The sequence below is a fragment of the Vibrio sp. 10N.222.55.C7 genome, assembly GCF_041473335.1.
Classification (GTDB): domain Bacteria; phylum Pseudomonadota; class Gammaproteobacteria; order Enterobacterales; family Vibrionaceae; genus Vibrio; species Vibrio crassostreae_C.
Genome location: NZ_JBFRSC010000049.1, coordinates 57,672 through 109,387, shown reverse-complemented (window position 1 = coordinate 109,387; position 51,716 = coordinate 57,672). Strand labels below are relative to the sequence as shown.

Here is a 51,716-nt window from a genome sequence, read left to right as displayed (position 1 = left end):
GAAAGCCGCGATGAACCTAATAAAAGCCCTTCCCCAAAAGCATATTCATACTTTTTTTACACTAAAGTTTGTATACTGCACAAAATCATCCTCAACTCTATGAAGCAATGAACTACTTAAGTACTTTTTTCAAAGGCATGGCTATGGGCGCAGCAGACGTTGTTCCTGGCGTGTCGGGCGGAACCATCGCATTCATCACTGGTATCTACGATACGCTGCTAGAAAGCATTCGCAGAATTAACCCTAGCGTACTTGGCTTATGGAAACGCGAAGGCTTCAAAGCCGCGTTTAATCACATCAATGGTTTCTTCCTAATTTCACTGTTCGCGGGCGTATTCACGAGCATTGCGACATTCGCAAAATTGATTTCTTGGTTATTAGTCACCCACCCTGTTCCACTGTGGTCTTTCTTCTTCGGCCTGATCTTGGTCTCGGTTTTCCATATTCTTAAGCAAGTAGAGAAACGCGATATGATTCGCTTCGTGTTTTTGCTGCTTGGCGTTGCTTTCGCTTATAGCATTACCGTGCTTAAACCGCTGCAAATGGAACCAACCAGCATCAACGTATTGATTGCGGGTGCGATTGCTATCTGCGCGATGATTTTACCCGGTATTTCAGGCAGCTTTATTCTGCTCCTGATTGGCATGTATGGCCCCGTGCTTGGCGCCGTTAAATCATTTCAAGTCGATGTACTTGCGCTATTCCTTGCGGGCTGTGTGATCGGACTGCTGACTTTCTCACATGTACTGTCTTGGCTATTGCGTTCATTCCGCGACTTCACATTGGTATTCTTAACCGGTTTGATGATCGGTACGCTGCCTAAGATCTGGCCTTGGAAAGAGACCATCAGCTGGCGCACAAACTCAAAAGGTGAACAAGTTCCTCTGATTCAAGAAAACCTATCACCGTTTGATTTTGAAGCGGTAACCTCTCAGCCTTCTCAGTTGGTCATGGCGATTGTGATGATGTTTGCTGCGATTGCATTGGTTTTAGGCCTGGAGAAGTTCGCAGAGCGTAACGCTGACTAATCATTCAACGTATTTCTGGAACATGTTCAAAATGGATAGAACTTAGAAATACTAAGCTCACATATCTATTAAACAGACAAAAGCGAAGCCAATGGCTTCGCTTTTTTAGTTCTACCATACGCACAAAATTGCTTTTTGATACAAGCACGTATTGAGGGGTGTGATAACATCGCCGCTCTTATAAAATTAAATGAGAACACGACATGCACTCTGCATTAAAGGTTGCTGCGCTCGGTATTGCGCTGGTCGCTGGCTTTTATGGACCACAGGCAGTCGAGCAATTTAAATCGGTAGTAGAGAGCCACTCTCCTGACGTCAACTTAGATGACTACTGCATGCTTTCAACAACATGGTGTGAGCAAGACAGCGTTGCTATGACCCTTGAGCATGAAACAGCTCAACCTCTAGTCCCAACAAAAATCAAAGTGGTGTGGGAAGGCGCGGCCTCTGAAACCTTGATGCTATCGCTGACCGGTTTAGAGATGGAAATGGGCTCAGCACGTTTCCAATTAAAAAATACTGGTAACAACATCTATGAAGGTGATGTCATTTTACCCGTGTGTACCATGGATCACATGACTTGGCTTGGTGAGCTCACCGATGGTGTTGAAACCGTAAAACCTGCAATAAGGATGGCAAGATGAGTAGAAATTGGTCGTTAGCATTGGTTGTCGCTTTTGTACTTGGCTTTGGTGTCAAAAGCTATCTTGATGGGCAAAACGAAGTTCAAGAACAACACGCTGCAAAACAAGAGTTCTCCGCAACGACTCTTTTCGGCAAAGACAACCAACCAACGGAAATCTTTGACCAAACCGATGACAGAATTCGTATCGTTTACTTCGGTTTCACACGCTGCCCAGATGTGTGCCCCACTTCTTTGGCTATGTTGGCCGGAGCACTTAACCAAGTCTCTGATGAAGCAAAAGCCAAGATTCGCCCGATGTTTGTCTCTCTCGACCCTGAGCGTGATGCAGCAGAAGCCTCATACGAATACGCACAATACTTCCACCCAATGATGGAAGGATTAAGTGGTCCTTTGGATGTGACAACCACGCTTGCACACAACTACGGTGTTATTTTCAGAAAGGCCAAGCTGGAAGGTTCAGAGTTGGAATACACCCTTGACCACAGCTCATATTTTTATTTTTTAAAGCCCGACGGTACCTTGATTACCAAAGTGCCGCATACGTTAACGCCAGCACCAATTGTTGAGGCTATCAACAAGCTGACGCAGTAAAACGTAAAAACAAAGAACTTAACTAATAAAGTTCGAACAAAAAGTCAGGTCCCAGACCAAAAACATAAAAATTAAGGACAACAACATGAAGTTAAAAGCACTTGCTCTAGCGGGCTTATTGCTAACCCCTTTTGCTCAGGCTAGTAGCGATATTATGGTTCATGACGCGTACGCTCGTGCAACCCCGCCTTCAGCAGTGAACAGCGCGGTGTTCACGACTCTGATAAACCACAGCGATAAAGATCGCGCTATTGTTTCTGCAACAACACCTGCAGCAGGTAAAGTAGAACTTCATGATGTAATCATTGATGGCGATGTTATGAAAATGCGCCAAGTTCAAGAAATCACCATCCCTGCAAACGGTGAAGCGGTACTTAAACCTGGTAGCCTACACATCATGTTGTTCGACCTAAAAAGTAGCCTAAAAGAAGGTGAGCAAATCGAGATGATACTGACCTTTGCCAATGGTGAAACACAGACCTTCGACGCACCAGTGAAGAAAGTGATGAGCGGCATGAAAAAGATGAACCACGACCATCATTAATCGTATTCACAATTGATAAAATAATTTAAGCCACAATGACTTCTCGCCATCGTGGCTTTTTGTTAAACTGAGCGCGCTTTTTATTCAAAGCCTGAACACATTAATAAACCAAGGAGAATAGAAGATGATTGTAATGAAAACACTAAAACTGGCAGTAAAAGTAACGCGTTAATTTGTTTGGTTAATCAAACTTTAATCTCGAACTACCAACATTAAGCCATCAGCTGGCTACCGCACACTTTTACCCGGTTTACTGTTGATCGTAAGTGATCAATATCTGCATGCCTGTAAAGCATGACTCAAATCCGGGGTCCTATCGATTTTGAATTCGACCCAAGCTCAAACATTTTTGACGTCTCGACGCTTTTTGAACTGACCAACGCTTTTCGATCTCATCGACAACCTGAGATCTTACAAGACGTTAATGCTCTCATAAGACTTTAATGCACTGATAAGACTTTAATGCTCTCACAAGAAAAGAAAGCTCGCACGTCTGGGTAAATAGACATGAATTCACAAAACGCATTTTCTCATCCAATGTCACTTCAACAACTTGGATGGCAACCTGTATTCCAACAACAACTGACACTCGAAGACTATGATCACTCCGTCATTGCTCGTATCGTCGCACATCACCGCAATGGCTATACATTAGCGTCAGAGCAAGGTGAAATTGTTCTACCCATCCACCAAAACCAACCGGCAATGACCGTTGGCGACTGGGTAATATTGAACTCTGAACTGCAATTCGATCGCTTACTAGAACGCCAATCGCTCTTTAGCCGAAAAGCTGCGGGCAGTCGTGTGGCTGAACAATATATTTCAGCCAATATCGACACAGTGTTTATCGTGGTTTCATTGAACAACGACTTTAATCTGAGTCGCATTGAACGCTACCTGGCACTCGCAAATGAAGCACAAGTTGAAGCGGTTATCGTCCTGACGAAGAAAGACTTGTGTGACGACTACGAAGACAAAGTACAACAGGTACAAAGCTTAGACCCGATGCTGATGATCGAAGCGGTCAACAGCCTAGATCAAGACTCAACCCAAGTACTTTCACCTTGGTGTAAAATCGGCAAGACCGTCGCGCTAATGGGCTCTTCTGGTGTGGGTAAGTCGACTTTGGTTAACTCATTGCTAGGTGAAGCATCGCAGGCAACTGGTGGTATTCGTGAAGACGACAGTAAAGGTCGTCATACAACCACATCACGATCACTCCACTTGCTCGCATCAGGTGGCTTGCTTCTCGACACTCCAGGAATGCGAGAGCTACAACTTGCAGACTGCGCTGAAGGCGTGAGTGAAACTTTTTCAGACGTCGAAGAGTTAGCAATGCACTGCCGCTTCTCTGATTGTCATCATGAATCAGAGCCGGGATGCAAGATAAGGGCTGCCATTGAGAGTGGTGAACTGTCTGAAAGACGATTTACTAACTATCAAAAGCTACTGAGAGAGCAAGCAAGAAACGGCGCTTCTCTTGCAGAGCAACGCGCTAACAATAAGCAGCTTTCCAAAATGTACCGAAACGTACAGTCAGAAAGCCGCAATATTAAGAAAGGCTCAGCTTAAGCAGTTGGATATTGACGGTAATCTGAGTTAATCGCTCAACGCTGAGCTGAAACACCGAGCCCCACGTGTCAATCGCGTGGGGCTTTATCTACAAATTCCCTTCCTCATCAACAAGGGATATTAAGATATCGTCTGCTTCCGAAAGTAAAAATTCACCATTTATAATAGTTGGAATTTTTCTTAGCGAGTTAATCATCACGTTAATGTTTCTCTTTATCAAGTTCAATATAATTCCCCCTTGAACAATAAAGTTAAAATACGATTAATCGCGTCACTTTTACTACCAGATTGACTGAATATAACGAACATAAAGTATCGATTACCGGACAAGTATAATCACCTTCAGAAGAAAATTTCATTTCAAACCACCTTCCAAGGAGATAGAAAATGCTTCGTCTAACCACCATATTATTAACGCTTCCTCTAGCTGCCTGCTCTACAATAAATACTGACTTCGAAAAGCAAACCGACTTCTCAATGTATAAAACCTATGATTTCAGCTCGCCCGGGACTGCGAAAGAAGAGAAGAACAAAATACCGATTAGTATCGACTCAATCAGGATTGAAAGTGCGATCATTAAAGAAATGAGGCGCACAGGGGTTTCATTTGTAGAGGACGGAGGCGACCTATACGTCCGCTACCAACTTCAGCAAGCATCTGAACTTGTGTCTTCCGGCTCGTCATTTGGTATTGGCTATGGTTGGAACAATTTCCGTGGGGGAATGTCCACTCCACAAAATTATCACCAACAGACGTACGGACAATTGGTTGTAGAACTGATCGATGATAAAACCAACATCGTTGTATGGACCGCGAATTCAAGCCGGAAATTGACTCGCTCAATGAGTTCTAAGGAACGTGAAGAGCTGATTTACGAGGAGATCGCTGAAATGTTTCAACAGTACCCTTCGTACAAATGATTTTAAAACTTCTAGGTGATAACTTCTTCAAATATTGGCCATTGAGTGTACAGATAGAGGAAGCCTAGGCATTCAAGGAAGAAGGCACCAAAGCTGCATCATATTGTTATATACCCTCAACCTTAAAGCTAACGCTGTAACTCACGTCCGAGTGACGAGTTTCACTCCAATCACGTTAGGATCTCCATTTTCGTCTATATATAGCGAGACGTTTAAGGGCATGCCTAACGTACTCAAATGCTCTTTATGTACCAGGCTCGACTCTAAAACAGGATCGTGAAACATAATTGTTAGCGAGGGCAAAAAGCGGCTATTCAGCTTGATTGGCAAACCTAGAATATTCAAACGCGATAGCATTTAACAACTGAGGTAAGTCTTTAATATTGTGTTTATTAATTTCGATATAATCATCAACGAAGTGGTCTTTTTCTTCGGCTACCTTATTGATAGAACAACCTAATAATAGAATACAACTTAGCGCTAAAAGGGTTAGCTTCTGCATTTACCATGCCTTGATTAGTTTTAGATAAGGGATGAGGATAGAAGTGGTAAAAAGCTCGAAAGGCGCTCAATAAATCGACATTCACTTTTATTGAGCATGAACCTTCTCGTAGTTCCATTTCAATCATATTTACTCAGTCATTTAACTGTTATTGCGTCTTATCAATCCAATATTTCACCATTACCGAAAACTCTTGATACCTATCTTGATAACAAAAATGACCACTGCCTTTGAATACTGTTAACTCAGCATTCGACATACGTTTAGCTAAACGTTCTCCATTATCGACGTAAAGAATTGCATCGTTTTCTCCCCAAAATATCTGAGTGGGTAACTCTATTTTATCGAGCAATGGATCAACCGTTGCTAGACTTTTTGGGTAGTCTTTAAACCATTGCATGACGGCAGGAATTCGATTGCGATAAGAAGCAATATAGTCGGAAATCTCTTCTTGATTGGGGCGATAGTTCGTATAGCAAACCTTGATACAGCCTTGAACTAAAGAGCCAGCCCCTGTCACTTTAAAAACAGTGCGCCAAAACGATGAGTCGACCATTTTTCGGATGGCGCTTGCATTTGACGAAGGATTAATTGCTGGACCATCGCCTATCAATAAACTTTTGACATCATTGTCATATGTGCCCACGTAGTAAACGATCGCGGGCATACCAACGTCAGGCCCCAATAAATGTGGTTCTTGAATATCCAAATGATTTAAGAATTCTTTTAAAAAGTCGCCTTGAGCCTTGAAAGACATGTATTCAATCCCGCCCGCACTGCCGCCGAACCCAGGCATATCGTAAGCATATAGGTTGTAGTGTTCAGCCAACCCACTCCAGATAGGGGCATACGCAAGAATGCTTTGAGGAAAAGGGGAAAGCATCACAAGAGTCGGTTTACCAATCGCTTCAGAATGTGCGTATCGAATATCGACACCATTTATCTTGGTTCGCTTTATTGGCATGGATGGTGTCGTTTCAAATGTTGGGAACATTGGATAGTCGTTTTTTCTTCGCAACTGCTCCAAGCTTTTATATTCAGAAGTCAATAACATCAGTGCCGATGCGTTAATACGATCAAACACGCTAATTTTTTCTATCTTAGGAGTATGTGTCATTAATTAATCTCTATTTAATTCTCTGAAGTTAAAAGACGCTGAAACCATGATTAAAAATTTCCATCCAATTTATTTATGGTTCTCAAAAATAGTATTGGGGTTTACTCAACTCAGTATTTACAGCTATCAATAATTGTAGTTAACACCATTATTACTAATATTATCGCCACTACTTTACCGATATATTTGATGTTAACTAACATCGTTGGGGTCTGTTAAAACTCGTTAAATTACGTCATTTATGCTATGTTTATGACCTAATTCACAGAGGTTTGGATGGATCAATGACTATCAACACAACTTACTTTATAAGGGTAAATAGCCTGATGAATTTGTATTACAACGTATGTAAGCAATATTATTCAGATCCAATCTCCCCACAGACAATTCCCCAATCCGCGTTTAATCACACAATGAACCTGTTGCCCATTTCTGAGGTATTTCAGCTTTATGAAGAACTCGAATGCTATACAAAAAATCCAAACTTTATGCTCGAGGCTGTGCGCCATTTCCGGGTCGAAGACTTGGGCGGATTAGGCCAATGGATGTTCTCTGGTCATGACTTAATGTCGACGATAAGAAAGGTAAATTACGGCATGGGGTGTATTCAATCCGGTGCTTTTTGGGTTGCTGCACCTGCGGGGTCTATCATCAAGTGGACTTACAACAATCAGTATGACGCAGAACACTTAGACGTTCATGACAGTATTAGAGTCGCTGTTTTGATGTCAAAAATATTGAAAAAATACCTTGGGGCAGACTTTGCTCCGATGCGCGTACTACTTTCAGGAGAGCGTGCGGATGAGAAACTATATCAAGATTATTTTGGCTGTGATGTCGCGTGGAATCATCATCAAACAGAGATCTGGTTTCATTCCAGCTTACGCTTGGCAAACCTGGCTGATAATCAAGATACCAAGCAAACCTTTTCGCTGAATTTTGAGGATTTGGACCGATGTTTAGACATGCCCGATCCTAGCGATGACACTAAGTTAGTTTATGAAGCCATCAACTACTCATGTCATTTTGGTTTACCGACACTCGAAAGAGTATCGAACCTGTTGGGCCTATCAATTCAGCAGTTTCAACGTAGATTCCATAAATATGGCCACAACTTTACCGAAATGTGTGGTTTTGTCTTAAGCAACAAAGCGGTCAAAATGCTAAGCCAATCAATACCAGTCGAAGAAGTTGCAAGCAGTTTAGGGTATAACCATCTCGATAGCTTTACGCATATGTTTAAGAAGCATCGAGGCATGACACCCAAGCAATATCTCAAATCATTGGAATAAAATAAAACATCCGCAGAGTGTCTCTACTTGCGGATGAGAAAGGTTGCATCACCTCGCTAGATGGCTTGGATACTGATCTCGACACGGCGATTGCAGGCTCTTCCGTCTTCGGTTGCATTGTCACAAATAGGGTAACGTTCACCAAGGCCGCTGGTACTGATTCGTCCACCTTTCACTTTTTGATTCACTAAGTAAGCTTTTACTGAATCAGCACGTTTCTCAGACAACTGCTGATTAGAAGCATCATTGCCAGTACTGTCGGTATAGCCTTTGATCTGCAAATACGAATCTGGGTACTCGACCAATATTCTCGCAACACCATTCAATGAATTGTATACCGTCGCTTCAAGTAGGTATTCACCAGAGCGAAAACCGATGCCGTTTTCCATCACCAACACTAACTCATTTTCACCAACACGCTTTACTTGAACGCCTGAATCTAGCAACTCCTGACGCAAAGCTTCCTCTTGTTTATCCAGTGAGTAGCCGACTCCCCCACCGATGAGACCGCCAGCCGTTGCCCCAATTAACGCTCTCTTTTTCCGTTCTTTTGAATTATCTCCAGACAGGAGACCAATCGCAGCACCAGACAAAGAACCAATCGCAGTCCCTTTTGTTGTGGAATTCGTTTCCATCTCACCAGTCGTTGCGTCCTGACGTTGAGTCGCCTGACAGCCCACCAAGCTCGTTAATAGCAACAGAGAGATAATAGGTTTAATGCATCTTTTTATTTCAGAAGATATGAATAGCATAAATATATTCCAGTTAAATTTAGACTTTCGATTAAATATTCACTGAATAGCAAACATATTAAAATTACAGACCACGACTGTGGCCCGTAATTTCATTAATAATCTTATTTTGAATAATTCGGAATTAAATAACCGAATTAACTCTGGTTCTAGACCTAGAAAGAGTAGAAGTAGTAGAGCTGCGACTTCATACGTAAAATGATTCCACGTATTACATCAAGAAACGCCATAAGCTCTGTTGGCTTTTCTCCGCTAATCCAAGCTAAACCAACCGAGCCGACTGGTACGCTATAGCCTTCAGGTTCAAAGACTTTCAACCTAACAAAGTGATGTTTGTTTTGTAGGTTCTTGCCTGTCGTAGAGCGAACATTCTGGTCAAAGCCAAGCAAGTTACTTTGCGCTTCGCCGGTTGCTTCAATAATACCTTCAACCTCTGCCGTGAATACTTTCCCTGGATAAACTGGCGTTGTAAATTCAGCCAATTGACCCGGTTTAACATTTCTAATCGCTTGATGATTCACTCTCATCAATACGTATTTCTCGTTGGTGTACATCTGCAATCGTGGAACTCTAGAAACAAGCTGACCTTCACGAAGAATAAAGTTAGTCACAAAGCCATCAGCGGGTGCATAAATCTTGGTGCTATCAAGATCCCATTTCGCTTTATTCACCTTCTGAATTGTTTCGTTAAAGTCTGACTGACGGGATTCAACCGAGAGTTCCGCTTTGGTTATTTGTAGCTTGGCTTTCTCTACATCAGATTTCTTTTTGCTCAGCTGTGACTCAAGCTTGGCCACAGTGTACACAGCAGAATCGGCGACCGTTTGCTGGTTATCAATCATGCTTTCAGTGATCGTATTACGCACGACTCGGTTTTGTTCAAGATAACGCTTCAACGTTCTTTTCTGTAAGTCTCTATTTGACTGAGCAGCTGAAAGCTCACTTTGTGTCATTTCAAAATCATGTAACGCTGCCTGATAGCTGGATTCAGCGATTTTTACTTCTTCAGCCGCAGTGCTAACCGCTACGTTTGCCGAGTCGCGCGAAATCTTCGCTTGTTCATAAGCAATTTGATAAGGCTCGTTTTCAATCTCATAGATTAACTGCCCTTTCTCAATGCGTTGGTTCGGGGTGATATAAATCTGATCGACCTTGCCCGAGACATTGGTTGAGGTTGGGCGAAGCTGAATGTGAGGAGACTGCACCACAGAGCCTCCCGACAAATCCATTGGTGTATAGTTAATTAATCCTACCCACACAAATAACAACCAACCACTCCCTCCTAGATAAGCGAATGCTTTAGTCCCTGTGTTCCAAGGCATGCCAACAAGTCTTAATAAATAGATGAACAAACACCAAACCGCTAAACCTTCTAACATTTAGACATCCTCTGATTGATTAACTTGAGCCGGAGAATTCCATAAATCACGCAGTCGGATAATGGCTTTTTCAAAATCTACAAACGCAATGATAATGGCGAGCACCCACACCCAGTGCCAAATGAAGCCAATCCAAGTGAGCGCGGTAATCAACCCTATCTGATGGTGGTCAGTCTTATGAGCCTTTTGAATAGGGATCTCGTGAAGCTTCCAAAAACCGAACAGGCCAGCCGCTATGGTGCTGATCAGCACGATAGCGGCTGCTATATGTAAAACGGTATCTGCAGAGGTCTCTACATAAGGGATACTGATTAAACTCATTGCTCATACTCTTGTAAATTAAGACCAACACAGGATATATGCCACCCACTTACAACGGCAATTTTAGATAAATTACGTCATATAAAACAACATGATGATATAAATCACCAGATAAGGTGTGCGATATATCAAAGTAGCAAGGTATTAAGTTCAGTAGCCTGACGCTATTAAGGAGAGCTGATGAGATTCACAGCTAACGCTGCTTAAGTAGGTGGGAATGCCGATAGAAAGATTAGATAACGACAAAACATGGCAAGTCATGCACCAACGTAGATTAAGCAAAGTAGGTGATGTCTATGATGTCTGTTGAAGTGGCTTTTTTACCTATACAAGTTTAGGCAGCTATTTCCGAACACAATGTTTTTATCAGTAATGGTTTACACACCATAAATACTAGAACATTAAGCCAATGGAACATTATTCAGCAGACTTATACCTCAACAAAAGCACAAAAATTTAACATTTAGCTCTAAAAACACCACGCAGCGCAAACAATCACCCTAAAAGTAAACTATTCCTAGACACCCTCTTAGATCCCGCTAATATGACCGCCCATTCCACTAGTGTATAGTTGGATTTGGTACAACTTTATAAAAAAATACATCACTATAATAAATTAACAATTGCAGGTATTTTATGCAAAATCACAACATGCTCGCCCGCATCGCTCGTGGAAATCTCGTTCTACAGATCCTTGCTGGTATTGTTTTCGGTGTCGTTCTCGCCATGGTTTCTCCTTCAGCAGCTCAAGATGCAGGCCTATTAGGTAGTCTGTTTGTTGGTGCTCTGAAAGCTGTTGCCCCAATTTTAGTATTCATTCTTGTTGCAGCTTCTATCGCAAACCAAAAGAAAGGTCAGCATACTCATATGCGTCCAATCATTGTGCTTTACCTGATTGGTACGTTCTCTGCAGCACTGACTGCTGTAGTACTGAGCTTCATGTTCCCAACCACTTTGACACTGGTTGCTGGCGCTGAAGGTGCTAACCCTCCTCAAGGTATTGCAGAAGTTCTTCATACGCTTCTATTCAAGCTTGTAGATAACCCAGTTAGCGCACTAATGAACGCGAACTACATCGGTATTCTTGCTTGGGCAATCGGTCTTGGTCTTGCACTGCACCACGCATCTGCAACAACCAAAGCGGTTTTCGAAGACCTTAGCCACAGTGTTTCACACATTGTTCGCTTCATTATTCGTCTTGCGCCATTCGGTATCTTCGGCCTTGTTTCGACGACATTCGCAACAACGGGCTTCGATGCACTAGCAAGCTACGGTCAACTGCTAGCGGTTCTACTAAGCTCAATGCTGATCATTGCTCTTGTCGTTAACCCACTGCTTGTCTTTGTAAAGACAAAACAGAACCCATACCCACTTGTACTGCAATGTATTCGTGAGTCTGGTGTAACGGCATTCTTCACTCGTTCAAGCGCTGCAAACATCCCAGTGAACATGAACCTTTGTAAGAAGCTAGAGCTAGATGAAGACACTTACTCTGTATCAATCCCTCTAGGCGCAACCATCAACATGGCGGGTGCTGCAATCACCATCACTGTGTTAACGCTTGCAGCTGTACACACAATGGGTATTGAGATTGATATCTTCACTGCGATTCTACTAAGCCTTGTTGCTGCAATTTCAGCATGTGGCGCATCAGGCGTTGCCGGTGGTTCACTGCTACTGATTCCTCTAGCTTGTGGCCTATTCGGTATCTCAAACGATGTAGCGATGCAGGTTGTAGCGGTTGGTTTCATCATTGGTGTGATTCAAGATTCTGCTGAAACAGCGCTTAACAGCTCAACTGACGTAGTGTTCACTGCGGCTGTATGTAAAGCTGAGCAAAACAAAGCTTAACAGCTCTTGGTATTAGGCTTTAGCTCTAAGCTCTAAGCTCTAAGCTCTAAAAGCAAATAGCACACAAATAAAAAGGGAAGCATTCGCTTCCCTTTTTTGTTGTCTTGGTTTTCTAGATTACGGTTAGAAGCTATATAGATTTATAGATTTATAGATTTATAGATTTATAGCTTCAGTCATTTTTGTCTAACTCATCAAAGCTAACCAACACGTTTTAGTGGTTGCTTTTCCAGCTTGGATCCACGGCTGCCTGACTGAAGTCTAGAGGGTCACTATTTGGGGTCGCTTGTCTCTCTGTTGATGCTTGCTCGGAATTAGGTTGTTGGCTGTAATCAACATTCGTATCTTGAGCACTCGCCGTTTGAGTATCTAGATGGCTCGCATCTACTTTTAATGCCTCACCTTCTTCATCAGACGCTTCTTTCACTTTCTTAGGGATCGGTATATTGCGCTTGTAGAGCTTATTGAGCGCTTTAATGATTGAATGCTTAGTGATCGCTTCTTGAGTCAACTTAGTCATGATCGGCTTAATCAGAGCTTGTAAGCCCACGACGGCATCGACACCCAGTTCACCACCAACTTTATCCCGCAAATGCTTCGCTTCTGAGTAGCCAAAATGAGCAGACAAAAATAGCCAGATATAAGCAATCGCGTTGCCGTGTTCACCATGGTCAATCCAAGCTTCGCCAGCTCTAAACATGGCTTCTGCACTGTTCTTTTCTGCGGCAGTTTCAAACCAGTACACCGCTTCGCCGTGATTCGGTTCAACACCAACACCGTTCAAATAACTCATACCCAGTTTGATCTTGCCGTCTAGGTTGTTTTTCTCTGCCGCTTTGCGATACCAATCAACAGAGCTTTCTGCAGAGTAGTCTGGATTTTCTTTGTCTAGGCACCAGTCACCCATGAATAGCATCGCTTCGGTATTACCACCAGCGGCAGACTCTTCAATATAGGTGTAGCCTTTGGGGATGTTCTTCACGGTCCCACGTCCATGAACCAGGGCTTTACCCATCTCAAATTTCGCCGACATATCGTTATCTAAGGCAGAGATCGCAAGCTGCCAAAAGTTGGCTTGTTCTCTCAAGATCAGATCTTCTTTGCGCTTCATACTTAAGCGAACAATGCCGTACATGCCGTTGACGTTATCCAAATGCGCCGCTTTATCGTACCAATATAACGCTTCCTTGATATTGTTACGTTCAGCCTCTTTCGCTAAATATAGAATCGACGGAACATGCCCAGTTTCGGCTTTGAAGTGACGCTCTTTTTGCTCTTGTATGCGCGCTTTTTCAATCGCTTTTCGATAAGCGACAGCACGAGCCTTACGTTCTTGCTCCAAGCGCTGCTTTCTTAGCGATAAAGAGATCAGCCACACGGCGACAAGTATTAACGAAAGAGCGGTCGCACCAATTGCGATTCCCATTGTACTCATAAAATATTTAACCTAACTCGGTTGATACCAGCCTCGGTGTCGAGGAGTTATCAACCTATAGTGAATGTTTCGAATTACAGGGAAAAGCGCCGTTATTAAAACGTTCCGCCCTAAAATGAACTCAGTTCAGTATCTCAGGAATACATAACGATAAAAAGTCTACTTAGACCTATCCGTATGCACTCCATAAATGATGTGATCTTGCTTCAATATAGATGTTAAATGAAGATCATCTTTCATCAGAAAAAACCTAAATGTCGGTGACAAAATTGATTGGTTTCCATCAGGAATTTCGCACAGTGATAGTTAAGTCAATTGCCCGTAAATGTAAGCCAGTTCCGCGACCGTTTTCGCAGAAAACTTCTTCATCAAACTCGCTCGGTGTACTTCCACGGTTCTCATTGCAATGCACAATTCATCGGCTATTTTCTGGTTACGCTTACCGTCGATAATTTGTTTGAGGATGTCTATCTCACGCTCGGTTAACGACGCGTACGCTTGGCGATACACATTCATGTGTAAGTGCTTTTCTGAAGCGTCCAAACCTTGCTTGATCGCCTCAGCTAACTCATTGCCTTTAACTGGCTTTTGGAAGAAATTCACCGCGCCGGCTTGTAAGGCTTCAACCGCCATTGGCACATCACCATGCCCCGTCAGGTAAATCACCGACAGTGGGCTCTGCGCTTTCACCATCAACTCATGAACTTGCTGCCCTCTCATCTCTGGCATGCGGCTGTCTAAAACCACACAACCCGGTGCACTCAAATCCACCGAGTCCAAAAAACTGGGGCCATCTTTAAAAGCTGACACAGTGAAATCATGCTCTTCTAATAGGAACACCAACGAGTCGCGCATCCATTCATCGTCATCAACCACATAGACCGGAAGCCTTTGATGAAATTCAGACATAACAAGATTCCTTATGAATCGTTTGAAAGAGAGAAAGGCAATGTCACCGCAACATGACATCCATGTGGGGTGAGTGACGTGATCGTCATTTGACCACTGTGATCTTCAATAACATCTTGGCAAATCGCGAGCCCAAGCCCCAAGCCATTTTCTTTGCTGCTCACAAAGGCTTGAGTCACTTCTTGTTCAGTGAAATCTAAACCGGTGCCGTTATCGATAATCGACAACATTATTTTATCCGGTTGATACTCGGTAATCACTTTAATTGTCGATGGTTCGTTGTTTTTGTTACCAATATCAGACGTAGCGCTTTGTTCGCGATGCATCTGAGCATTACACGCATCAGTCGCATTGTTGATCAAATTTACAACCACCTGCTGCAATCCGACGGGGTCAACATGTAGCGTGATAGGTTTACCCACGACATAACGTTCAATGGTTATCTTGTGTTTCTGTAATCGAAATTGCAGTAGCTCGATGGTATCTGTAAGAAGAGCTTCTATATCAGTTTGAGATTTATCTGATGAGCGTTTTTTGATCATGTTTCTTAAGCGCTGGATGATCGCATCAGCACGGTCCACTTGCGACTGGATCTTCTCAAATACAGGCTCTATGTCAGTCAGCGGTTTGTTCTTCGAAATCCGCAGTAAACCACCTTCGCTATAATTCCGAATAGCTGCCAAAGGCTGATTAATCTCGTGTGCCAAGCTACTTCCCAGTTCACCAACTACCGCGATTCGTTGTGAGTGCTCTAGCTGTTCACTCTTACTTTTCAGCTTATAAAGCGTCGCTTCTAGTTGCTTTTTGCTGCGACTGAATTTGTATTCTAGCCAGAAGTGGTAAGCATTCAGAGACACGACAAGAATAAAGAACGCCCATGCCCACTGTTGATTGTACTTGAGCCAGATTAACGCTTCTTTCCACCAAGGTTGTTGCAGTGGATGCATGTCGAGTTGTTGATATAGCTTGTCGATCGCCAGCAAGCTTGTCGGTGACGTCCAACCCGATGCATTCGCTGCAATGGCCGGTGCGCTGCTCTTAGGCATCGCAAATAATACCTGACTCATCTGTTTGGCCAGTGCCGAAGAAGCCCGCTCTGTTTTGGCGAACGACCAGTTGGGGTACAACGGCGTAGACACTTGGCATCGGAATCCTTCTGGCGCTTGATTCTCGATAATTCGATATTGCCCCGCCACCAGCAAACCTTCACTGATCATGTTCTCAACTAAACAGCTTGGTACGACAGCCGCTTCAATGTGCCCTTCACGTAGTTGATACAAGCTGGCGTCGATCGGGAAACCTAAAAATTGGGTGTTAGAGAAAAAGTGGTTGGGATTAAGCCCTTGTTGCATCACTTGGTAACGCATAGTGAGGTAACCACCAAAAGCATTTTCAGATACTGCCGCAATCGGCTTTCCACTAAGTTGCTCAAACGAGATATACGGTGACATTCTTCTGACCACTAATGCAGAACCGATACTGCGCGTGCTGCTCACACCTTGATCGTCGTAATTGTGACTGGTCATGGTCGCCATCCAAGAGAGCGCGTATTGACGTCCTAATCGAACCGCCTGACCGGGGTTGGTGATAACAAAATCAACAGTGACATCTTTTACCGCTTCGGCCATCTCTTCCAAGTTGAAAGGCTTGAGAACAAAGTGTTTGCCGGGAATGCGCTCCGACAACCAATCCATCGTCGGCTGCCAACGCTGCTGCGCGGAAAGCTTGCCTCGAATAGCCAGCACACCGACCTCAATCACCTGTTCCGACTCAACAGTGTTTGATGTTGTAATCTCTTGCTCCGCTTGAGCGGCTAAACAGATTCCTGCAGTTAGACTCAACCAACAAAGGCTAACGATTGATATTAGGTTTCGGACTGTCACTAAAATCTCTTTCTCCACACTGATGGCATGTTCACACTCGAATAACGCATTGACGACACGTTAAATAGAGCCTTTAAACAAAGCATAACAGCTAGATTGGTAAAACCACATTTGTTCTAGATCAACTTTGATCTGGGTATGTGGAAATCCACAATACCTCGTGAACGGTCAAAAACTGACAATGAGCCTAACAGATCGAATACCCATTTATAGGTACCTCTATGGACTCATTGAAAAGACGGTTTCTCAGCCAATTCGGTAAAGTTTCCGCCGGCGCTGCGCTCATTCCCATTACCGGAATCAACACCGCAGTCGCCAGCACAGCCATTCGCAATAACAACCAGCCTGACCGCAAGGGCGAAGTAGGTAAACGCTACGCCATGGCGATTGATTTGCGTAAGTGCGTTGGCTGTCAGGCATGCACTGTTGGCTGCAGCGTTGAAAACCAAGCACCAATTGGCCAATTCAGAACCACCGTAAAACAGTATGAAGTCTCCCTTGATGATGGTTCGACTGCTCAACAAGACGTGAAATCTTTCATGTTACCTCGTCTCTGTAATCACTGTGACAACGCTCCCTGCATCAAGGTTTGTCCAGTTCAAGCGACCTTCCAACGCGAAGACGGTATTGTCATGGTCGACAACGAACGCTGCGTAGCCTGTGCTTACTGTGTTCAAGCTTGTCCTTACGATGCTCGTTTCATTAATAACGACACCCTTACCGCAGACAAATGCACCTTCTGTGCACACCGCCTTGAAGACGGCTTACTGCCTGCTTGTGTAGAAACCTGTGTCGGTGGCGCGCGTGTCATTGGCGACCTTAAAGATCCAAACAGCGAGATCAACCGTCTGCTCAATGAAAACCAAGACGACATCAAGGTGCTTAAACCAGAACAGAATACCAACCCACATGTTTTCTATATCGGCATGAACGAGCGGTTCGTTAGTCACATTGAAGGCCAACCTGCGATTTATGATCCTGCCGCCATTGATAACTCATCTTCTAGCAAACAAGGAGAGACAGCATGAATATCACCGAGGTGTTAGTTCCCGCTCAAGAGATTGCTTGGCTACCGTGGGCGGTTCAATATTTCTTCTATATTGGTTCAGCCTACGCGGCCGCTATTTTGTTCTTGATTGCACTGATCTTTAAAAACTCAACCAGTCACCAATTCCGTTCTGCCCTTGTGCTTGTGATGGCCATTGGCGCGATTGTTGGACCATTAGCATTAACCGGTGACTTGCACCAACCCGGACGTGCGTGGCACTTCTATGCTCATATTACGCCTTGGTCATGGATGTCATTGGGCTCTTTGTTTCTACCTTTATTTTCTGGTCTGGCTGTCACGACGGCTTGGGTTTACCTGCGTGACGACATCGCACAGCTTAAACAAAGTGAAAACCCATTTCTAAAACGTTTGTCTTGGCTGACGCTAGGTAAATGGCAAATATCATCAAAGCTGATGATTGCACTCGCTGCTGTGACGGCTATTTCGGGCCTAAGCATCGCGCTTTATACAGGCGCAGAGATTGCGATTTTGGCGAGCCGACCGCTTTGGCATCAACCGGCTTCTCCACTACTTTGGTTCACTACCGCATTCTTTGCTGCAACGGGTTTAACGCTGTTGATTTGGGCTCTTCTGCCTTCAAGCAAGCCAAGCTTAAAACCAACAGACCTCGCTCTCGTACAAAGAACCATTACCTTAACGGGCGGCCTTGCCATCATTCTCACGTCGATTTGGGCATCTAACCATGGTCACTTCAGCCTGTATGAGAATGACGCTTGGGGCATCAATTTAGGCATCATGACCACCAGCATTTTGCTGTGCATGATCTTGGTTCTACCACTGCAACGCCTATCGCAAAGTAAGCTAGGAATTATCTGTGTTGCGCTTGCGACCATAGTTTCTGCATGGGCGGTACGTTGGGTCACCATGATGGAAGTTCAAACCATTCCACGTTTCGATGTTGGCCCATTCCCTTATGAACTGCCGATGGGTAGCGCAGGATTACTCGGCATTGTTGGTATGTGTGGTCTTTGGTTAGCACTTGCGTTGTTCGCCTCTGAGATCGTGTCTACTGGTTCTGCACCAAAGACAACATCGAAGCCAAACCAAAATACACCTTCACCACTTAACCGCTCACATAGCTTGTAGTCTGAGGAATCATCATGGATAACAAACGTCGTCAATTTTTGAAAACAGGCCTTGCTGCCGGTGGTGCTGGAGCTTTTGCTGCAGGTTATGCGACAACCACAAAACACATGGTTCACGGTGCTATCGATGGCACCGCGGGTAAGAAAACCAACCACATCCATCACGGTAATTCGCTAGAGACGGAATACAGTGTCGATGAGCAAGGTAAGATCTCGTCGAATCCAAACCAACGCGTTGCACCATCAATGTGTTTTGGTTGCTGGACACTGTGTGGCTTGCGTGTACGTATCGATAATCGCAATGACGAGATCTTGCGCATCTCAGGTAATCCGTATCACCCACTATCAAGTGATCAGCAGATCCCGTTCAAAACACCGGTAAAAGACGCCTACATTGGCTTGTCTGGTGAGTCAGGCATCAATAACCGCTCGACAGCCTGTGCCCGTGGTAACGGCATGTTGGAGATTCAAAACAGCCCATACCGAATCACTCAACCGCTCAAACGTGTCGGTAAACGTGGTGAAGGCAAGTGGGAACCGATCAGCTACGAGCAACTAATCACTGAGATCACCGAAGGTGGTGACTTGTTCGGTGAAGGCGAAGTGGAAGGCTTACGATCGATTCGCGACATCGAAACACCACTTGATCCAAACAACCCTGAATACGGTCCTAAAGCCAACCAATTGTTGGTGACTAATGCCGGTAATGAAGGCCGTGACGACATCTTGAAGCGCTTTGCATTTAACAGCTACGGCACACGCAACTTTGGTCACCACGGTTCTTACTGTGGCTACGCGTTCCGCGCAGGTTCAGGTGCGATCATGAATGATCTAGACAAGTTCTCGCACTTAAAGCCTGACTTCAACAACGCAGAGTTCATTCTTTTCATCGGTATGTCTCCGGCTCAAGCGGGTAACCCGTTTAAGCGCCAAGCAAGACAACTGGCTGAGGCTCGTACCAACGGAAAACTGAGCTACACCATAGTGACTCCAAGTCTTCCTGCAGGATCTTCAAGCCTTGCAGCAGGCGATCGCAACAACTGGCTACCGATCAAACCGGGCACCGATTCAGCATTAGTACTGGGCATGATCCAATGGATCATCGAGAACCAACGCTACAATCACGACTTCTTGTCTCGTCCAAGCGCACAAGCGATGCAAAAAGCAGGCACCACGCATTGGTGTAATGCTTCACACCTTGTGATCAGTGACGAAGCACACCCACAAAACGGGCGTATGCTTCGCGCATCGGATGTCGGTTTGCTAGAAACAGGCGAACCGATGTCTGACGATGATGGATTTATCGCACTAGATGTGACAACGTCACTACTATCATCGCATATTCAGGTGAATGAAGCGGCTCTGTTCGTCGATCAAGACGTAGAAATCGATGGTCAAACCGTTCGTGTTAAGTCTTCTCTACAAAGATTGAAGGAAGAAGCCTTCAAATACGACCTTGCTTATTACAGTGAGCAGTGTGAAATCCCGCAAGACCAAATTATTGCACTAGCGAAACGCTTTACCAGCTATGGGACGAAAGCAGTCGTGGATACTCACGGTGGCAACATGCACACCAACGGCTTCTACAACTCGTTCTCTATTCTGATGCTGAACGCGCTGATTGGTAACATCAACGCGAAAGGCGGTGCGATGGCGAAAGCGGGCGGCTACCCTACTTCGGTGGCAGGTCCACGTTACGACTTTACCAAGTTCAAGGGTAAGACTAAGCCTCAAGGTGTGTTCTTATCTCGCAGCAAGTTCCCTTATCACAAAACCAGCGAATACAAGCGTCGCGTTGCTGCAGATGAATCACCTTACCCGACACGCGCGCCGTGGTACCCAATCTCAGCGCCGCTTTTAACCGAGCATTTATCAGCTGCGATTGATGGCTACCCTTACCGCGCAAAAGCGTGGATCAACCACATGGCGAATCCACTTTATGGCGTGCCAGGCTTAGATAACTTACTAGGCGAGAAGCTTAAAGATCCAAAGCAACTGGGTTTGATCGTCTCTATCGATGCCTTCATCAATGAAACAACAGCACTATCAGATTACCTTGTGCCAGACACAGTAACCTACGAGAGCTGGGGCATGGCAACACCGTGGCATGGCGTTGCGACTAAGGCGATTACTGCTCGTTGGCCGATAGTTGAGCCTAAAACCTCACGCACTCAAGACGGACGTGCCATCAACCTAGAGAACTTCTTTATTGATGTCGCGAAAACACTTGGCTTAGGTGGCTTTGGCGATAACGTAATTAAAGACAGCCAAGGTAACTGGCACGGCATCCATAGTGCGGAAGATTTCTACCTACGCTCTGCGGCTAATCTAGCGTTCGTTAAAGGCGGAGTGCCTAATGTCGATGCCGAAGATATCGTTTGGTCTGGTCTAGAGCGCCTAGTGCCTGTGATGAACAAAACGCTTAAGCCAGAAGAGATGCTCAAAGTGGCGTATATCTTTGCGCGTGGCGGTCGTTTTGAAGACGCCACCAATGCCTACACCAATGAAACCATGAAATACAAATGGACCAAACCTTTGGCTATCTGGAATGAAAAGCTGGGGACCTCTCGCAACACCATCACTGGCGAACAGTACATGGGTTGCCCGACATGGTATCCACAGAAGCTGGCAGACGGCACACCTTTAGCAGAGCAGTTCCCGACCAAAGATTGGCCATTTACTCTGACCAACTTTAAATCCAACATTCACAGTGCGGTCTCTAATTTGTCACCACGCTTGGAATCGATTAAAGGAGTAAACCCTGTTTACATCCACCCGCAAGACGCCTCTTCTGTGGGTATCAAAACCGGTGACGTGTTTGCTATTGAAACACCGAGCTCAACCACACATGCGTTGGCGATGGTGATTGATGGCATCAAACCGGGCACATTAGGCTTTGAACACGGCTTTGGTCATAAAGAACTCGGTGAGCGTGCGCACTGGATCGGTAATACACAACAACCGGTGAAGATGAAGTCGAACGATGGCGTTAACATTAATGATATAGGCTTGATCGACCCGACGAGAGAAGGCAAAGGCGTCATGTTGGATTGGGTTGTGGGGGCAGCAGCAAGGCAAGCGCTTCCGGCTAAGATCTACAAGGTCTAGCTTAAACTCAGCAAGCTATAACTTAATCACTCATTCAAAACACTTCCTTATCTGATTTGCAGATGAGAACACAACAGGGCAACTTCGTCATTCGAGGTTGCTCTGCTTTTTCGTCCCCTTGATCTAGAAAAGCAGGCTATTTGGATAAACGTCCAATCTACATAAAGTACCCAATCTAGATAAAGCATCCGCTCTAGATAGAGTAATCAACCCAAAGCCATTAGGTAATCTTCATTTCACCACAACTTTTTAAGCCCGCCTCTATAAAGCAGCTATGCTTATACAATCGGTGCCATAAAAGAGCCTTAACAAGCAGTTACACCGAGGCGAACATGGCAGTTCCCTTGCATTTCGTAAACAGCGATTAGATTGGCCTAACGGAATTCACATCAATACCATTATGGTGGTGAGGTTATTAATGTGAGACCTCCCTCAAATTCAAAGTGAATTAATGTGGAAATCCACAATAGCGCGAACAATCAATTATGTCGAAAATGCGTGCACTACAACCAATAGCGACGCCTCATGACTAAGCTGAAAATTAAAACTCAAACATTAACGCTTTGTATCGCAGCTCTGGGAAGCCTTTCTTTATCTGGTTTTGCACAAGCAGCGCCTAATCCAATGCCAGAAGCTGCAGAAACCTGTAGTGGCTGCCACCAAGCTGACGGTAAAGGCATGCCCAACATTGCCCCTATGCTAGCAGGGCTCAATGCTGACTACCTTGAACATCAACTGGTTCTGTTCTCAAGTGGTGAGCGTCAAAGCGCGATCATGAAGGGAATGGCTGACGGTGTATCTGATCCCGCTGTTCGTCGTGAGGTCGCAGAATACTTTGCATCACTACCTTCATACGAATTCAGCGATTTAGAACAACGCGGCTCACAAGCTGATATTGATAACCCCTACCGTAAGCTTGTATTCCAAGGCGATTGGGACAGAAACATTCCTGCTTGTGCAACCTGCCACGGCCCAAGTGGTATGGGCGTAGACAAATTCCCACGCCTAGCGAGCCAGCACGCCGACTACATTCAAACTCAGCTCAATGCTTGGAAAAACGGCACTCGTAAGGGTGATGATTTGAACATGATGGGCAACATCGCCGGTAAGTTAACTGACGATGAAATCAAAAACCTGTCTTACTACTTCGCATCTTTCCGATACTAAAGGGCTCGTATGAAAACATTACTTTTAATTACCGCAACCCTTGCCTCTGGAATCGCTTATGCCGAAGCAGAGTTGCCTGATCGTCAAACCGAACTGCCAGCAGTTGAGAAACCTCAAGATAACAAATATCTGGTGCCACGAGGCTTGGTTGATATCCCTGCCGGGGAATTTGGTGACAAAGTCAAACAGGGCTACTCGCTGTTTGTCGATTCTCAGCAGATGCGTGGGACGTTCGTAGGCAATGAACAAAACTGTGTAAACTGCCACATGCAAGCGGGCATGAAGGCAAATGCTGCACCTCTTTGGGGAGCGTACATGGCTTACCCGGCTTACCGTAAGAAAAACGACAAGGTGAACAGCTACGCGGAACGTATCCAAGGTTGTTTTACCTATTCAATGAATGGCTTACCACCAGCAGTAGGCTCAAAAGAGATGGTCGCACTTACGGCCTACTCATACTGGTTGGCGATGGGTGGCATCTTAGACAAGAACGGCATGCAAGATACACCCGTTCCTGAGATTAGCGATGCCGACTTACAAGTCGGTGGTAAAGCGGAAAGCTTCCCTCTCCCTGAAGAGCTGTTAAGCAAATACCCAATCGATGGCCGCAGTAAGTTGGCAGGGCGTGGCTATCCTAAGATTGATAATCCTGAACAAGAGCCATCGATAGCGCGTGGTGAAAAGGTTTACCAAACCAACTGCCAAACCTGTCATGGTCAAAATGGTGAAGGTATTAAAGGGGCTGACGGACGTTCATACTTTCCACCATTGTGGGGCGAAAACGCGTATAACTGGGGCGCGGGTATGCACCGGGTGAACACCGCTGCCTATTTCATCTATGAAAACATGCCGCTTGGAAAGAGCCAACAGCTTTCAATTCAGGATGCATGGGATGTGGCCGCTTTTGTGAACAGTCATGAACGCCCACAAGATCCACGATACAAGGGTGATGTTGCGGGCAATGCTAAGCGTTACCACAACCACCAAGGTTACTATGGTAAAGAAGTCGACGGTGATGTGATGGGTTCCAAAGCGTACCCAAGTGGCAAAGAAGCGATTCACAATCACTAGCTTCACTTAAAGAGGGACTCTTTTCGAGAAAAAGAGCCGTTCACACCAGCTATAGCTAAGCTTTACATTGTAAATCAGTATTCGCCGAAAGAATAAAAAGGAGCCAGATCGTGTGACGATCTAGCTCCTTTTTTGTGTTTAAACTTTTAGAAAGACAACTAACCTTGCTGCATTTTCTCCCAAATGGTAGGAGAGCCAATATAGTCTTGAACCGTAGTAATGAACTCTTTGACCAGTTTGGTCTGCTTACGGTGCGGATACACAGCGTAGATTGCGGTATCAATCGTAGAGATCGGATAATCCGGCAGTAAAGTGACCAAGCCGAGTTCTTTCATTGAGGCATACAGGTTTGATTGATCAAGGAAGCCATAACCTAGACCATCTTTCACACAAGACACCATGGTACGAACATCACTGACCTTATAGTTGCCACGAATCGTTAGGCTTTGGAAAGTGTTGCCATGCGGCTCTTCACTGATACGCAGATGATCGACCGTCATATCGCCATTGGTATAAATTACAGCGGGTAACGCGAGCAAATCTTGTGGCGTCTTCGGCTCACCATGCTGCTTCACAAAGTCGTTCGAGGCGACCAACATAAAGTTACTGTCAGCAATCTTCTTGGCAATCAAGTTCGATTCAACAAGCTTACTGAAGCGAAACGCGATATCAAACTGCCCAGCAATGATGTTGGCGATCTTATCGTCTAATGAAAGTACAATCTGAACATCAGGGTACTTTCTCATGAACTGAGTGATGATAGGTTGCAAGTATTGCTGACCAAAATAGATCGGTGAAGTAATTCGCAGCACGCCTTTGGGTTCTGATTGGTATGAATCAGCAATGCCTTGGATCTGATTGATAGTATCTTTCAGCACATAGGTTTGCGCGAGAATATCTTCCCCTGCCGACGTCAACGAGAACGAACGCGTAGAACGGTTGAGCAACTGAACACCTAAATCTTGCTCGAGTTTTTTTATCTGTTTAGAGAGTGATGAGTTGTCCATATCATGCAAGGTTGCCGCTTTGGTAAACGACCCTTGTTGAACCACATCTAAGAACAATAACAGCTGATTCGTATTTGGCACTGCGCCTCTCCTGAAATAAAACTCGACTAACGTTCATCTTTGGGTGTATCCATCACAACCATGGTCGTAATGGATTGAACCTGAGCACATTCCCCAAGCACATCGGCATGAAACTTCTTATAGCCCGGTAGATCTTTGGTTTCTACCCTTAGCAAGTACTCATTGGCACCAGTAATGTTGTGGCACTCCACCACCTCTTTTTCCATACTGACGTGCTGTTCAAACTCTAGCTGAGCCGCTTTGCTATGGCTCGACAAGCCAATCGAAACGTAAGCAATAAAACCAACGCCCATCAGGCCATTATCCAGAACCGCACGGTAACCTTGAATGATCCCTTTACGCTCGAGATCTTGTACGCGCCTTAAGGTCGCTGAAGCCGACAAACCAATCCGTTCTGAAAGCTCAATATTGGAGATTCTGCCGTCCAATTTAAGCTCTTGCAATATCCTTTCGTCAAATCTATCCATAAGTACTTATTATTGTGCATTTAGTGATAATAGAAGAAATAAAAGCACATAATTGCCTCACTTTCCACCTACTATGTTTCTCAACACGTGAAAGTCATGACCGGTCAGTCACTTCGTTCATTTTACTGCTGGAGAATCACAATGCCTTTAGAACAACTTAGCGCACTTGCCTTGTTTGCGTTTGTCTCGACCTTCACACCAGGTCCAAATAACATCATGCTCATGACATCAGGAGCAAATGTTGGCTTTGCCCGTACTATTCCGCACATGCTGGGCATTGCTCTGGGGTTTGCAGCCATGTTGCTACTGGTTGGCTTCGGCTTAATGGGAATTTTTAACGCCTATCCGGTCTCTCACCAAATCTTGAAATACCTGAGTCTTGCTTACCTCGTGTACCTTGCGATTAAGATAGCATTGAGCGGCAAAGCGAAAAGTACCGAGGCTTTTAAACCAATGACCTTCATCGGCGCTGCCAGTTTTCAGTGGGTGAACCCTAAAGGTTGGTCGATGGCTCTGACGGCGATTTCAGTTTATAGCAGTGGCAGTTCATGGTGGGAGCTTGCAATCATCGCAGGTATCTTCACGCTCGCCAACTTACCATCCGTGACATTCTGGACAGCGGCAGGTAAACAGCTGCAACACTGGCTAACAACACCAGTACGCATCAAAAGCTTCAACTATGGTATGGCCGGCTTGCTGCTCGCGTCGACAATTCCGATGCTCTAATCAAATAACGTCCTATATTGTGATGGTTAGTGCACGACTACTAGCCATCATTCTCGTTAAAGATATCCAATAATCTCGCTAAGCCAACGACCAAAAATTGCATGCCCGCTTGGGGTTAACGTCCACGCAAACGCCGCTACATTAATTACCACTGTCAGCCAATAGATGGATCTGAACGGCTGCTTCTGCGTTTTATGACGCAGCTTATCTTGAGCTATCAACGCCCCTAACCAGCCACCAGCAACAGAAAAAGTATGCAGGGTTTTCTCTGGCACACGCCAATTGCCATTGATCGCTGCTCGCTTGTCCTTCGCGTACACAAAAAACGTCACGAAACCGATAACCAAATACCACACCAACAGCGCTTTAGAACTTTCCGCAAACAACACAGACACCGCCACCAGAACCAAATAAGTGATAACGATTTGAATAGATGAAGACAACATGACTCCTTTTGAGCAACAGCTCACATACTGTAGCAATTACGCCCTGTAGATTTTGATAAGGATGAGTAAGGCATATTGTAATTCGGTTAGCCTGCAAAGAATAAACAAGCCCTTTCATCCCTACATAACATGATGGAAGTTAAAGGAATTATAAATATGTACAACCAAAAGTACGCCATCTACCAAGTTTTTACGCGTTTATTTGGCAATAAAAACACCCAACATGTTCCATGGGGCACAATCGAGCAAAATGGCGTCGGTAAGTTCAGTGATTTTACCGACAAAGCGCTGTCTGAAATCCGCAAACTCGGTATGACTCATATTTGGTATACCGGAGTGCCACATCATGCGCTCATCAATGACTACAAGCACCTTGGTATTTCAGACGATCACCCTAGCGTGGTAAAAGGCCGTGCGGGATCACCATATGCCGTCAAAGACTACTATTCCGTAAACCCAGATCTCGCAGACAACCCTGAATGCCGACTAGAGGAGTTCGAGGCACTAATCAAAAGAAGTCACGACAATGGTTTAAAAGTGATTATCGATATCGTACCGAATCACGTTGCGCGTCATTATAAAGGCTTAAACAACCCAGAAGGTGTCAGTGACTTCGGCGCTCAAGATGACACAACGCTGGAATACCACAAAGACAATAACTTCTACTACATTCCCAACAGCACCTTTGAATTGCCAGACATAGAGCCCGCCTTTACGCCGCTAGGTGGTGAACAGCATCCCAACCTAAACTCCCCGTTTATAGAGACGCCCGCCAAATGGACAGGTAACGGCTCACGTTTAGCCAAGCCTAGTTTCGATGATTGGTATGAAACGGTGAAAATCAATTATGGCATGCGACCAGACGGTTCAAAATACTTCCCTGAACTACCGAGTGACTATGCTCAACGCAATTACATGGATCATTTCCGTTTCTGGGAATCTGTTTATGTGCCTAACTCTTGGGCTAAATTCCGAGATATCGCCTTGTTTTGGTTGAATAAAGGTGTTGATGGGTTTCGCTACGATATGGCTGAGATGGTTCCAGTCGAATTTTGGAGCTACCTTAATTCATCTATAAAGATGAAAAACCAAGATGCCTTTTTAATGGCTGAGGTGTACCAACCGGACTTATATCGCGACTATATCCACTTAGGCAAAATGGACTACCTCTATGACAAAGTAGATCTGTACGACGGTCTAAAAGACATCATGCTAGGCAATACTTCCACGGCTATCATCCCCAAAATCCAACATCAAATGATGGATATTGAACATCACATGCTGCACTTCTTGGATAACCATGATGAACAACGCATCGCGTCTCCTGAATTTGTAGGTGACCCAAATATAGCGAAGCCTGCAATGCTAGTCAGCGCGTTATTGAGTAGTTCTCCAACCATGATCTACTTTGGGCAAGAAGTCGGCGAACCGGGCGCGGAGAATGCAGGCTTTGGACAGCCCTCACGAACTTCCATATTTGACTACATCGGAGTCCCACAACACCAAAAGTGGATGAACCACGGCGCATTCGATGGCGGGCTATTAGACGAAAACGAAAAGCAGCTGCGTCACTTCTATCAAAAGGTAATGAACTTTTCGCTAGAGCACTCATCGATAACAGGTGATTACCAAGACTTACACCAGTGCTGTAACTTAAGTGATTCAGTCTACGCATTTCTGCGCTCTGACCACCAAGAGCTAACCATTGTTGCAGCTAATTTCAGCCAACATACCACTGAAAATATTCACTTAAAGATTCCAAGTGATGTAATCCAAAAACTCAAATTAGTTGATGGTCGTTACATACTCAATGAATATATTGAAGGCATAGCGCAACAAGTGCTCGACATTGAGAACAGTGTTGGCAGTTTTAATATTGAATTGAAACCGCTGGCGTCTTTGGCTTGGGTACTAAAAACTGAATAAAAGAAGAAGGGAAACACCCGAAGTTAGCCAAAATCTATAATTGCTTCGGGTGTTAGGGGTCTATTGCTACTTTTTATTAACGGCTTTTACAAATACTTCTTGTGCGCCTTCAATATTAAGAGCTTTAGCTTCTTCTAACAAAGCTAATGCCTTCGGTATATCATTTTTAGCGACGGCTTGTTCAATCGAACTAAAATAGTAAGTTTTGGTATCACTATTTGCTTCAACTGGTTTTAGTTGACTTAGATTTTCTTCTTTGTTTTTTGAATTCAACCCGAAAAAAGAGCCTGATGTATACGGATGGATATCAACCAACAGCTCACCTGTTTTTACATGAGGCACGGGTATATCTTTTGCTTCTGGGAAATAATTCCCTCTAGCTTCTGCATCCAAGCGAGCTGGATGAATAATATCAGTTACTTTTTCTAGCTCGCTGTGGTCCGTATAAACCAATAGGTAAGCATTTTCTATATTACTTGGCGGGAAAAAAGAGAACTCTGAAATTAAGCGATTTCCTTGCCCTAAATGCGGCTTTTCATAGTTAAAGCTAGAAGCCGGAACTGTAAGTATTTCATGCCCTTCTCCATCAACAATCTTAGCTAGAGGAGAGAAAACACTCTCCTCAATATAGCTGGTCAATTCAACGCTCAGAGGTCCTTGATAAATTGGTAACTCAATTTTAATTGTTGGACTTTTTATATCATTCGTATCTAGGTTCTGAGTTGAATCAGAAATAATAATCTTTGTTGAACTAGGCAAGTTTAATTTTTGAGATTGCAGTTGTTCGATACTGCTAACAGTCATCATATCAGGCTGTGAAAAATCTACTACTTGGGTACTTTGACAGCCAGTTACCAATAAGCTGCATAGTAATGCGATACTATTAATCTTCATGAACACTCCAATCGAAATATGGAAAAGCCGACACTTACGCGTCGGCTATAAATTAATTTTCTAACTTAGGTTATACATTACCACCAAGCTTCGAATTGTGCGCCAATACTAACTTCAGAATCTTCACCAGAAAAAGCTGTACCTTCATGGTCTACGAAGTAAGAAGCAAACAAGCGAATCTCAGGACGAGCCCAGAAGCTTGAGCCAGCACCCCATGCTTGTGCAACTGTATATTTAGAAGCTGCATAGTCTACGTTATCTTTTTCTTCAGCGTAGTAACCAACTTCAAATATAGTTTTCATGTTGTTGTCCCATTTGTACTCAGGACGAACAACGATATTAGCTAAAGTGTGGTCAAACTTAGTTCCAGCCACTGTTGTTGTATCAACATATGCGCCAGTAGCAGAGTCGTAGTTATTCTTGAATGAGTCAGAAGTACCAACATCAGATGCTGATGCAAACATGATTTGGTGGCCAACTTCCCAGTTAGCCCCCATTCCAACTACACCCCAGTTGATAATACGGAAACCGTCTGCATCATTATTAGCACCAGAACGGTCGTAGTTATTACCACCACCTAAACCTGGCATTTGGGCTGCGTAAGAATTTGTACCATATTGGAATACAGTTTGGTTAAAGCCGTTATCTAAGCCTTGATGAACGATTGCAGAAAGTAATGCGCCATCGTCACCAACAGCATTTTGGTCTTTCTTCTCGTGAGCGAAGTTATACGCAGCTGCTAGTTCCAAACTCGCGTCACTCCAAAGATCGATCCCAGCATAGCGAACGTCTAAAATATATGCACTTACATCTTCAGATCCGTAGCCAGTTTGAGCCCAAACCTGACCAGGGTCTTGGTCTGGATTAACTTTGTCATTTCCAGCGACGTAACCATAAGTTGCCGCACCAGCTTGAGAGCCTTCATCAGTAATTAAAGCTGTCGATAGTTTACCACCACCTAAAGATAAATTTTCGACACCAACACCTGCACCACTTGAAGTATTCAAGTAGTAGAAATCCGTAATATGGACATCACGACGTTGGTAGTAGCGCTTACCAACCCACATAGTAGCGTCAGCATCAGACTTAATTAAGCCTTTTGCTTGAACATTGATCACACGAAGTGCAGAGTCACTTGCTTCCCAATCGTTATCACCATCGACTGCGTGTGCAATTAGAGAATCTAGATAAAAGCTCACACCATCTTCGTTGTATAGCTCTTGACCTAGGCCTACTTCGAAAAATGTATCATTCTCGTTACCCAAACGACCTAATTTACTTTTTTCGTAACCTAGGTTTTCCCCATCATTACCACTAAGACCAATACCAGAACGTACGTAGCCACTAAAATCAACAGCGAACGCAGAACCAGCAGCTAGCGAAGTTGCCACTGCAACAGCAATCAAACTTACTTTTTTCATTCTTAACTCCATTAAAGACGATTTATTTTAGGTTTTTATATTTTTGCTCTCTTGCGGCAACCAAAGGCAGTAATGGTAGTCGTAAGATAGAGAGGTTTAGGGTTTCCCCTGATTCGTTTCAACGGGGTCAATATTAAGAGGGGATGACAAGTTTGACTTCCTCCGCCCCTAAGTTAATTAAGGGGGACTAGAGGGGAGTAGAAAATATACAGAATGGCGTTTTAAAGAGGTAGATCACTTAATATAGGAGGAGTAGACAGCACACAGATCTAATTATTCAACATAAGTGAGATCTAGCTCAAATATATAATTTGAACTTCATCGATGAATTATTTTTTTTACCGTAATTAATCTGTGAAGTTGCTTGACCTTACTGTGACAAAGCCTTTTACTAATAGTTCACTGATGTTGATAAACGAACAAGAAATCAAGCAATGACTAGAACGCTCGCTCGCCCTTATCCGCTAGGCGCAACGCTAGGTAACACTGGCTGCAACTTCTCTATTTATTCTCCTGACTGTAAATCTCTTTCACTCGCTCTTTTTGACGAGAACGACGAATTCACCACTTATAAATTGGAAAATGAATACGCTGATATCAGATATGTCTTTATTGATGGTATTAAAGCGGGGCAAAAATACGGCTTCATTGCCGAAACGGACAATGGCCCTATCCTGCTTTCAGACCCGTATGCCAAAGCAATAAGCGAACCGCTCGATTACGTCACGCCATATACCAATGAAAAAAGCTTTGCTATGGCGAAATGTGTCGTTGTTGATGACACCTTCGATTGGCAAGATGTAGAAAAGCCACGCATTAGTCGCGAAGATACTGTTCTTTTTGAAACGCATGTAAAAGGTTTATCTCAACTGCACCCAGAAGTAGCAGCCAATACTAAAGGTCGTTACTTAGGGTTAGTGAGCCCTGAAATGCTTGTGTTCTACAAACAACAAAATATCAACTCGCTACAGCTTCTACCCGTTGCGGCATGTATGCATGAGCCTCACCTCTTGGACATGGATAAAGTGAACTATTGGGGTTACAACCCATATTTGTTCATGGTGCCAGACCCACGCTACGCAGAAAAAGACGCCGTTAATGAACTCAAAACCGCCATTCGTGAACTTCACCGCAATGGCATCGAAGTCATTCTAGACGTGGTGTACAACCACACGGCAGAAGGTGGCGAAGGTGGTACAACCTTCAACCTCAAAGCGCTAGATAGCCGCTACTACATTAAACATGGCTGCCATTACGCGAACTTTACTGGTTGTGGTAACACCGTTGATCTCACCCACCAACCAGCACTTAACTTAGTGATGGATACGCTTCGCTATTGGGTAAGTGAGTTCCAAGTCGACGGCTTCCGTTTTGATTTGGCTGCAACACTGGGGCGCGAGGGAGATAACTACAACCCTGAGGCTGCATTCTTTAAAGCTGTGGCTCAAGACCCTGTACTTAAAGAAACCAAGCTCATTGCAGAACCTTGGGACATCGGCCCGAATGGCTACCAAGTGGGTAATTTCCCGCTAGGTTGGAATGAGTGTAACGACAAACTAAGAGACATCACACGTAGCTTCTGGCGCGGTGATCAAGGCTATCTGAAAGAGTTTGCGACTCGCTTGATGGGTTCACGTGACATCTATAGCGCTGCGCACTGGCCGTATAAATTAACCGTCAACTACATCACTTACCATGACGGCTTCACCATGCAGGATCTTGTTTCTTACAAGCATAAGCACAACGAAGAGAATGGTGAGAACAACCGCGATGGACACGGTGACAACCGTTCTGAAAACTACGGTGTTGAAGGTGAAACCGAAAACCTGTTAGTTATCGCGACACGTGAAAAGCAGAAGCGTAACTTCATGGCGAGCCTGCTGTTTGCTTTTGGTATTCCTCATATTTTGACGGCCGATGTGTTATCTCATACTCAAAAAGGTAACAACAACGCTTACTGCCAAGATGGCGTGACCAGCTGGCTTAACTGGGAAGATTCAGAGCGAAAGACTTACTTCAAGACTTGGTTATCTGAAATGATCTCTGCTCGTCAGCAATACATGGTGCCGTTTATTAAGGCATTCAGTGGCGAAAAGCGTAACTCTAACCGCATCTTCTGGAGCCGTGTCGATGGCACACTTATGGAGCATGACGACTGGAACCGCTTAAGCTCTGTAGCTTTGCATTTAGGTATTGGCAAAGAGGGCGACGAGTTGATTTATCTTATCAACCAAACCAATGCACCAGCACGTTTCTCGTTACCGAATGATCGTGAACAAAACTGGGTAACCATCTGTGATACCAACTCGCGAAACGTCAAACCCGGTCATGCAGAAGGTGAAATGTTGTTGTCGCCAACTTCGATGGCAATTTTGCACTACTCGCCAGATCAGGCTGATTTGATTGAAGTAAAAGCTTAGTCAGCTTAATAAAACACCGAAAACCATAGAGGTCAGTTATATTTATAACTGGCTTTTTTGTTAGCTGAATATCACAAAAGTCATTTATCCATATGGAATTATTTGCATTGATGTGGTTAATGAAACTGTTTAGTATTGCCGTACTATAAAAATGAATCTATAACGTCTTTGGATATCATGGCTTTACCTAAAACATTAATTCGGCTTTTTAAACCATACATTATTTTATTAACTGGAGGGATGCTCTATCTTGCTGTGGCTCAGCTTGAAAAAGTAGAAACAGCAGCAACAGAACAGTCATCATCAAACATTCGTATCGCAAGCTCTACCATTCGTTCCAACATCGAAGCCACATTCGGCAAGCTCTATTTTTTAGAAACCAGTCTAGGCTTACCTAAAACGGCTCCAATAGGTGATAAAAAATTCAGAGAGTTGAGCGATAATATTCTAAAAAGAACGCCAAACTTCTCCGATATCGTTCGATACCAACCACAATCCCAACAATATATATCAAGTCGTGGATTACCTCTTTCCCATGAACAAATCGACTCCATAAAATGGAACTCAATAGACAGTGTGGTTGAAGATTTCTACATCTCTTCGATTTACCAGAAAGCAGATGGTCGTTGGGTATTCGCAGTTAAACACACCGCCGAAAGATTGAATGAAGAAATATGGACTGAGTTTGACCTTTTACACACCACACAAGGCTTAAGAGACTTAAAAACGCTTAATCACGGCTATGTGTTTGTCGTTGACCGAGCAACAGAACGACTGGTCTTTCACCCAGATCCAAAACGTATCGGATCTAAATCAGTCAGCTATCACGCGGGTATCAGCCACCAACTCTCACAAGGTGAAACCGTAGGTAAGCACGAATACTACTATCAAGATAACTTCAAAATATCGGTGTTTGACGCTGACAACAGCTTGAATTGGGTATTCATCGCAGGCACCGATCGCCATGATATCTTAACCAGCTCACACCAATTTATGCTAACTGGCTTGGTACTTGGTTCACTGCTTCTATTGTGGATTGGCGCAAACTATTTGGCTTATCGTTTGAACGTGTCCTTGTCACAACTGAATAAAGTCGATGACCTTGTAAGCTTTAAGCGAGGGTTAAAATCCATACTGGATAGCTTCACCTACCAAAAAGGCATTCAATTCTGTCTCTATCAGCCTGAGAACCACGCATTCAGTACCATCGACTATCACGGAAACAAATCAACGGTACATTGTGACAAAGCCCTTGCAGAGCGATTTATACCGGACACCATGGCTTACCGAAGCGGAAAGTACGCAGACCCATTAGCGTGTAAACTCAAAATACACCAACGCCATTACTGTATTCCTTTGCACTCTCGTAAGCAGTTGATCGCAGTGTTGTACGTAAACGCAAACTTACCGATCAGCCAGAGTATTCTGCGTATGATCAGAGATTACACGGAAGTCTCACTGTCCAACTTACTGCTTCAGCACCAGTTGAGTAGCAAGGACTTGATGACGCAATTAGACAACAAAAGTAGCTTTAATATTGCACTGGAAAACTACGCCAACCAGCCTGAAACCTATATAGCTCTACTCGATATCGATAATTTTGACCACGTGAACCGTGCTTATGGTGAAGCTGTGGGTGACAAGATGATCAAGCTGACAGCAGAAGCACTACGCTCGTACTTTCCGAAGCCTAAAGGACTATGCCTTGCTCGTATTGGAGGCAAAGAGTTCGCAGTATTATTTAAAGCAAACGACGGCAACGACGCCAAGTTCCAACTAGACCAGTGCCGAATTGGCGTAGCAGAGAAAACTATTGTGACGCCAGACATCAGCCTCTCTTTAGGCGTGAGTGTCGGTTTTTCACAAATAGAGGGAGAGCCAGATACAGCTCTAGCACTGGCGGAGCAAGCAAAGTTGATTGCTCAACAGCTTGGAAAAAATCGAGTTGAAGGCCACATCAGGGCTGTTGCAAAGGCTTCATAGGTTGTCCTAACAAGCTCACTTTATCCTTTACTTGGATACCGATGAAAACAAAGCACCTAGGATTCATACCCTAGATGCTTTTGTTTTTCTAGAAAGTCATTACAATGCGCCTTCGATAAGACAACACCCCTTTTCTAACGACGCGAACCTTATGAAGCTAAGTAACCGACTGCAAACTCTCCACTCCCTTGTCAGCAATGACTACCAGCATATTTGGGACTGTTGCTGTGATCATGGCTTTTTGGGTGTTCAACTGTTATCGGATAATAAAGCGCCTCAGATTCACTTTGTCGACATTGTCCCGTCTCTGATGAGTGAGCTTGAAGGCAAGCTAGCGCGCTACTTTCCGCAAGATAACAGAGCCGAACAAACGGTTAGCAGCCAATGGCAAGTCTACTGCATGGATGTCGCCGCTATCCCGCTTGAGAAACATACTGGCAAACACCTGGTGATTATTGCGGGCGTCGGTGGCGATCTTACTCAAAAGCTCGTCGATGATATTCATCGTCAACACCCAGACAAAGCGATCGATTTCTTGCTTTGTCCGGTGCATCAGCAATTCGAGTTGAGAAGCCATTTAAAGGCGATCCATTTTGGTCTTATTGATGAAGTGTTGATTGAAGAGAACCGTCGTTACTACGAGATTTTATTGGTGAGTAATAGTCGCGGTGATTCAGAAAAGAGCCAAACCGTTAGCGAGATATCAAACGTCGGTGACAAGATCTGGACACCAAGTTGTGATGAACAAGTGAAGGTATCACAGCAATACAAAGCCAAAACATTGCAGCACTACTTACGTATCCATCAAGGACAAGAGAAGCAAGGAAAACCTAGCCAAGTAAAGCATATTATTGAAGCTTACCAGGCGGTTAAGCCATAGTAAGTACTAACTTAATGGTTTGAATATCAAGAAAGTCAAATTAATAAAAAAGCCGATAGTTCAATGAGCTATCGGCTTTATTAATGCTATCGATTCAGTTTTAGCTTACTGTTCTTGTTTCTTATAAGCCACATCAGGCTCGTCAACTGTCTCTACCTCAGAAGGCTTATCAACCCCATAAACCGTATCAAGGTAGACGTCTTTCTCTTTCCACGTGCTGTTCAACCAATTGTGGAAGCGACGTTTAAAAGCCTTATCTTCAAAGTAATTACCGTTCACGTTCTCATCCATTGGATGCAATTTAATACGCACAACGACCTTAGTCATTTTGCCCTTCAGCATATCTTCAAACGGAGAGGTTTGGTTTTCAGGGTAAGCTAAGGTCACATCCACGATGCCATCCAAAATTGGGCCCATTGCAGATAAAGCAAATGCCACGCCCCCAGTTTTCGGCTTCAATAAGTGGCGATAAGGGGTCTTTGCTGACGCCAGTTTCTCGTGGTTTGCACGAGTCCCTTCAACAAAATTAACCAATGTTGTCGGTGCTAATTTGAACTTAGTACACGCTTTATTGATTGCATTAAAATCATCATTACGGCGTTCTGGGTTGCGTAATAGGAACTCACGAGAGTGGCGTCTCATGAATGGCATATCTAAGCCCCAGCAGGCCAAGCCAACAAATGGTACGTACAACAATTCATGTTTCAAGAAGTACTTCGTCATCGGCATTTTGTCTTTTAGGATTGAAGACAAAATCACAATATCTGCCCAGCTTAGGTGGTTAGACATCATCAAATACCACTGCTTGGTCGAAATACCTTCCCCCCCTTCCACTTGCCATTCGATATCGTTATTGGCGTTCAACATCCATAAATTAAGAGAAGCCCAACACCAGAATGTGAAGTTAGCTAAGCGAGTGCATGATTTTTGAACGACAGAAATTGGCAAAATAAGTTTGATTAGGGCAAACAGGCTCACAGCCAATGCGGTGAATGCAGTATTAATGGTCACGAACAATACGTTCAAGGCCATACGAAGATTATCAAGCATAAAACACAGTTATATTGAGAACGAAAGCCGCCATTATACGCATCTATAAATTATTCTCTTCAGTAATTGATTGAATATCCTAGGGGTCAAACCACTCAACCTATGTTAACGATGTTCAACCAGCTAAAGTCTATTAAAACGAAACCAAAACACATGCACGAGTCATTTGGACTCAAATAGTATATTGTCTTTTTGACAACATTCGACCCAATAATTAACCTTTAATCAGTATTGATAAGCATTCTCATTATTGGCGTGGTACATGCAACTCTAAAGTGTAAATAGTTGAGTATCCTTAATGAGATAACTTCTCTTCTTAAAGGTGGATGACATGACAGATATTCCTCATGGTTTAGTTACAGGCAAAGTCCTAAACAAAACAGAATGGACAGATCAATTGTTCTCACTCCAGGTTAGTGCACCTGTCTCTTCTTATCAGGCAGGTCAGTTCACGAAACTTGGCTTACTTAACAGTGAGGATGAGTTCGTAAGACGCGCCTATTCGATGGTGAACGCGCCAGAGCACGAACAAGGTCATCAACATCTGGAATTTTTGATTATTAAGGATCAGAACGGTCAGCTTTCACCTCAACTTCATGAGTTGAAGATGGGCGATGACATCTTTGTCGGCAAAGACCCAAGTGGCTTTATGACCTTAGATGAGATCCCAGAGATCGCCGACGATCTATGGATGCTTTCAACCGGAACCGCGGTAGGCCCATTTATCTCAATACTTGAGAGCATGCAGATACAGCAAACTGAGTTGGCTTCAGACAAAGCCTCTTCATTCAAGAATCTGGTTCTAGTGCATGCTGTAAGAACAGAGCAAGACCTGACTTATCGAGATCGTATCACTCAACTCGTTAATCACTTTCAAGGGAGACTTAAATATGTGCCAATTATTTCTAGAGAATCAGTTACCGGAACTTTGCGCGGACGAATCCCAAATTTGTTACTTGGAGGCGACCTCGAGCAAGCCGCGTCTGTCGCTTTCAATCAAACCCGCAGTTTTTTCTACCTTTGCGGCAATCCGCAAATGGTTCGTGACACAAGCGAAGCGCTAACTAGCTTAGGTTTCGAAAAGCACTTACGCAGAAAACCCGGTCAATTCAGCAGTGAGAACTACTGGTAAATAACAACCGCCACTCGTTAGACAGAAGCACAACTTTCAAAGAACAGTTAGAGAAGAGGTTTTATATGAGTCATTTACGTATTCCGTCACACTGGAAAATTCAACGTTCCACACCCGAAAGTAAGATTCATTCAATATTGATGAACTTATAAGCAAGCAACCTCGTAATGTGATTTTTAATGTTCAATAAGTGAAGACAAAAGATCAAATAACCATAGCAATTACAATGACTAATGGTGATAGACAAGAGAAAAAAACTCTAGCACACTGAACAGAGTTGTAGGGCATGTTGACCTATCGAGCTGATTTTTGCAGCCGTTTGTGGGTTATTTATACAAGGCAGAGAATTCGACGTGTAGCTCGCCTACATGAGAATTCGATAACGCTGTAGAAAGGAACCACAAACACTGCCCGAAGGGTTCGGCTAAAATCGTTTTACTCTTTGTTGAGAGGGTTTTGCTTAGAATGACTAGGCGGCAAACCTCTCGTCGCGATTAAAACGATTTTATCTCGAACAAAACTTAACCGCGAAAGGTCAACATGCCCTTGTTTTAATCCCGTTTCAGAGAATGAATTAGTGGGTTATTTATATTTTAGGTAAGAGAGGAAGCCATGCTCAACATTGCTTTTTTTAGCTCAAAATCATACGACGAAAAATCATTCGAACTGGCAAAAGGCGAACTCAACGCTGAGTTTCATTTTCACGATTTTCGACTCACCACAACAACAGCAAAAATGGCGCACGACAACGAAGTGGTTTGTGCGTTTGTAAACGATGACCTATCGCGAGACGTGTTAGAGATTCTTGCTCAAGGCCGCACCAAGTTAATCGCGATGCGCTGTGCGGGCTTTGACAAGGTCGACCTAGACGCAGCCAAAGAGTTTGGTCTGCAAGTGGTTCGCGTTCCGGCTTACTCACCAGAATCGGTAGCAGAACACACGGTTGGCATGATGATGTGTTTGAACCGTAAACTACACAAGGCATACCAACGCACTCGTGATGCGAACTTCTCTCTTGAGGGGTTAGTTGGCTTTAACTTCCACGGTAAAACGGTCGGTGTGATTGGCTCGGGTAAGATTGGCCTAGCGACGATGCGAATTCTGAAGGGTTTAGGCATGAATATCCTATGCTATGACCCATATCCAAACCCGTTAGCTGTTGAGTTAGGCGCTAAATACGTTGAACTCGACGAACTTTACCAAGAGTCTGATGTGATTTCTCTACACTGCCCAATGAGTAAAGAGAACTACCACCTATTAGATGCGACTGCGTTTGAGAAGATGAAAGACGGCGTGATGATTGTCAACACCAGCCGTGGTGAACTACTGGATTCCACAGCTGCTATCGAAGCGCTTAAACAGAGTAAGATTGGCGCACTTGGTCTTGATGTGTATGACAACGAGAAAGAGCTGTTCTTCCAAGACAAATCAAATGACGTGATTGTCGATGATGTGTTCCGCCGTCTATCTGCTTGTCACAACGTGCTGTTCACAGGTCACCAAGCTTTCTTAACCAAAGATGCTCTGTTCAATATCGCGAACACAACACTCACCAGTGTTGATGCTTTCTTTGCTGGCAACACCAGCGGCAACGAACTCGTTTAATAACAGATTGAGTTAACAGCAGGCTGAGTTAAAAACAAACTAGGTCTACAGATACAAAGCCACGCTATTCTGAAGTGAACAGCGTGGCTTCGTCGTTTATTCAGTATTCTAAAACCGTTCCTAGACGCAGAAATGACAATCTTCAGTGTCTAAACCATAAACGCCTTTTCTAATAGCAAGGTGCTCTTCACCGGCTTTGACGCCCATCTCGTAACCTGTATTAAGAGTACTTTGATCCATAGTTAAACGCTTAACCGCGAAGGCTTCAGGTGGCGCTATCACTTTAATAGTCGCATCTTTGGGTGGGTTACGAATGAACTCCAGAGACTGGTTGTAGTTTTCAGCACGTACCGCCATCGACTCAGCAATATTCGGGAATTTCTTTAATAGTTTCTTCAGCATCCATTGGTGCTTTTGAGGCTTCATTCGGTAGCTCAATGGGTGAGACAGAATCACGGTAATATCGCGTGCGCCACGGCGATATGCTTCACGAACCGGAATCGAATCGGCTACACCGCCATCGGTATAACAGCCACCAGAGAAACACGGAGTTTCACGGTAAGCGATAGGTAAAGCCGTTGTTGCTTCAACAACATTAGAATGGTTTTCTGGCTTAATATGGTAGTAGTCTGCACTGCCCGTATCGACATTTGTGACAGCAGCAATGAGTGGGATACTTGAAAACAACTCACCACAATCGAGCGGATAACGTTGATTGGATTCGTTCCATAACCATTTAACATCTACCAAGTTACCGCCTTTGGCAAAGCGAGCAGGATTAAAGAAAGTTTTATCCGTCGCCATCGTGGTGATCACATCATAACTGCGTTTTGGTGCATGAGATAAGTAACCAACCAGGTTCGACACACCTGCAGATACGCCGATGGCAAAGTCATAAGGACGGAAATCGTCTTGCATGAAGGCGTCTAAAACTCCGGCAGCAAAAATACCTCTCATTGCTCCACCTTCAACGATTAATGCGCTCTTATTCATCTCAAACTCTTCTACTTTATAAACTGATAGTCGTAGAATAATCCCATCACTCTTACAAAGATAATGGGATAGATTTATCAATTCGATAGGTAAAAACTATCAATGTGGATTATTAAATTTTTCAATGATTTAGGGTTGCTTAATAAACGGCCTTTAAATTAACGAATCAAGATGATTGATTACGACTTAAATTCGCTCACATCGATCTCAAGCAGTTTACCAATGCCTTCACCGTATGCAGGGTCGGCTTTGTAACAGTGTCTTAGGTGACGCAATTGAATCTCTTTTGGTACGCCGCCTAGGTTACGAGCAGTGTTATCAAACAGAATCGCTTGCTTCTCTGGTGTCATTAGGCGGAACAAGTCACCCGGTTGCGAGAAGTAATCTTCATCTTCGCGGTGATCCCAGTGTGCTGCTGCGCCATCTAGGTTCAGTGCTGGCTCAGCAAAATCTGGCTGCTCTGCCCACTGACCTTCGTTGTTTGGCTCATAACCTAATGTGCCACCGAAGTTACCATCGACACGCATCGCGCCATCACGGTGGTAGCTGTGTACTGGGCAACGAGGAGCGTTCACTGGAATGTGCTGATGGTTAACACCCAAACGGTAACGTTGTGCATCACCGTAAGCAAACAGACGACCTTGCAGCATCTTGTCTGGCGAGAAGCTGATACCTGGAACTACGTTCGCTGGGTTGAATGCTGACTGCTCTACTTCTGCGAAGAAGTTTTGCGGGTTACGATTTAGCTCAAATTCGCCCACTTCGATCAACGGGTAATCTGCATGAGGCCAGATCTTAGTCAAATCGAAAGGGTTGTATGGAACCTTCGCTGCATCCGCTTCTGGCATCACTTGTACTTTCAACGTCCATTTCGGGAAATCTTGGTTATCGATGCTGTCTAGCAAATCACGTTGGTGGCTTTCGCGATCATCACCGATCACTTGTGCCGCTTCTGCATCAGAAAGGTTCTTAATACCTTGCTGAGATTTGAAGTGGAATTTCACCCAGAAACGTTCGTTATCAGCGTTGATGAAGCTGAACGTGTGGCTACCAAAGCCGTGCATGTGACGGTAAGTCGCAGGGATACCACGGTCACTCATTACGATAGTAATTTGGTGCAGAGCTTCCGGCAAAGAAGTCCAGAAATCCCAGTTGTTTTTCGCGCTACGCATGTTGGTGCGTGGGTCACGTTTCACCGCGTGGTTTAAGTCAGAGAACTTAAGAGGATCACGAAGGAAGAATACTGGCGTGTTGTTGCCCACCATATCCCAGTTGCCTTCTTCAGTATAAAACTTCAATGCAAAGCCACGAATATCACGTTCAGCATCGGCAGCACCGCGCTCACCCGCAACTGTTGTGAAACGTGCAAACAAGTCGGTTTTTTTACCTATTTCAGAGAACAATTTTGCCTTGGTGTATTTTGTGATGTCGTGTGTAACGGTAAATGTGCCGTAAGCACCTGAGCCTTTCGCGTGCATACGACGCTCTGGAATCACTTCACGATCAAAATGGGCCAATTTCTCCAAAAACCAAACGTCTTGAAGAAGTTGTGGACCACGTTTGCCCGCCGTTTGAACATTCTGGTTATGAGCGACAGGACAACCCGCAGCTGTGGTCAGTTTTTTACTCATGGTCTATTCCTTAAGGTTAAAGATATCGCATCGTTGCCACATCTTAGATTTAAGTGGATTCAATACTTTAAAAACCACTAAAACAATATGGATAAAGAATAGACCTGAGTTGGCAGAAAATATAATCGTTTATATTTATCGTTGTTATCTATGAAACCTATTGAACCTCACTGCGAATAAGCCTATGTATAACTTCGGCTTATTTAAAAATGGCATGGCCTAACCTCAGAGTTGAGGCAATGTTCCTCGCCGTTCTGGTTAGGTTCAATTCAGCTTCTCGCAGTACTTGCTCGAGTGACTGAGGAGAACGAACAGTCCCGAACAAGCTGCTCATTTCTCCATAGAGAGCTTCTACTTCAGTTCCCAATGAGCCAGCAATACCTATGGTTGGAATACCTTGTAAACTCGCACGTTTAGCAATGCCGTAAGGTGTTTTGCCTTGCAGAGTTTGGTTGTCCATTTGCCCTTCGCCAGTAATCACAAGGTCAGCACCTTTCAGTACTTCATCGGCTTGGAGAACATCAAGCACCATCTCAATACCCGGTTTGATCTGCATATTAGATAGCAAACCAAGTCCCATCGGCGTGCCACCAGCCGCGCCATAACCAGCACGCTCTTGAACGGGTTCATCGCTGCCAACACAACCTTGCGATTCAGCGATTTGAGCAAAATTCGCTAGCGCCTTATCAAGCATCAAGACTTGTTCGGGTGTCGCCCCTTTTTGTGGGCCGAATACGTGGCTAGCACCGTTGTCACCACACAGTGGATTATCAACATCGCATGCCACAATCAGTTCGACATCTGCGCAGCGCAAATCTAAGCCGGTAAGATCTATTGATGCAAGTTCTGCAAGTGCAGCACCACCTCGGTTAAGCTCTTGTCCATCATCATCTTGCCCTTTACTATCTATCAAGCGCCCACCTAGAGCTTGCACAATTCCTGCTCCACCGTCGTTGGTCGCACTGCCACCCAATCCAAGAATGATGGTTTGAGCACCCCGCTCTATCGCTTCCAAAATCAATTGCCCTGTGCCGAATGAAGAAGCAATCAACGGATCACGCTGCTCTGGTTTCAACAAGTCCAAACCCGATGCAGCAGCTATTTCAATCAATGCCGTTTTGTTCGGGTTGCTATCGGATGGCTCAAGCATCGCCCATTCAGCATTAACCAATGCGCCCAATGGCCCTTCCACTTGATGGATTCGCTTTTGTCCTGCTAAACCTTGTAGCAATACATCTACCGTACCTTCGCCACCATCAGCCAAAGGCAAGGTCACGTATTCAGCGTCAGGGAAGATTTCACGAAAGCCCTTTTCAATACACGCCGCCACCGATACAGCCGATAAAGATTCTTTAAACGAGTCTGGTGCAATAACAATTTTCATACTGATAGATCCAAAAGATTAGTAATTTTGTGAGTGTCCGATCCAAAAATACCCCTATTGAAGATCAGCAAGCTAATCACTTAATAGGGGCAGTATATAAAGGTAAGTAGTATTAGTTAGTAACGGCTGTCTTTACTTGTGATTTCTCTTTGCTTTTTAGCCACACGAATACAGCACCTAGAACCGCAATTGGAATCAGTGGGTCGATCAACGTACCGCCTTTACCAAACACTAAGTTTAGAATCATGATGATGCTTGCACCAATCGCCCATGCGATAGTTGAAGACACAGACCAGATCTTAATTTGGTCAGCAAGTTCAGTAATACCTAACGTACGGTTAATGATGTGGAAGTATGAATCGTTCAAATGAGAGAAGCCAACCGGACCTACCGCACATGCAAGTGCTACGAATACTGGGTCTAGACCTAACGTTTCAACCAATGGCAGCGTCATCGTTGCTGCAACCATCATTGATGCCGTTGCTGAACCTTGGATTAGACGAAGCATTGAAGCAATTGCTAGTGGTACAAGTAGAGGTGGAATACCGCTGCTCGCGATAGCTTCGGCTACTTGAGGGCCAGCACCTGATGCTTTAAGTACTGCACCCATTGCGCCACCACAGCCAGTTACCACAAGAATTAGACCTGTAGTAGACAGAGCATCATCCATAGAGCTAACCATGTCTTTGCGCTCAATATGACGAGTAAGACCGTATAGCGCCATAAGAACACCGATACCAACAGCAACCACTGGGTTACCAATCAACGAAATAACGTTGTGCATTGCAGTGTCACCTTGACCAACAAGCGTGTTGATTAGGATGAATGCGATTGGCAGCAGAATTGGACCGAATGATAAAAAGTTACTTGGTAGCTCTCTGTCATCTGTTTCTTTTACTTTCTCAAGGTTTGCCCAATCAGCTTGGTTAGTAATCCATGTCTCACCGTTTGGTACGCGGTAGTACTCGTTACCTACTCGGCGAATATAAATCATAGAAAGAAGCATCATAGGGATAGAAACCATCAAACCCCATAACATGTATTCACCTAGATCTACACCCAGAATTCCAGCCACAGCAACTGGACCCGGTGTTGGTGGCACAAGCGCATGAGTGATCAGTAGGCCAAGCGCCAGAGTCACACCTAAGCCAACCGCTGATTTACCTGTGTCACGTGAAATTGCGCGAACAAGAGAGTGTAAAATAATGTACGCAGAGTCACAGAAAACTGGGATAGCGACAAGTACACCTGTAAAACCTAGTGCTAAGTCTTCACGACCTTTACCACACAGCTTTACAAACGTTTTTGCCATTCTAACAGCCGCACCAGAACGCTCGAAACACGCGCCCATGATAACGCCGAACGCGATAATCAAACCAATACCACCAAGCACGCCACCAAAGCCGGCTTTAATTGCGTTGATCAGCTCTGTTGGTGCCATACCAGCGAATAGCCCCATGATGATACTTGCAATAATCATCGCAAGCGCCACTGGGATTCTTGTTTTAATGATCATGCCCATCATGGCTAAAATGCCAATTACGATGCCTATCAGTGCTCCATCCATTTTTATATTCCTTTTGTCTCTTTCTTCATTTTTAGAAAATTTGTAGGGTGGTGCATATGGGTGATACCGGGTCACCCATTGCACTTTATCGTTATGTGTTGGCTTACCTGTAAGCCGTTTTATCTAAATCAGTTTTTACTTTTATGATTCGTTACATATAAACGCCATTCACACCGCGCTATAAATAACTTTTTACCCAGCTAAGCCCCTCTTCTGTCGTGCTTCTTGGGTTATATTCACAGCCAATCCAACCTTGGTAACCTGAATCATCCAAAACACTAAATAAATGTGGGTAGTTCAGTTCGCCTTCCGATGGTTCATGCCTCTCTGGTACAGAAGCAATTTGGATATGACCGGTATAAGCAGCAACTTCACGAATCAAAGTACTTAAATCACCATCCATGATTTGCGCGTGATAAAGGTCGAGTTGGAGTTTCACATTTGGTCTATCGACCAACTTAATCAGTTCGACAGCTTCACGTTGATGCGCCACAAAATAGTTCGGAACATCACGGCTATTAAGAGGTTCAATCATCAATTCGATGCCTTGCTCAGCAAACTTATCAGCCGCAAAACGAATGTTTGAGATGAAGGTTTCAACGTGTTGTTGCTTAGTAAAGTTCTCATTCAATATGCCTGACATTGCATGGACTTTTTTACAGCCCAGAGCTGTCGCGTACATAAGCGCCGTATCAACACTAGCTTTAAATTCCTCTTCACGATCTGGAATAGCGGCAAAACCACGCTCACCCGCATCCCAATTACCTGGAGGCATGTTAAAAAGCGCCTGCTCAAAACCAAATCTCTGCATTTTTGCTGCAAGCTCTTCGGCCTCAAATGCATAAGGGAATAGGTATTCAACAGCTTTGAAACCGGCTTGGTGTGCTTTTTCAAAACGCTCTAGAAATGGTACTTCTGTGAATAACATCGTTAAGTTTGCTGCGAACTTAGCCATTATTTGCCTCTCCCTTTTAAATCCATCACTTCTTCGTCCGTTAGGTAACGGATATCATTCCCTTTCAATAAGAATGCTAATTTGGCGGTCTCTTCTAGCTCTTCAGCGTTATCAACGGCATCAACAAAGTCAGTGCCTGTTACTACTGGGCCGTGGTTTGCTAACAAAAATGCTCGATAATCACCTGCTCGTTTTGCCAACTCTTCAGCGATTTGTGGGTCACCCGGACGTAGGTAAGGAATCACTGGTAACTCACCAATTCGCATCACGAAATACGGTGTGAAAGCCTTAATCGCGTTATTACGATCCAACCCTTCAAGGCAAGACAACGCGGTAAGGTAAGTAGAATGCAAATGAACAATCGCATTGCATTCTGCATTATTTCTATAAATCGCTAAGTGGAATGCCGCTTCTTTAGAAGGCTTCTTACCTGAGATGTGGTTGCCATCGATATCAACAACCGACAATTCCTCAGCGACAAGGCGACCAAATGAAGAGCCTGTTGGTGTTGCTAGAAAATGCCCATTAGGTAATTTGATAGACAGGTTACCTGCACCACCAGTGGCGTAACCTCGTTCGAACATTGAACGAGCGAGCGTGACCATTTGCTCTCTTAACTGCTGCTCGTTCATCAAAACTTTACTCATTTGAATCTCGCTTATGAAAAAAATGATTGAGCTTTAGCGAAGAAGTTTTCATCACCAAAGTTGCCAGATTTAAGTGCCAATGAAAGATCACCTTCAACCGACCTCACCCAAGGCACACCTGGTGCGATTTGAGGGCCAATATGAAAACCTTTCACAGCCAAGCTTTGGGTCACTACACCAGAGGTTTCACCACCAGCAACAATGAAGTTTTTCACACCATGTTGGTGCAGTTTGATAGCGAGTTGACTAAAAAACTGTTCAACGGCGTGGCTTGAAGCTTGTGCGCCGTATTCTTCTTGAATGGCTTTCAGTGCGGCGGCATCTGCGGTTGCATAAACCAAAGGAGCAAACTCGCCTTGGTTATTGGTCATCACCCAATCGAACACATCATTGGCGTATTGATCATTGGTTAAGCAAGCCTTCACATCGATAGCAAAGTGAGGAGCAAGCTGCTTGTATACCGCAACTTGTTGGTTAGTCATCACTGAACAAGAACCAGAGAACACAACGGTTGGTGCTTTGACTGGGCTACCGGCATGTTTTGCATCACTTTGGTCAGCAAGATGTCCTGTCCAATTTTTAGCGATACCAGCAGCTAGGCCTGAGCCACCTGTGATTAGTTTCAGAGATTTAGCCGCTTGACCTAACGTCACCAAGTGCTCTGCATTAAATGCGTCTACCACGGCGTAGCGACTACCTTGAGCTTTGAGTTCGTTAAAACGAGCGGTAACCGCATCAGCGCCCTGTTCAATCGTTTGAAAGTTAACTAAACCGGAAACACCTTCTGATTGTGCGTCCATCATTCGAACCACACTTGAATCCGTCATTGGTGTAACAGGGTGATTACGCATACCTGAATCACTGAGCAACTCACCAAAAACAAACAAGTGACCGTTGTAAACCGTGCGACCATTTACTGGCAATGCAGGGCAAACCATAGTGAAAGATTCTCCAAGTTCCGCCAAAAGTGCATCTGTTACGGGACCAATATTGCCCTCAGCGGTACTGTCGAACGTTGAGCAGTATTTGAAGTAAAACTGTTGGCAGCCTTGAGATTGAAGCCATTTAAGCGCAGTAACCGAATCCGTCACCGCTTGGTCAACTGGGCAAGAGCGAGATTTAAGGCTGATCACCACAGCATCTGCTGATGTGTCAAACTCTCCCGTTGGAATCCCATTCAGTTGAACAGTGCGCATACCGTTTTCAACCAAGAAACCAGCAATGTCTGTTGCACCTGTAAAGTCGTCTGCAATAACACCTAATAACATGATTATTTCTCCGCCTTTGACGTGTTTACACCCGGCAGGTCAATACCTTGGAAGACTTTTATCACTGCACTGTCGTCTTCTTGACCAAATCCAGCATTACTCGCGCTAACGAACATGTTCAGTGCAGCACTTGATAATGGGAGTGGGAATTTCAGGTTTTGAGCGGTATCTGATACCAAGTTCAAATCCTTCACAAAGATATCAACCATAGATTTTGGAGAGTAATCACCATCGACTACGTGCTTCATGCGGTTCTCGAACATCCAAGAGTTGCCCGCTGCATTCGTAACAACGTCGTACATCAAATCAAGCGGAATGTTTGCGCGTGCGGCTAGTGCCATCGCTTCAGCGCCCGCAGCAATATGAACACCTGCTAGTAACTGGTGGATAATCTTAACGGTCGCACCAAGGCCAATGGTCTCGCCGATGTTGTAGACTTTAGCTGCAGTTGCATCAAGTACCGGAGCCAGTGCTTCAAATGTGGTCACCGCACCTGAAGCCATAATCGTCATTTCACCCGCTTCTGCTTTTACTGCACCGCCGGACACTGGCGCATCCAGCATCACAAGATCATGTTCAGCAAGCTGAGCTTCGATTTGTTTCGCGTCTTCTGCTGAGATCGTTGCCGAGACCATAACTGGCGTGTTAGGTCTCAGTGCCGCCGCAAGACCAGTCTTAAACAGTACCGTGTTAACTTGAGCTGCATTCACAACCAATACCAAAACTGAATCAAGTTTGTCGGCAAACTCAACCGCGCTTGTAGAGACCGCTTTTGCGCCATATTCACCCAAGTTTTCAAGCGCTTGCGGATTCAAATCGAAACCATATACATCAAGGCCTGCACGCACGCATGACTTCGCTGCGCCCATGCCCATAGAACCTAAACCGATAACACCAACAGATTGAACTTCTTTCATAGCAAGATGCCTTTCACGTAATTATTGAATTCTAGATTTGTTAATTCTTGTTTATGTTTGTGATTATATGTGAAGCAATCGAATGCGACTTAGTGATAAGTCACACATTTAACAAAAGTTAACATTAATGAGTAATTTAACCCTTTAGAGGCATTAGATAAGGGTAATTTCGGCAGCAATCACAGTTCTAATTGCTATTTCACAACAGATATTCACAGATATTCACAAAACAACCAAAGATTGATAGGATGATGAAAAATAAGAACATAGAAGAAGAATCATGATTCCAGCGGAACGTCAGAGAACCATTTTGTCACTATTATCACACCAAGAAGTGATCAGTATTTCTGAGCTTGTTGAGCACTTAGAGGTGTCTCATATGACTATTCGTCGAGATATCGTAAAGCTAGAGACATCAGGGAAAGTGATTTCAGTTTCGGGTGGCGTTCAGCTGACTAAAGCACTTCACAGCGAATTGTCACACGACATCAAGGTAGAACAGCAAGCAAGCGAAAAAGCTCAAATAGGTCAACTAGCTGCTCAATTGGTTCCTGAGTATTCGACTATCTACTTAGACGCTGGAACAACCTCTTTGGAGATCGCTCACCAACTTGCAGGGCGAGATGATCTGCTTATCATCACCAATGACTTCGCGATTGCCGCATACCTAATGAACAGCACACAATCTGAGATTTACCATACTGGTGGCAAGATTGACCGTGAAAATCAATCGAGTATTGGGGGAAAAGTAGCTGAGTTCTTGGCAGGGATGAATATTGATATTGCGTTTATCTCTTCTTCATCTTGGAATCTAAAAGGGCTCTCGACACCTTGTGAAAATAAGGTATTAGTCAAACAAGCCATTGTTCAAGCAGCTCATTCAAACTATCTGATTTCAGACTCAACCAAATACGGACGTATCGCTACTTTCCACGCCTTAGATTTAAGTGCGCTTGATGGCGTGATCACCGACATTGATCTTTCGAGTAGTGTGATTGATGAGCTTCAAGACAAAGGCATCAAGGTCATTAATTCGTAACGGATCCCTCATCAAATTTCAGGCTCACCAACCAAACATTCAGAGCCTGAATGCCACAACTCCAAAATCATCTATTTATCTACTCGATAAAAATAATTCTTACAATTAAGCGTTTATATTGATTAATAATATTGGCGGCGGGCGGCATAATAGCCGCGAATCCTTTTAACGAGTTTGGTTATGTTCTACAAGCGTCTTTTGGTATTGGCTTTACCGCTTACTTTTGTGTTTCCCACCCATGCTGAAACGTTTGGTGAGCGAATGGCGCGTATCGAACAAGAGAATGTACTGGCGAAAACCATGAGTGAAGAACAAGTTGAATTGATACAAAAAGTCGTACAGACCAATCACTGCGCTAAAGTGGCGTTAACCCACCACCAACGTATTTTGGGCCAATATAAGGTTGAGACATCTTCTTCTGAGTTATTCGTAAAATGGCGTCAACTCGGTAAGCAGTTAGACGCTCAATACGAGATGGATTACCCCGGCTACCCTAAGCACGCTTTTCAAGAATATCCTGCGGCTTCAGGCAAAGTCGATGGCTACCTTTTTGCTCTAATCGACAATGGTTTAAACGAGCAATCGTGGATCGCCAAAGAGTTTAAGCAGTGTAAAAAGAATAAGCTCATATCCAGAACCTAAGCTCTAGTCTGCTCTGGTTCGAGAGTGCTCACTCGCATTAGTTCTAATAAAGTAAGAACAGCCCTTCATAACCGCCAATTTCTATTTCACTCACATAGTCACCAACGTTACCGTTAGCACCAACAGGTTTCATTGGAACATCCAGCGTAATGGTGAGTTTTGACGCTTCATAAAAGCTCGGATTCTTACCGTGGAAATCCGTGCGATACAACACACGACCATTGCTGAACTCTCTCGCTAACACCATGTCCTCAGGGCCACCAGCGACCACCTGATTTTCAGATTGATACATAAAGTACGTGAACGTCGGTAGAACGTGAGTCATGCCATTGGGCAGGTCAGCATGCACCATTTCGTTCATTGATGAATCGCCAACGATGGTGTAGTCCGCG

45 protein-coding genes (1 of these 45 only partly in view) are annotated in these 51,716 nt (G+C 44.3%); 22 read left to right on the top strand and 23 right to left on the bottom strand.

What is annotated here, in order from left to right:
* The first annotated feature begins 107 nt into the window (after window positions 1-107).
* The 6 genes from AB4482_RS17220 to AB4482_RS17195 all read left to right on the top strand — a co-directional run bounded on the left by AB4482_RS17220 (window position 108) and on the right by AB4482_RS17195 (window position 5,302).
* The gene (locus AB4482_RS17220) at window positions 108-1,028 is read left to right on the top strand and encodes a DUF368 domain-containing protein (protein WP_017064236.1); all 921 of its coding nucleotides are present in this window, start codon (window positions 108-110) and stop codon (window positions 1,026-1,028) included.
* Window positions 1,029-1,231: 203 nt separating this feature from the next.
* Complete coding sequence (locus tag AB4482_RS17215; RefSeq protein ID WP_372131752.1) at window positions 1,232-1,672, top strand: hypothetical protein; 441 nt, start codon at window positions 1,232-1,234, stop codon at window positions 1,670-1,672.
* Window positions 1,669-2,265 carry an SCO family protein gene (locus AB4482_RS17210; RefSeq protein ID WP_017086566.1) on the top strand — a complete coding sequence of 199 codons (597 nt, stop codon included), beginning with the start codon at window positions 1,669-1,671 and terminating at the stop codon, window positions 2,263-2,265. The genes AB4482_RS17215 and AB4482_RS17210 overlap by 4 nt, the downstream gene beginning before the upstream one ends.
* 85 nt (window positions 2,266-2,350) lie before the next feature.
* A complete protein-coding gene (locus AB4482_RS17205; protein ID WP_017064234.1) occupies window positions 2,351-2,809 on the top strand; it encodes a copper chaperone PCu(A)C in 459 nt (152 codons plus the stop codon).
* A gap of 507 nt (window positions 2,810-3,316) precedes the next feature.
* Window positions 3,317-4,381, top strand: coding sequence for a ribosome small subunit-dependent GTPase A (rsgA, locus tag AB4482_RS17200; protein WP_017072405.1), 1,065 nt, complete (start codon window positions 3,317-3,319; stop codon window positions 4,379-4,381).
* A 387-nt stretch (window positions 4,382-4,768) separates the two neighbouring features.
* Window positions 4,769-5,302, top strand: a complete 534-nt coding sequence (locus AB4482_RS17195; RefSeq protein ID WP_372131750.1) for a DUF4136 domain-containing protein — start codon at window positions 4,769-4,771, stop codon at window positions 5,300-5,302.
* A 310-nt stretch (window positions 5,303-5,612) separates the two neighbouring features.
* On the opposite strand, the gene AB4482_RS17190 is transcribed toward AB4482_RS17195, so the two are convergent.
* Together AB4482_RS17190 and AB4482_RS17185 are read right to left on the bottom strand one after the other, a co-directional pair.
* The gene (locus tag AB4482_RS17190) at window positions 5,613-5,804 is read right to left on the bottom strand and encodes a hypothetical protein (protein ID WP_102394268.1); all 192 of its coding nucleotides are present in this window, start codon (window positions 5,802-5,804) and stop codon (window positions 5,613-5,615) included.
* A 148-nt stretch (window positions 5,805-5,952) separates the two neighbouring features.
* Window positions 5,953-6,921, bottom strand: a complete 969-nt coding sequence (locus tag AB4482_RS17185) for an alpha/beta fold hydrolase (RefSeq protein ID WP_102394267.1) — start codon at window positions 6,919-6,921, stop codon at window positions 5,953-5,955.
* A 284-nt stretch (window positions 6,922-7,205) separates the two neighbouring features.
* Between AB4482_RS17185 and AB4482_RS17180 the strand changes: the two genes are divergently transcribed.
* On the top strand, window positions 7,206-8,213 hold the full coding sequence (locus AB4482_RS17180) for a helix-turn-helix domain-containing protein (protein WP_372181301.1): 1,008 nt from the start codon (window positions 7,206-7,208) through the stop codon (window positions 8,211-8,213).
* Between the two features lie 56 nt (window positions 8,214-8,269).
* Here AB4482_RS17180 and AB4482_RS17175 read toward each other — a convergent pair whose 3' ends face one another.
* The 3 genes from AB4482_RS17175 to AB4482_RS17165 form a co-directional block, all read right to left on the bottom strand.
* On the bottom strand, window positions 8,270-8,932 hold the full coding sequence (locus tag AB4482_RS17175; RefSeq protein WP_029235518.1) for an OmpA family protein: 663 nt from the start codon (window positions 8,930-8,932) through the stop codon (window positions 8,270-8,272).
* A 188-nt stretch (window positions 8,933-9,120) separates the two neighbouring features.
* Window positions 9,121-10,344 (bottom strand): HlyD family secretion protein, encoded by a 1,224-nt coding sequence (locus AB4482_RS17170; RefSeq protein ID WP_017081815.1) that lies wholly within the window; start codon window positions 10,342-10,344, stop codon window positions 9,121-9,123.
* Window positions 10,345-10,665 (bottom strand): hypothetical protein, encoded by a 321-nt coding sequence (locus AB4482_RS17165; RefSeq protein WP_017072398.1) that lies wholly within the window; start codon window positions 10,663-10,665, stop codon window positions 10,345-10,347.
* 636 nt (window positions 10,666-11,301) lie between these two features.
* On the opposite strand from AB4482_RS17165, the gene sstT reads away from it, so the two are divergent.
* Window positions 11,302-12,516 carry a serine/threonine transporter SstT gene (gene sstT / locus AB4482_RS17160; protein WP_004732110.1) on the top strand — a complete coding sequence of 405 codons (1,215 nt, stop codon included), beginning with the start codon at window positions 11,302-11,304 and terminating at the stop codon, window positions 12,514-12,516.
* Between the two features lie 214 nt (window positions 12,517-12,730).
* Here sstT and AB4482_RS17155 read toward each other — a convergent pair whose 3' ends face one another.
* The 3 genes from AB4482_RS17155 to AB4482_RS17145 form a co-directional block, all read right to left on the bottom strand.
* Window positions 12,731-13,951 carry a tetratricopeptide repeat protein gene (locus AB4482_RS17155; protein WP_372181300.1) on the bottom strand — a complete coding sequence of 407 codons (1,221 nt, stop codon included), beginning with the start codon at window positions 13,949-13,951 and terminating at the stop codon, window positions 12,731-12,733.
* 306 nt (window positions 13,952-14,257) lie between these two features.
* Window positions 14,258-14,860: a response regulator transcription factor gene (locus tag AB4482_RS17150; protein ID WP_372181299.1), complete on the bottom strand. Its 603-nt coding sequence runs from the start codon at window positions 14,858-14,860 to the stop codon at window positions 14,258-14,260.
* Between the two features lie 11 nt (window positions 14,861-14,871).
* Window positions 14,872-16,743 carry a PhnD/SsuA/transferrin family substrate-binding protein gene (locus AB4482_RS17145; RefSeq protein ID WP_372181297.1) on the bottom strand — a complete coding sequence of 624 codons (1,872 nt, stop codon included), beginning with the start codon at window positions 16,741-16,743 and terminating at the stop codon, window positions 14,872-14,874.
* A gap of 221 nt (window positions 16,744-16,964) precedes the next feature.
* Here AB4482_RS17145 and dsrO point away from each other — a divergent pair, with 221 nt between their 5' ends.
* The 5 genes from dsrO to AB4482_RS17120 all read left to right on the top strand — a co-directional run bounded on the left by dsrO (window position 16,965) and on the right by AB4482_RS17120 (window position 24,243).
* Window positions 16,965-17,771: a sulfate reduction electron transfer complex DsrMKJOP subunit DsrO gene (gene dsrO / locus AB4482_RS17140; RefSeq protein ID WP_372181296.1), complete on the top strand. Its 807-nt coding sequence runs from the start codon at window positions 16,965-16,967 to the stop codon at window positions 17,769-17,771.
* On the top strand, window positions 17,768-18,898 hold the full coding sequence (nrfD, locus tag AB4482_RS17135; protein ID WP_372181295.1) for an NrfD/PsrC family molybdoenzyme membrane anchor subunit: 1,131 nt from the start codon (window positions 17,768-17,770) through the stop codon (window positions 18,896-18,898). The genes dsrO and nrfD overlap by 4 nt, the downstream gene beginning before the upstream one ends.
* Before the next feature lie 14 nt (window positions 18,899-18,912).
* Window positions 18,913-22,005 carry a tetrathionate reductase subunit A gene (locus tag AB4482_RS17130; protein WP_372181294.1) on the top strand — a complete coding sequence of 1,031 codons (3,093 nt, stop codon included), beginning with the start codon at window positions 18,913-18,915 and terminating at the stop codon, window positions 22,003-22,005.
* Window positions 22,006-22,530: 525 nt separating this feature from the next.
* Complete coding sequence (locus AB4482_RS17125) at window positions 22,531-23,172, top strand: cytochrome c (RefSeq protein WP_372181292.1); 642 nt, start codon at window positions 22,531-22,533, stop codon at window positions 23,170-23,172.
* Window positions 23,173-23,181: 9 nt separating this feature from the next.
* Window positions 23,182-24,243, top strand: coding sequence for a c-type cytochrome (locus AB4482_RS17120; RefSeq protein ID WP_372181290.1), 1,062 nt, complete (start codon window positions 23,182-23,184; stop codon window positions 24,241-24,243).
* A 158-nt stretch (window positions 24,244-24,401) separates the two neighbouring features.
* Here the strand turns inward: AB4482_RS17120 and AB4482_RS17115 are convergent, their stop codons facing one another.
* Together AB4482_RS17115 and AB4482_RS17110 are read right to left on the bottom strand one after the other, a co-directional pair.
* Window positions 24,402-25,331, bottom strand: coding sequence for a LysR family transcriptional regulator (locus tag AB4482_RS17115; RefSeq protein ID WP_004732134.1), 930 nt, complete (start codon window positions 25,329-25,331; stop codon window positions 24,402-24,404).
* Window positions 25,332-25,357: 26 nt separating this feature from the next.
* Window positions 25,358-25,798, bottom strand: a complete 441-nt coding sequence (locus tag AB4482_RS17110; RefSeq protein ID WP_009845852.1) for an Lrp/AsnC family transcriptional regulator — start codon at window positions 25,796-25,798, stop codon at window positions 25,358-25,360.
* A 141-nt stretch (window positions 25,799-25,939) separates the two neighbouring features.
* Between AB4482_RS17110 and AB4482_RS17105 the strand changes: the two genes are divergently transcribed.
* Entirely contained in the window at window positions 25,940-26,524 is a 585-nt protein-coding gene (locus AB4482_RS17105; RefSeq protein WP_102541904.1) for a LysE family translocator, read from the top strand.
* A 56-nt stretch (window positions 26,525-26,580) separates the two neighbouring features.
* Here the strand turns inward: AB4482_RS17105 and AB4482_RS17100 are convergent, their stop codons facing one another.
* Complete coding sequence (locus AB4482_RS17100) at window positions 26,581-26,970, bottom strand: DUF1294 domain-containing protein (protein ID WP_372181289.1); 390 nt, start codon at window positions 26,968-26,970, stop codon at window positions 26,581-26,583.
* Window positions 26,971-27,126: 156 nt separating this feature from the next.
* Between AB4482_RS17100 and AB4482_RS17095 the strand changes: the two genes are divergently transcribed.
* Window positions 27,127-28,896 (top strand): alpha-amylase family glycosyl hydrolase, encoded by a 1,770-nt coding sequence (locus tag AB4482_RS17095; RefSeq protein ID WP_372181288.1) that lies wholly within the window; start codon window positions 27,127-27,129, stop codon window positions 28,894-28,896.
* 66 nt (window positions 28,897-28,962) lie between these two features.
* Here AB4482_RS17095 and AB4482_RS17090 read toward each other — a convergent pair whose 3' ends face one another.
* Both AB4482_RS17090 and lamB read right to left on the bottom strand, forming a co-directional pair.
* Window positions 28,963-29,790 carry a MalM family protein gene (locus tag AB4482_RS17090; RefSeq protein ID WP_069597277.1) on the bottom strand — a complete coding sequence of 276 codons (828 nt, stop codon included), beginning with the start codon at window positions 29,788-29,790 and terminating at the stop codon, window positions 28,963-28,965.
* A gap of 77 nt (window positions 29,791-29,867) precedes the next feature.
* Entirely contained in the window at window positions 29,868-31,211 is a 1,344-nt protein-coding gene (lamB, locus tag AB4482_RS17085; RefSeq protein ID WP_372181287.1) for a maltoporin LamB, read from the bottom strand.
* A gap of 434 nt (window positions 31,212-31,645) precedes the next feature.
* Here lamB and glgX point away from each other — a divergent pair, with 434 nt between their 5' ends.
* The 3 genes from glgX to AB4482_RS17070 all read left to right on the top strand — a co-directional run bounded on the left by glgX (window position 31,646) and on the right by AB4482_RS17070 (window position 36,494).
* Complete coding sequence (glgX, locus tag AB4482_RS17080) at window positions 31,646-33,631, top strand: glycogen debranching protein GlgX (RefSeq protein ID WP_372181285.1); 1,986 nt, start codon at window positions 31,646-31,648, stop codon at window positions 33,629-33,631.
* 240 nt (window positions 33,632-33,871) lie between these two features.
* Window positions 33,872-35,614, top strand: coding sequence for a diguanylate cyclase domain-containing protein (locus AB4482_RS17075; RefSeq protein WP_372181283.1), 1,743 nt, complete (start codon window positions 33,872-33,874; stop codon window positions 35,612-35,614).
* Window positions 35,615-35,765: 151 nt separating this feature from the next.
* On the top strand, window positions 35,766-36,494 hold the full coding sequence (locus AB4482_RS17070) for a tRNA (adenine(22)-N(1))-methyltransferase TrmK (RefSeq protein ID WP_372181281.1): 729 nt from the start codon (window positions 35,766-35,768) through the stop codon (window positions 36,492-36,494).
* A 105-nt stretch (window positions 36,495-36,599) separates the two neighbouring features.
* Here AB4482_RS17070 and AB4482_RS17065 read toward each other — a convergent pair whose 3' ends face one another.
* Window positions 36,600-37,544 carry an acyltransferase gene (locus AB4482_RS17065; RefSeq protein WP_372181280.1) on the bottom strand — a complete coding sequence of 315 codons (945 nt, stop codon included), beginning with the start codon at window positions 37,542-37,544 and terminating at the stop codon, window positions 36,600-36,602.
* Window positions 37,545-37,875: 331 nt separating this feature from the next.
* Here AB4482_RS17065 and AB4482_RS17060 point away from each other — a divergent pair, with 331 nt between their 5' ends.
* Complete coding sequence (locus tag AB4482_RS17060; RefSeq protein ID WP_372181279.1) at window positions 37,876-38,676, top strand: ferredoxin--NADP reductase; 801 nt, start codon at window positions 37,876-37,878, stop codon at window positions 38,674-38,676.
* A 612-nt stretch (window positions 38,677-39,288) separates the two neighbouring features.
* A complete protein-coding gene (locus AB4482_RS17055) occupies window positions 39,289-40,281 on the top strand; it encodes a 2-hydroxyacid dehydrogenase (protein ID WP_017058859.1) in 993 nt (330 codons plus the stop codon).
* A 120-nt stretch (window positions 40,282-40,401) separates the two neighbouring features.
* Here the strand turns inward: AB4482_RS17055 and AB4482_RS17050 are convergent, their stop codons facing one another.
* The 8 genes from AB4482_RS17050 to ltnD all read right to left on the bottom strand — a co-directional run bounded on the left by AB4482_RS17050 (window position 40,402) and on the right by ltnD (window position 49,643).
* The gene (locus AB4482_RS17050; RefSeq protein WP_372181278.1) at window positions 40,402-41,274 is read right to left on the bottom strand and encodes a patatin family protein; all 873 of its coding nucleotides are present in this window, start codon (window positions 41,272-41,274) and stop codon (window positions 40,402-40,404) included.
* 179 nt (window positions 41,275-41,453) lie between these two features.
* Entirely contained in the window at window positions 41,454-42,905 is a 1,452-nt protein-coding gene (locus AB4482_RS17045) for a catalase (protein WP_372181277.1), read from the bottom strand.
* Window positions 42,906-43,104: 199 nt separating this feature from the next.
* On the bottom strand, window positions 43,105-44,289 hold the full coding sequence (locus AB4482_RS17040) for a glycerate kinase (RefSeq protein WP_372181276.1): 1,185 nt from the start codon (window positions 44,287-44,289) through the stop codon (window positions 43,105-43,107).
* A gap of 112 nt (window positions 44,290-44,401) precedes the next feature.
* Window positions 44,402-45,856, bottom strand: a complete 1,455-nt coding sequence (locus AB4482_RS17035; RefSeq protein ID WP_017086589.1) for a GntP family permease — start codon at window positions 45,854-45,856, stop codon at window positions 44,402-44,404.
* A gap of 178 nt (window positions 45,857-46,034) precedes the next feature.
* Window positions 46,035-46,811: a 2-oxo-tetronate isomerase gene (otnI, locus tag AB4482_RS17030; protein WP_371724882.1), complete on the bottom strand. Its 777-nt coding sequence runs from the start codon at window positions 46,809-46,811 to the stop codon at window positions 46,035-46,037.
* A complete protein-coding gene (locus tag AB4482_RS17025) occupies window positions 46,811-47,458 on the bottom strand; it encodes an aldolase (protein WP_171349682.1) in 648 nt (215 codons plus the stop codon). Before AB4482_RS17025 ends, otnI begins: the two co-directional genes overlap by 1 nt.
* Before the next feature lie 11 nt (window positions 47,459-47,469).
* The gene (gene otnK / locus AB4482_RS17020) at window positions 47,470-48,726 is read right to left on the bottom strand and encodes a 3-oxo-tetronate kinase (RefSeq protein WP_017072297.1); all 1,257 of its coding nucleotides are present in this window, start codon (window positions 48,724-48,726) and stop codon (window positions 47,470-47,472) included.
* A 2-nt stretch (window positions 48,727-48,728) separates the two neighbouring features.
* A complete protein-coding gene (ltnD, locus tag AB4482_RS17015) occupies window positions 48,729-49,643 on the bottom strand; it encodes an L-threonate dehydrogenase (RefSeq protein WP_017072298.1) in 915 nt (304 codons plus the stop codon).
* Window positions 49,644-49,923: 280 nt separating this feature from the next.
* Here ltnD and AB4482_RS17010 point away from each other — a divergent pair, with 280 nt between their 5' ends.
* Both AB4482_RS17010 and AB4482_RS17005 read left to right on the top strand, forming a co-directional pair.
* Entirely contained in the window at window positions 49,924-50,682 is a 759-nt protein-coding gene (locus AB4482_RS17010) for a DeoR/GlpR family DNA-binding transcription regulator (RefSeq protein WP_017072299.1), read from the top strand.
* 180 nt (window positions 50,683-50,862) lie between these two features.
* Window positions 50,863-51,324 (top strand): hypothetical protein, encoded by a 462-nt coding sequence (locus AB4482_RS17005; RefSeq protein ID WP_372150432.1) that lies wholly within the window; start codon window positions 50,863-50,865, stop codon window positions 51,322-51,324.
* Between the two features lie 43 nt (window positions 51,325-51,367).
* Here the strand turns inward: AB4482_RS17005 and AB4482_RS17000 are convergent, their stop codons facing one another.
* Window positions 51,368-51,716, bottom strand: the final stretch of a protein-coding gene (locus AB4482_RS17000; protein WP_372174958.1) for a hypothetical protein. 1,883 nt of this gene lie beyond the right edge of the window; the window shows 349 of its 2,232 coding nt (coding positions 1,884-2,232); its start codon lies off the right edge, out of view; the stop codon is at window positions 51,368-51,370.

Bases quoted from the DNA above. Each gene is read 5' to 3' on its own strand.
- AB4482_RS17220 (WP_017064236.1), top strand. From the start codon at position 108: ATGAACTACTTAAGTACTTTTTTCAAAGGCATGGCTATGGGCGCAGCA.
- AB4482_RS17130 (WP_372181294.1), top strand. From the start codon at position 18,913: ATGGATAACAAACGTCGTCAATTTTTGAAAACAGGCCTTGCTGCCGGT.
- AB4482_RS17055 (WP_017058859.1), top strand. From the start codon at position 39,289: ATGCTCAACATTGCTTTTTTTAGCTCAAAATCATACGACGAAAAATCA.
- AB4482_RS17025 (WP_171349682.1), bottom strand. From the start codon at position 47,458: ATGAGTAAAGTTTTGATGAACGAGCAGCAGTTAAGAGAGCAAATGGTC.
- AB4482_RS17165 (WP_017072398.1), bottom strand. From the start codon at position 10,665: ATGAGTTTAATCAGTATCCCTTATGTAGAGACCTCTGCAGATACCGTT.
- AB4482_RS17185 (WP_102394267.1), bottom strand. From the start codon at position 6,921: ATGACACATACTCCTAAGATAGAAAAAATTAGCGTGTTTGATCGTATT.
- AB4482_RS17060 (WP_372181279.1), top strand. From the start codon at position 37,876: ATGACAGATATTCCTCATGGTTTAGTTACAGGCAAAGTCCTAAACAAA.
- rsgA (WP_017072405.1), top strand. From the start codon at position 3,317: ATGAATTCACAAAACGCATTTTCTCATCCAATGTCACTTCAACAACTT.
- AB4482_RS17125 (WP_372181292.1), top strand. From the start codon at position 22,531: ATGACTAAGCTGAAAATTAAAACTCAAACATTAACGCTTTGTATCGCA.
- AB4482_RS17070 (WP_372181281.1), top strand. From the start codon at position 35,766: ATGAAGCTAAGTAACCGACTGCAAACTCTCCACTCCCTTGTCAGCAAT.
- AB4482_RS17205 (WP_017064234.1), top strand. From the start codon at position 2,351: ATGAAGTTAAAAGCACTTGCTCTAGCGGGCTTATTGCTAACCCCTTTT.
- AB4482_RS17150 (WP_372181299.1), bottom strand. From the start codon at position 14,860: ATGTCTGAATTTCATCAAAGGCTTCCGGTCTATGTGGTTGATGACGAT.
- AB4482_RS17180 (WP_372181301.1), top strand. From the start codon at position 7,206: ATGACTATCAACACAACTTACTTTATAAGGGTAAATAGCCTGATGAAT.
- AB4482_RS17035 (WP_017086589.1), bottom strand. From the start codon at position 45,856: ATGGATGGAGCACTGATAGGCATCGTAATTGGCATTTTAGCCATGATG.
- AB4482_RS17090 (WP_069597277.1), bottom strand. From the start codon at position 29,790: ATGAAGATTAATAGTATCGCATTACTATGCAGCTTATTGGTAACTGGC.
- AB4482_RS17005 (WP_372150432.1), top strand. From the start codon at position 50,863: ATGTTCTACAAGCGTCTTTTGGTATTGGCTTTACCGCTTACTTTTGTG.
- sstT (WP_004732110.1), top strand. From the start codon at position 11,302: ATGCAAAATCACAACATGCTCGCCCGCATCGCTCGTGGAAATCTCGTT.
- AB4482_RS17050 (WP_372181278.1), bottom strand. From the start codon at position 41,274: ATGAATAAGAGCGCATTAATCGTTGAAGGTGGAGCAATGAGAGGTATT.
- otnI (WP_371724882.1), bottom strand. From the start codon at position 46,811: ATGGCTAAGTTCGCAGCAAACTTAACGATGTTATTCACAGAAGTACCA.
- AB4482_RS17040 (WP_372181276.1), bottom strand. From the start codon at position 44,289: ATGAAAATTGTTATTGCACCAGACTCGTTTAAAGAATCTTTATCGGCT.
- AB4482_RS17065 (WP_372181280.1), bottom strand. From the start codon at position 37,544: ATGCTTGATAATCTTCGTATGGCCTTGAACGTATTGTTCGTGACCATT.
- dsrO (WP_372181296.1), top strand. From the start codon at position 16,965: ATGGACTCATTGAAAAGACGGTTTCTCAGCCAATTCGGTAAAGTTTCC.
- AB4482_RS17155 (WP_372181300.1), bottom strand. From the start codon at position 13,951: ATGAGTACAATGGGAATCGCAATTGGTGCGACCGCTCTTTCGTTAATA.
- lamB (WP_372181287.1), bottom strand. From the start codon at position 31,211: ATGAAAAAAGTAAGTTTGATTGCTGTTGCAGTGGCAACTTCGCTAGCT.
- AB4482_RS17010 (WP_017072299.1), top strand. From the start codon at position 49,924: ATGATTCCAGCGGAACGTCAGAGAACCATTTTGTCACTATTATCACAC.
- ltnD (WP_017072298.1), bottom strand. From the start codon at position 49,643: ATGAAAGAAGTTCAATCTGTTGGTGTTATCGGTTTAGGTTCTATGGGC.
- AB4482_RS17190 (WP_102394268.1), bottom strand. From the start codon at position 5,804: ATGCAGAAGCTAACCCTTTTAGCGCTAAGTTGTATTCTATTATTAGGT.
- otnK (WP_017072297.1), bottom strand. From the start codon at position 48,726: ATGTTATTAGGTGTTATTGCAGACGACTTTACAGGTGCAACAGACATT.
- AB4482_RS17100 (WP_372181289.1), bottom strand. From the start codon at position 26,970: ATGTTGTCTTCATCTATTCAAATCGTTATCACTTATTTGGTTCTGGTG.
- AB4482_RS17095 (WP_372181288.1), top strand. From the start codon at position 27,127: ATGTACAACCAAAAGTACGCCATCTACCAAGTTTTTACGCGTTTATTT.
- AB4482_RS17045 (WP_372181277.1), bottom strand. From the start codon at position 42,905: ATGAGTAAAAAACTGACCACAGCTGCGGGTTGTCCTGTCGCTCATAAC.
- AB4482_RS17215 (WP_372131752.1), top strand. From the start codon at position 1,232: ATGCACTCTGCATTAAAGGTTGCTGCGCTCGGTATTGCGCTGGTCGCT.
- AB4482_RS17105 (WP_102541904.1), top strand. From the start codon at position 25,940: ATGCCTTTAGAACAACTTAGCGCACTTGCCTTGTTTGCGTTTGTCTCG.
- AB4482_RS17210 (WP_017086566.1), top strand. From the start codon at position 1,669: ATGAGTAGAAATTGGTCGTTAGCATTGGTTGTCGCTTTTGTACTTGGC.
- glgX (WP_372181285.1), top strand. From the start codon at position 31,646: ATGACTAGAACGCTCGCTCGCCCTTATCCGCTAGGCGCAACGCTAGGT.
- AB4482_RS17170 (WP_017081815.1), bottom strand. From the start codon at position 10,344: ATGTTAGAAGGTTTAGCGGTTTGGTGTTTGTTCATCTATTTATTAAGA.
- AB4482_RS17110 (WP_009845852.1), bottom strand. From the start codon at position 25,798: ATGGATAGATTTGACGAAAGGATATTGCAAGAGCTTAAATTGGACGGC.
- nrfD (WP_372181295.1), top strand. From the start codon at position 17,768: ATGAATATCACCGAGGTGTTAGTTCCCGCTCAAGAGATTGCTTGGCTA.
- AB4482_RS17120 (WP_372181290.1), top strand. From the start codon at position 23,182: ATGAAAACATTACTTTTAATTACCGCAACCCTTGCCTCTGGAATCGCT.
- AB4482_RS17075 (WP_372181283.1), top strand. From the start codon at position 33,872: ATGCTCTATCTTGCTGTGGCTCAGCTTGAAAAAGTAGAAACAGCAGCA.
- AB4482_RS17195 (WP_372131750.1), top strand. From the start codon at position 4,769: ATGCTTCGTCTAACCACCATATTATTAACGCTTCCTCTAGCTGCCTGC.